The organism is Pseudomonas sp. TH37 (assembly GCF_016650735.1).
Taxonomy (GTDB): Bacteria; Pseudomonadota; Gammaproteobacteria; order Pseudomonadales; family Pseudomonadaceae; genus Aquipseudomonas; species Aquipseudomonas farris.
Window position 1 is genome coordinate 341,880 of sequence record NZ_JAEKFD010000003.1, and the last position, 57,671, is coordinate 399,550.

The window sequence follows — 57,671 nt, forward strand, 5'->3', positions numbered from 1 at the left end:
GCCTGGGATTTGCTGAGCACAACATAAACCTGTGGGAGCGGGCTTGCCCGCGATGGCGGTGTGTCAGGCCGCATTGAATTCGACTGACACACCGCTTTCGCGGGCAAGCCCGCTCCCACAGGTTTTTGTGTGTTGCTGACTGTTCGCGATGACGGGCAAAACCCGCTATCGTCGCCGCCATTCGAAATGAGGCGAGCATGGGCTATCTACTTTTTGTCACGCTGATCCAGGCGTTTTCCTTCAGTTTGATCGGCGAATACCTGGCCGGGCATGTCGACAGTTACTTCGCGGTGCTGGTGCGGGTGCTGCTGGCGGGGCTGGTGTTCATTCCGCTGACGCGCTGGCGTCAGGTCGAGCCGGCGTTCATGCGTGGGATGTTGCTGATCGGCGCCCTGCAGTTCGGCGTGACTTACGTTTGTTTGTATTTGAGCTTCCGGGTGCTGACGGTGCCGGAAGTGTTGTTGTTCACCATCCTCACGCCGCTGCACGTGACCCTGATCGAAGACGCGCTGAACCGGCGCTTCAATCCTTGGGCATTGATCGCGGCATTAGTGGCGGTGGCGGGCGCGGCAGTGATTCGCTTTGACCGAATCAACCCGGATTTCTTCATGGGCTTTCTATTGCTGCAACTGGCCAACTTCACCTACGCCGCCGGGCAGGTGCTCTACAAACATCTGGTGGCCCGTCATCCGAGTGATCTGCCGCATTACCGGCGTTTCGGCTACTTCTACCTGGGCGCCTTGGCGGTGGCATTGCCGGCGTTTCTGCTGTTCGGCAAACAGAACTTCCTGCCCGAAGCGCCGCTGCAATGGGGCGTGCTGCTGTTCCTCGGCCTGGTCTCGACTGCATTGGGGTTGTACTGGTGGAACAAGGGCGCGTGCCTGGTGAATGGCGGGACGTTGGCGGTGATGAACAACCTGCATGTGCCGGTGGGGTTGCTGATCAATCTGCTGATCTGGAATCAGCATGAAGAGCTGGGGCGGTTGTTGTTGGGTGGATCGGTGATTTTGATGGCGGTGTGGATTAGTCGGTTGGGTGTACGCAACTTTGTGGCTATCCACTGAACCCTGTGGGAGCGGGCTTGCCCGCGATAGCATTGTGTCAGGCAATATTAATATCGACTGACATGGCCTCATCGCGGGCAAGACAGCTCCCACAGGTTAGAGGCGGTGCTACATGATGTGTTTTTCGGGTTCGGGAATGTGGCTTGCGCCGAGCACCGCCGGGAGCAACCCCGACCGCAGATCACCACCGCTCGGCTGCTGATAAAGGCTCAAACCAAACTCCGGCAGCACCGCCAGCAGGTAATCGAAAATATCCCCCTGAATCCGCTCGTAATCAGTCCACGCGGTGGTGCGGGTGAAGCAGTAGATTTCCAGCGGGATACCTTGAGCGGTGGTCTGCATCTGGCGAACCATGCAGGTCATGTTCGGCTGAATCTCCGGGTGACTCTTCAGATACGCCAGCGCATAAGCGCGGAAGGTGCCGATGTTGGTCATCCGTCGACGATTGGCCGACATCGCCGCGACGTTGCCCTGAGCTTCGTTCCAGGCCTTGAGCTCGGCTTTCTTGCGGCTCATGTAGTCGGTCAGCAGATGCACCTGGGCCAACTTCAGCTCTTCGTCATCGCGAATAAACCGCACGCCGCTGGCATCGATGAACAGGCTGCGCTTTATCCGGCGCCCGCCGGACTGCTGCATGCCGCGCCAGTTCTTGAACGACTCGGACATCAGGCGCCAGGTTGGGATCGACACAATGGTCTTGTCGAAATTCTGCACCTTGACGGTGTGCAAGGTGATGTCCACCACGTCACCGTCCGCACCGACTTGCGGCATTTCGATCCAGTCGCCGACCCGCAGCATGTCGTTGCTGGTCAGTTGCACACTGGCGACGAATGACAGCAGGGTGTCTTTGTAGACCAACAGAATCACCGCCGACATGGCGCCCAGACCCGACAGCAGCAACAGCGGCGAACGGTCGATCAGCGTGGCGACGATGATGATCGCGCCAAACACGAACAACACCATTTTCGCCAGTTGCACATAGCCCTTGATCGAGCGGGTGCGGGCGTGTTCGGTGCGGGCATAGATGTCCAACAGGGCATTGAGCAATGCGCTGACGGCCAGCACCAGGAACAGAATGGTGAACGCCAGCGCCACATTGCCGAGGAAGTTCAGGCTGGTCTTGCCCAACTCCGGCACCAGGTGCAGGCCGAACTGGATCACCAGCGAGGGCGTCATCTGCGCCAGGCGATGAAACACTTTGTTGTGGCGAAAATCAGTGATCCAGTGCAACGACGGCTGGCGACCGAGGATTTTGGTCGCATGAAGAATGAGGTAACGCGCCACTCGTCCGAGCACCAGCGCCACGACTAGCAGCAACATCAGCGCGAGCGTGGAATGCAGGAGCGGATGCTGATCGAGAGCACCCCAGAGGTCTTGGGCGTTGAGCCAGAGCTGTTTGATATCCATGGGTGAAAACGGTTCTTCTGTAGGACGCGACGGAGCGATTAGAGCATTTAAGACGTTCCGGATGACGTTTGGGGACAAATCAGGCAACAAAAAAACCACTGTTTGCAGCCGTTTGTATAAAGAAACTCGGCCTTCGCGCTCGAAACCGTTACCCTATGCAGCTGTTTTTTTGTATTTCTTCGAGGTAGCACCCGTGTTTTCCCAATTCGCCCTGCACGAACGCCTGCTCAAAGCCGTGGCCGAGCTTAAATTTGTCGAGCCAACGCCTGTGCAAGCAGCGGCTATCCCGCTGGCGCTCCAAGGGCGTGACCTGCGGGTGACAGCGCAAACCGGTAGCGGCAAAACCGCTGCATTCGTTTTGCCGATCCTCAACCGCTTGATCGGCCCGGCTAAAGTCCGCGTCAGCATCAAGACCCTGATCCTGCTGCCGACCCGCGAGCTGGCCCAGCAGACCATCAAGGAAGTCGAGCGCTTCGCTCAGTTCACCTTCATCAAGTCCGGCTTGATCACCGGCGGTGAAGACTTCAAGGTCCAGGCCGCCATGCTGCGCAAGGTGCCGGACATCCTGATCGGTACGCCGGGCCGGATGATCGAGCAACTGAACGCCGGCAACCTCGACCTCAAAGAAGTCGAAGTGCTGGTGCTCGACGAAGCCGACCGCATGCTCGACATGGGCTTTGCCGAAGACGTGCAGCGTCTGGTGGAAGAGTGCACCAACCGTCAGCAGACCATGCTGTTCTCCGCCACCACCGGCGGTTCGGGCCTGCGCGAGATGGTCGCCAAGGTCCTGAACAACCCTGAACACCTGCAGCTGAACAACGTCAGCGATCTGAACGCCACCACTCGTCAGCAGATCATCACCGCCGACCACAATCAGCACAAAGAACAGATCGTGAACTGGCTGCTGGCCAACGAGACCTATCAGAAGGCCATCGTGTTCACCAACACCCGGGCCATGGCCGACCGTATCTACGGCCGTCTGGTGGCGCAGGAATACAAAGCGTTCGTGCTGCACGGTGACAAGGACCAGAAAGACCGCAAACTGGCCATCGACCGTCTGAAGCAGGGCGGCGTGAAGATCCTCGTGGCCACCGACGTCGCAGCCCGTGGCCTGGACGTGGAAGGCCTGGACCTGGTGATCAACTTCGACATGCCGCGCAGCGGCGACGAATACGTTCACCGCATCGGTCGTACCGGTCGCGCCGGCAACGATGGTCTGGCCATCTCGCTGATCTGCCATGGCGACTGGAACCTGATGTCGAGCGTCGAGCGCTACCTCAAGCAGAGCTTCGAGCGCCGCACCATCAAGGAAGTCAAAGGCACCTACGGCGGACCGAAAAAGGTCAAGGCCTCGGGCAAAGCCGTTGGCGTGAAGAAGAAAAAGGTCGACGCCAAAGGCGACAAGAAGAAAACCGGCGCCAAGGCCCCGACCAAGCGCAAGATCGCCAACCGTCCGAAGACCGACGCCCTGTCGCTGGTCAGCAAGGACGGCATGGCCCCGCTCAAGCGCCGCAAGCCGGAAGCACCGGCTGCTGAATAAAGCGCGGTAGCGATCCAATAAAAAACCCGGACAATGTCCGGGTTTTTTTACGTCAAAAAATCGCAGAAACCCGTGTAGGAGCTGCCGAAGGCTGCGATCTTTTGATCTTGCCCTTTAACTCTCGGCTTTCTTCTCCGCCGACTGCAACTCCTTGAGACGCTGATCGATCAACTGGCACTTGTCCGGCAAATCCTTGCTGGCCGTCTCCAGGTCCATCTTCTGCAACTCATCATTGATCTCCTTGGCCTTGGCCGGGTTCTGCTCAGTGATCTTGGCAACTTCTTTGGCCAATTGTTCGCGCTTGGCGGTGGCTACATCGGGAGGGCAGGCCCAAACGGGGAGGGCACAGGCGAGGGTGGCGGCGAAGGTGATTTTTAGCAGGGTTTTCATAGATTGAGCCTCAGTTTCCGGTTAAGGCGGGTTATCCGGTTGAGGGGCGAAGGGTGTGAAAAGTTCAGCTTCCGAGGGCCGCAGGGTATGTTTGCATGACCGAGCCAGGCAGCGACTCTCAGAGCAGTCCCTTCATCGAGAAACCAGACGTGAAAAAACAGCTTGAGTTCGAAAAGGTGGGGGATATCAATAGCGATTTCCCTTATCTATGCGTTTACTTCAAGGGAGAAAATGATCCGTTCATGGAAATTGGCATCTCACGAGAGCAGGCCATCGAATTCATTTTTTATACCGGACAGAAAAAAACAATACTGAGTTTCTCTCTGTGGGAGGAAGTAGCTGAACGTGCCCGCATGTTCCTGAAGGCCGAAATAGCCAATCAGGCTTTTGAGTGAGAGAGCCCACGAAAGAGCGAAAGGGTTAGAAAGTGGCTTAAACAAATCTGCAATGGTCGGGTGAATAAATAAATCCGTCCATTTTTCTCTTCAGGCAAACCGTGCAATCGGTAAGGACCCAGGATTTTAAATGATCAGTACAGAAAGCATCAGCATCCGGCTTGGGGATGAATACGATGATGTGTTGAGGGCCGCTTTGGTGTCGGTGCTTTTATCGCGAGGCGCTGTAGGCGCGGGCAGTTCCTGGGGCGTTGGTGGATCTCAGGAACTTGATACGGCACGCGTTAAAATAGGTGAGGAAGTGATCACCATTGAGTCCGAGACATACATGGGGTTGACGATCGAAGGCCCAAAACTGGTTGTGGAGGCGCTGGCTAAAGAAATCAGTGAACGACTCGATGTCAGAAAATAAATCTGTCGTCTTTGTTTGCTTGGAGGGATATGACAGATGATTAGATAACGGGGACAGACCACGTTTCTTCTGTATCGCACTTTAACGATCTGAAATAGTGTGCAATAGATAGGGGCATTGTTTTTTCGTAGGATTGACTAAGCTTTTGGCATCATTAATTGTGAACGGATTCACCATATGCCACGCAGAGCACGTGTCTTGATGCCAGGTGTTCCCTTGCATCTGATTCAACGAGGAAACAATAGATCAGTTTGCTTTTTTTCAGAGGATGATTACCTTTTTTATTTAGAGCTGCTTGCTGAACAGGCCAACAAAAATGCATGTGAAATTCATGCGTGGTGTCTTATGACTAATCATGTCCATTTGTTGATTAGCCCTCATGAGAAAAACAGTGCCAGTTCGCTTATGAAAGGAATAGGGCAGCGATATGTGCAATACATAAATCGTACATATGGACGTAGTGGGACTTTATGGGAGGGACGCTTCCGGTCGTGCCTTGTTCAAAGTGATAGTTATGTATTGGCTTGTTATCGCTACATTGAGATGAATCCTGTCAGAGCCAAAATGGTGACGCATCCTGCGGAATATCGTTGGTCGAGTTATCGTGCTAACGCCCAATCAGAATTTTCGCACCTCATTACCCCGCATGCTCAGTACCTATCGCTTGGGGACACACATATATCGACTACTGAAGTCTATCGCGAGCTTTTTAGAAGCGAGTTGGAGATAGGATTGGTTGACCAGATTCGGGCTGCCACCAATGGCAACTATGTGCTTGGTGGTCCGCGATTTACTGCCGAAGTCGAAGCTATGATTGGGCGACGAGCTCGGCGGGGATGCCCGGGCAGACCGAAAAAAAATTCTATTCCTTAGATAGGAAACGTGGTTTCCCCATTTTTACTAGGGGTTTTTACTTGTTGTTAATCCTTGCTCCTACGCACTTCCCTGGTTTTTTCAGCGATTCCCTTAGTGAACAAATTTCCTATGCAATTGTCGGGCACCCGACGCAAAAACTGTGTATGGTTCGCGCCAAAATCTGTAGGACATTTCGCTATGTCCGTTACTTTCACTTAAAGGAATTAAGTATGCGGTTTTTTTGCGTGGCTTCGGTGTTGTCGTTGTGGGCGGCGGCGTTTTCGGTGCAGGCCGAGCAACTGCCGATCGAAGTGCTGAGTGCGGTGGTCAAGGACCAGAAGATCGCCGACGCCGAGCTGCTATTGCAGCGCAACGGCGCGCAAAACGTGGTGGGTCGCACCAATGCTCAGGGCCAGGTCAGCCTGACCACCGAGTTTGCCGATGATGCCGGCAACCTGTTGATCATCAAGAAGCCCGGCTACTCCAATCTGGTGGTCAAGTGCCCGTGCAAGGGCATGACCTATGCCATCAGCCCGGTAATGCAGAACCTCGACGGTCTGCGCGTGGTGCTGACTTGGGGGGCGACCCCGTCGGACCTCGACTCCCACATGATCTTCCCCGGCAACAACATCTATTTCCAAAAACGGCAGGGTGATGATGCCAATCTGGATGTCGACGACACCACCAGCTATGGCCCGGAAACCATCACCCTGGAGAAGAAGCACTTCGGCGAAAGTTACGTCTACGCCGTGCATGATTTCAGCAATGGCAGCGAGTCGGGTTCGCGCGATCTCTCCAACAGCCAGGCCAAGGTGTTCGTGTACATGGGCCAGTCACTGGTGCGCACCTACTACGTGCCGCAGAACCGCAGCGGCAACCTGTGGACCGTGTTCCGCATGACCGGCAATGGCGACTTCCAGGACATCAACAGCATTACGGGTGCCAGGGTCAATGCGGCAAACGTGTTGAACGAAGTGTCGCCGTTGCTGGATGACAGCGTTGCCCTGACGGCGGTGGCGGTCAGCGCTTCGGCACAGGCCGATGCGAAAGGCCTGAACACCAAAGGCGAAGCGGCCTACAAAACCGGTAACCTGCCGCTGGCAATCGACTTCTTCCGTCAGGCGATCGATCTGAATAACAGCTACGGTCAGGCCTACGGCAACCTGGGCCTGGCGTATCAGAAGGCCGGTAACACCGCCGAGTCGATCTGGGCCAACCGCAAGGCCATTGCCCTGGCCAGCGGCAATTCGGCCGCCACCGTACGTGCCGGTTCCTACTACAACATTGCCCGTATCTATGAAGCGGCCGGTCAGTTCCCCGACGCCCTGCGTCATTACCAGTTAGCCAAGGCGCAGAAGGCCAACCCGGTGTATGACACGGCCATCGAGCGCGTACAAAACCGTTGATCGCCTGGTGTTGATCTGACCCCCACAACGCGCCGCACTCCGGCGCGTTGTGCATTCATGGGGAGGTGAATCCGGCTACACCCTCCAGGCACATGACCATCTCCTCCAACGAAATGCCTAATCAAAAGGCGAACGCAACACCCCTCTACCGTCCATCGACCCCACCCCCAAATGGATCCATTCATTGACGCCAGAATAGTGGCCATCTAATATCGCGCCACTATTATGCTATCAACCTCCATTTCGAGGGATCGAACATGTACCCACCCGCCCTCGTGGCGAGGTTGTGCCTGGCTTTGCTGTGCCTTTCTCCGCTAAATCTTGCTCATGCCGCTCCCACTCCCGGTGAAACCGATCTGATCCGCGAACGTCAGGATCGCTTGCTCGAAGAGCAGCGTCGGCGTCTCGAAGAACTCAAGGAATTACCCGGCAAGGAGGCCAAACCCACGCAACCGACGGCCCCGGCCGATGCCCGTTGTTTCCCCATCAAGGACATCGAGCTCAAAGGCGCCGACAGTCTCTCGGACAGCGATAAAAATCGTCTGCTCAAGCCTTATATCGGTCAGTGCCTGGGTGTCACGCAGCTCAACGAGCTGCTGAAAGTCATCACCGATTACTACATCGAAAAAGGCCTGGTCACTAGCCGGGCCTATTTGCCGCAGCAGGATTTGTCCGGCGGGCATCTGAAGGTGCTGGTGGTCGAGGGCAGGCTCGAAGGGTTGAAGGGCGCGGAGGGCAGCAAGCTGTCGGACCGTGAACTGGGCATGGCTTTCCCGGGCAAGAGCGGTGACCTGGTCAATCTGCGGGAAATCGAGCAGATGGTGGATCAGCTGAACCGCTTGCCGTCGAATCAGGCGCAGATGGAATTGTCGCCGGGCAAGAACGTTGGCGGCAGCGAAGTGCTGGTCAAGAACACCCCGCAGAAGCCGTGGCGTGCCGGGTTGTCGCGCAGTAATGACGGCCAGCGCAGCACCGGCGAGCAGCAGTGGGGCACGACGTTTGATTGGGACAGCCCGCTCGGTTTGGCTGATCAGTTGATGCTGCGCGGTGGTCACGATGCGATGACCGATCACCAGCACACCTCCAACAACGCGATGCTCAATTACAGCGTGCCGTGGGGCTGGTGGAATTTCAGTTACACCTACAGCCAGAGCGAGTACCGCTCGCAAGCGCAGGCCAACGGTTTCAATTTCAAGCAGACCGGCGACAGCGAAAACCATCAGCTGCGTGCCGAGCGGGTGATCCATCGCGACGCCCTGAGCAAGACCTCCCTCAGCACCGGTGTCTCGTACCTGCGCACCAACAACTTCATCGAAGACAGCAAACTCAAGCTGAGCAGCAACCGCATCAGCGAAGCACAGTTCGGCATCAACCACGGTCGACGGATTGGCAGTGCCTTCGTCAACCTCGACCTGGGCATGCAGGAAGGCATCGGTGCGTTCGACGCTCAGGGCAACGGTCACCCGGGCCCCGGCGAGCCGGACGCGCGTTACCGCAAATACACCGCCACCGCGAGCTACCTGCAACCGTTCAAGCTGTGGGGCGAGTCCTTCAGTTTCAGCAGCCTGATGACCGGCCAGCGCAGTGAAGACGTGCTGTTCAGCCCGCAACGCACCAGCCTCGGCGGGCAGTCGTCGATCCGTGGTTACAAGGATCAATCCTTGTCCGGGGACAGCGGCGGCTACTGGCGCAACGACCTGCGCTGGAGTCGCCCGGTGACCCTGGAATGGCTGCGCCCGGTGTTCGCCGAATACGGCACCAGCCTCGGCTACGACCAGGGCGTGATCCGTGGCGATCGCTACAACGGCGATCAGCACGGGCGCATGTCGAGCAACTCGGTGGAGCTGTTTGCCCGGGGGCAGCACCTGGCCGCCAGCGTGACCTTTGCCCATTCCCTGGAACGCCCGGACACCCTGACCGAGCGTGAAGCGCCGATCTATTTCCGCGTGGATTTCTTCCTCTAATTACGCCTCTTCGAGACTACCGACATGGATGTTCGCCACCACGCTTTTCTCGCTCGCCAGCCCTCTGCGGATCTGAAAGCCCGAGAACACTTCTGGGGCATGCCCAAGCGCGGTTTGGCGTTCCTGTTGGCCAACGTCATGTTCTGGCAACCGATGTGGGCGCAGGCCGACGGGATTGTCGTGGCTACGCCGGGTACCAGTCTCGGTCAGGCGGGCAACGGTGTACCGATTATCCAAATCGCCACGCCCAACGGCAGCGGCCTGTCGCATAACCAGTTTCACGATTACAACGTCGGCACCCAGGGCGTGATCCTCAACAACGTCGCCAACCAGACCGGCGCGACGCAATTGGGCGGGATCATTATCGGCAACCCGAACCTGACCAACCGGGTCGCGGCACAAACCATCCTCAACGAAGTGGTCGGCGGCAGCCCGAGTCAGTTGCGCGGTTACACCGAAGTGGCGGGGCAGTCGGCGCGGGTGATCGTCGCCAACCCTTATGGCATCAGCTGCAACGGCTGCGGCTTCATCAACACCCCGCGCGTGACGTTGACCACCGGCAAACCGGTGCTGGACAACGGTCGGCTGGATCGCTTCCAGGTCGATCAGGGCAGCGTTGCCATCGACGGCGCCGGGCTGAATGCCAACAACGTCGACCGCTTCGAAATCATCACCCGTAGCGCCAAGATCAACGCCGAGATTCAGGCGAAAAACCTGACCATCGTCGCCGGTCGCAACGATGTCAACGCCGACAGCCTCAACGCCACCGCTCGTGCCGATGACGGCAGCGCCAAACCACAACTGGCCATCGATTCCTCGGCCCTCGGCGGTATGTACGCCGGGGCGATCAAACTGGTGGGCACCGAGGCCGGGGTCGGAGTGAAACTCGACGGCCAACTGATCGCCAGCGGTGGCGATATTCAGCTCGATGCCAATGGCCACTTGAGCCTGGTCGACACCTCGGCCACGAACGGCGCAGTCAATGTCAAAGCCGCAAGCCTCGATGCGCGTGGCCCGGTCTACGCCGGCACGGCGCTGAACATGCAAACCCAAGGCAACCTGACCAACCAGCAAACCCTCGCGGCCCGGGACAGCATCGCGCTGAGCGCCGGCGGAGTGCTGACCAACAACGGCATCATCGAAGCCGGAGTCAACGCCGACACCAGCCGCAACGCCACGGGCGATGTGAGCCTGAACGCGCAGAACCTCAACAACACCGGCAAAAGCGTTATCGCCAGCCGCAACCTGACGGTCAATGCCGCGCAGGCGTTGAATAACCAGGGGGTGATCACCAGCAATGGCAACCTCACGGCGAATCTCGGCCACCTGAACAACCACGATGGCGAAGTCTCCAGCGCAGGCAACACCAGCATCACCGCGACGACGCTGGACAACAGTGACGGCCAGGTGACGGGCGACGTTGCACTGAACATCGGTTTGATCGGTGCGCTGAATAACCAGAACGGTGTGCTGGGGTCCGGCCAGAGCGTGAGCCTCAGCGCCGCCAGTCTGGATAACAGCCATGACGGCAGTCTGGTCAGCGATGGCAGTCTCACCGCCCGTATCAATGGCCTGTTCGACAACCAGAACGGCGACCTGAGCGCCAAAGGCGTGGTCGACCTTCAGACCGGCAGTCTCGACAACCGCAATGGCAGCCTGACCGGCAAGGATCGGCTGACCCTGCGCAGCGATTCGCTGGACAACCGCACCGGTAAAGTACGCGCTGGCAAAGACCTGCAACTGACCGTTGGACAACTCGATAACCGCCAGCTAGGTCTGCTCAACAGCCAGGCCGCCATCAACTTCAATGGCACGCATCTGGATAACCGCGGCGGCTTGCTCAGCGCGGCGGGTCCGGTGCAACTGGAGGCGGCCAGCGTCGACAACAGCGGCGGTCGCATCTCCAGCCAAACCGATCTGACGGCCAAGGTTGCACAATTCACCAACCAGGGCGGCGAACTGGTCGCCCAAGGGATGTTGACCCTCAATGGCAAGGGGCTCGATAACCGCAACGGCGGTCTGGTAGGCGCGACAAAAGCGCTGAAACTCAACGTCGATGAGGTGGACAATCGCGGCGGCGAAATCTCCAGCGCCGTTGATGTGGCCATCGAAGGCCAAAGCCTGAACAACAGTGACAACGGCAAGATCCTGGCCGGCACCGAGCTGGGCCTGAAAGTGGCGCAGATCATCAACCAGACCCAGGGGCTGTTGTTCGGCAAGGGCGCCACGACGGTTACAGGGCAGAGCCTGGACAACAGCGGTGGCAGCCTTGTCACTCAGCTTGGGCTGGATATTCGTCTCGATAATGCCTTGAGCAACATTGAAGGCCTGATCAGCAGTGAAGGGATGCTGACGGTCAACGCGGCCAGTCTCGATAGCGCTCGCGGCAGCTTGTCGAGCGCCGGCGCACTGGCGGTGACGACGACGGGAGTGTTGAACAATCAGGGCGGTTCGATCACCACCGACAGCGGCCTGACCCTCAAAAGCGCAAGCCTGAACAACAGCCAGAACGGCCTGATCAGCGGCAAAAACGCGACCAGCGTTACGACCGGTACGTTCGACAACACTCAGGGTGGGCAGTTGATCAGCGGCGATACGCTCGAGCTGACTGCGACCCAAGTCAGCAACGGTGTTGCCAGCCGAATCGCCAGCGACAAGGCCCTGACCGCCAGTGTCACCGGTTTCGATCAGCAGGGCGGTCAGCTGTTCAGCAAAACGTCCCTGAGCCTGGACTTGAATCAGGGCCAACTGAACAACCAGAACGGGCTGATCAACGCGCCGTTGCTGATGTTGAAAAACCTCAAGGACGTCAACAACCAGAACGGTGAAATCTCCAGCGCCCAGGCCTTCACACTGGCCGCGCAGAACCTGGATAACAGCAACGGCAAGTTGATCAGCAATCAGGGTTTGACGCTGCACATCGATCAACTGCTCACCAGCATCAAGGGCCTGATTGCCTCACAGACACTGGAGGTGCACAGCGCTCGTCTGGACAACACCGGCGGCTTGATCAGCAGTCGCGGTACCCTTGGGGTGACGGTCGACGGTCAGCTCGTCAATCAGGACGGTACGTTCATCGCTGACGGTGACGTGCACATCAGCGCCGATAGCCTGGACAACACCCGTGGCCAGATCGCCGGTAAAACTGATGTCACGGCCAGCGTTGAGACCCTGAACAACCAGGGCGGTCAATTGATCGCAACCGGTGGGCTCACCCTGACGGGCATCAGCCTCGATAACCGGTTTGGTGGCTTGGTCGGTGCGACCAACGCCCTGCAACTGAACGTCGAATCGGTCGACAACCGCGGTGGCGAGTTGTCGAGCAAGTCAGATGTGACCCTGGTGGGTAACCGTCTGGACAACAGCGATGGCGGCCAGGTATTCGCCGAAGGCACATTGGCGCTGACGGTTGATCAGGTGCTCAACCGCGCCAAAGGCCTGCTCTCGGGCAAGGCCGATCTCACACTGACCGGCCGCGATTTCGATAACAGTGACGGCTCTCTGTTGAGTCAGAAAAACCTGACGCTCGATCTCACGGGTGATCTGAACAACAGCAAGGGCCTGCTCAGCGCTGAAGGTACGCTCGGGGTCACGGCCGTCAGCCTGACCAACACCCTGGGCAGCGTTTTCGCGGCCGGGCCGCTGACGTTGACTACTACCGGCGCTGTACTCAATCAGGGCGGCGAAATCGTTACTGACGCGGGCATCACACTCAACAGCGCCAGCCTGGATAACCGCAACAACGGCAGCATCAGCGCCAAGGGCGCAGTGGTCGTCAACACCGGTGCACTGGATAACAGCCACACCGGTCGCTTGAACAGCGGCGCTAGCCTGGACCTGACGGCCACCCAACTGACAAACCAAAACGGCGGCCGCATTGCCAGTGTTGGTGCGTTGACTGCCAGCGTCACTGGCCTGGATCAGCAAGGGGGGCAACTGTTCAGCAACACGTCCCTGGCGCTGGATATGAACAATGGCCAACTGAACAACCAGAATGGCCTGATCAGCGCGCCCTTGCTGATGCTCAAAAACCTCACCGACATCAACAACGACGGCGGTGAGATTTCCAGCGCCGGGGCTTTCACTCTCGCCGCTCGTAGCCTGAACAATAATAGCAACGGCAAACTGCTGAGCAATCAGAACCTGACCCTGCGCATCGATCAGGCGCTGACCAACCTCAAAGGTCTGATCGCCGCCGCGGCACTCGACATCAAAGCCGCCAGCCTGGACAACAGCGGCGGTACGCTGACCAGCCGTGCCAACCTCGACCTGAACCTCGACGGGCTGTTGACTAACCAGAACCTGGGGCTGATCAACGCCACCACCGGCCTGACGATCAACAGCAGTGGCCTGAATAATCAGAACGGTTCTTTGCTGGGCAGCGCCATTGCCATCGATTTCGGGGCGGCCACCGGGGACCTGAACAACAGCGGCGGCCTGATCACCACAGCGGGCTTGCTGAGCCTCCAGCACCTGCGCGACCTGAATAACCAGAACGGCGAAATCTCCAGCAGCCAAAGCCTCGACCTGACTTCCCGTGCGCTGGATAACAGCGGCGGCAAACTGATCAGCAGCAACCTGCTGACGGTCAACGCCGACACGGTACTCAACCAAGGTGGTCTGTTTTCCGGCTGGCAAGGTCTGAGCCTCACCAGCAACAGCCTGGACAACCGCAACAAAGGCACGCTGTCGAGTCACGACGCTGATGTGGCCGTCAGTGTCAGCGGTGCACTTCTCAACAGCGGCGAAGGTGCGCTGGTCGGCCAGAAAACCCTGAGCGTCAACGCGGCAAGCGTGGACAACAGCAACGGCGGCATCCTCTCCAGTGGCGGCGCCCAGACCCTGACTATCAGCGGTCTGCTGAACAACCAAGGCGGTTTGATCGACAGCGGTGCAACCCTGGCCATGCAGGCCATGACCCTGGGTAACGCCGGCGGCACGGTCAACGCAAAACAGGACCTCAGTTTTACTGGCACCACACTGGATAACACCGGTGGCAATCTGATCGGCAACGCTGCCGTGACCCTGGACCTGCTCGGCGCCTTGACCAACACCAACGGCAAACTGGCCAGCGCCGGTCCGCTGCGGGTGCAACGCACCACACACATCAATAACCAGGGCGGCCAACTCGCCAGCCAAGGCTTGATGACCCTGCTCACCGGTGGCCTGGACAACCGTAATCTCGGCACCATCGCGGCCAACGATCTACTGACCATCAACACGGCCGGTACGCTGCAAAACAGCGCCGACGGCCAGATCTACAGCCAGAATGGCGACCTGCAAATCCAGGCCACCAGCCTCGCCAACGCCAAGGGCACCCTGCAAAGCCAGGGGGCTTTGAACCTCACGATCGGCGGCGATATCGACAACCAGAGCGGCCGCATCGTCGCCAAAGACGGTGACCTGTCCATAAAGGCCACCAACCTCGATAACCGCGGCGGCGTGCTCGCCAGCCTGCAAGCAGCGTTCACGGCAAACCTGAGCGGCGTGCTGAAAAACGGGTATGACCTGAACAACAACCGCCGCAGCGGCGTCACCCAGGCCCAGCGCCTGAACCTGACTGCGCTGGCCGGCATCGACAACTACGGCGGGCGTATCGCTGCGCAAAGCGGCGACGCGATCATCGTCACCGGCAACTTCGACAACCGCAACGGCGGCCTCTACGCCAAAGGCAAGGTCAACGTCACCGGCAACAACTTTGACAACAGTGGCGACAATGACGGCCAGATCGCCGGTCAACAGATCGACCTCAACCTCAGCGGCGCCCTGAACAATCGACTGGGCATCATCGAGAGCGACAGCACCCTGTCGATCAAGGCTGCCAGCCTCGACAACCAGACCGGCCAACTGCGCGCCCTCGGTACAAGTGGCAAAACCAGCTTCCAGATCGGTGGCCTGTTCGACAACCGCAACGGCACGTTGGAAAGCGCCAACACCGACCTGACATTGGCAGTGGGCAGCTTTCTCAACGGTGGCGGCAGTCTGCTGCACGTGGGCAACGGCACCTTCGACATTTCCACCGCCAACGTCACCGGCGCGGGCGGCACCATCGTCACCCGTGGCGGCCTGACCCTTAATGCCGACAGCTGGACCAACAGTAATGTCATCCAGGCTGGGCGCCTGACCGTTAATGTCAATAGTTTCACCCAGACGGCGAGCGGTCAGTTGCTGGCCTCGGACAGCCTTGTCGGCACGGGTGTCAATTGGTTCAACGAAGGGTTGATTGCCAGTGATGGCAGCCTGAACGTGGGGCTGAGCGGTGCTTACTGGGGCAGTGGTCGCCTCAGCAGCCAAGGGACTCTTGGCCTGAACGCCGCGCAAGTGAGCCTCAATAGCGTCACTTCGAGCATCGCCGGCGGTAGCGACACCACACTCAATGTCAGCGGCCAGCTGGACAATGCCGGTCGGCTGACCTCGGCCGCCAACCTGACGGTTAACGCTGGCGGGATCAGCAACTTTGGGACGTTGGCCGGCGCTCAAAAACTGACTGTCACTACCGGGTCGCTGGTCAACAATCGTGGGCTGATTTTCAGTGGCGGCGACATGAGCCTGCGGGTCAACGCGTTGAACAACAGCTACGCCAACATCTACAGCCTGGGCAATCTCACGATTGATCGTAATGGGCAAGGCGCCCAGGCCGCCAGCATCGTCAACAGTTCGGCGTCGATTCAAAGCGACGGCACCATGAGCCTGGCGGCGAGCACAATTCAGAACGTGCGCGCAGTACTGACAACCAACAACCAAGGCATCTACACCGCCTCCATTACCAACACCGACTGCGCGATTTTGAACAACGCCGACTGCAGCGGCAAGCAGCACTATGCCTGGAAAATCGTGCAGCGCGATAAGTTTGAGGTCACCGAGGCCAGTGCCGCGTCCAGCATCACGGCGGGTGGGGACCTGAGCCTGACCGGTGGCGACCTGCTGAACCAGAGTAGCACCATCGCCACCGGCGGCAATCTGAGCGCTTCGCTGGTCAATCTGACCAACAGCGGTATCGAGACCGGCGAAACCGAAACCACCCGAGTATTTCAATCCGAGCGAACCCGGAGTCCAGGTGGGTGGTTTAACGCGGCGAGTGCCTTTACTAACAAGTACTGGTACGAAAGCGGGGGCTACGACGCCAATGACCTGGGCGGTCTTGAGGCCGCAATGGCCAACTTTATTGGCACGACCGAAGGGGAGACTACGCACCTTCGCACGACCGAAAAACTTGCCTCCAGCGACCAAAGCTACGCCGCCGTGATCCAGGCCGCGGGCGCGGTCAACATCAACGCCCAGAACAACATCGACAACAGCGTCGTACGCCCTGGTTACACCTACGTGGGCAGTGGTCCGCGCACCGGCACCAACGCTTCGGGCAGCCAGTTCTCCACCCGTATCACCGTCAATCAACAACTGCCGCCCAACCTGGCCCAGCAGCAAGTCAACCCGCTGACCTTGCCTGGCTTCAGCCTGCCCACCGGGCAAAACGGCTTGTTCCGCCTGAGCGGACAAGACAGCAGCACGCCAGTGGCCAGCGCTCCACAAAGCTGGACCATGGGCGGCGCCAGCGTTACCCCGACCCAGCGTCAACAATCGCTGCCCAGCGTCCAGCCACGGGACATTCTACTGGGCAGCAACGCTCAGGCCTCCGCCAGCAGCGTTAACCTGAACCCGGTGGATCATCAGACGTTGAACGTGGGCGTCGGTGCCAGCGCGATCGACGTCAGCGCGCCGGCTGCCAATTCAACCGGCTCGACGCTGCCTGGTCGTTCCACGGCCTTTACAGTCAATCGTGTCCAAGGGTTGCCGGCCAGCAGTGGTCAGTCCAAACCCCAGAAATACCTGATCGAAACCAACCCGGTGCTCACCAACCTCAAGCAATTCATGAGCTCGGATTACCTGCTGTCGAACCTGGGTTACGACGCCGATCAAAGTGCCAAGCGCCTGGGTGACGGTTTCTATGAACAAACCCTGATCCAACAGGCCGTGGTTGCCCGTACCGGCCAGCGCTTCATCGATGGGCAGACCTCCAACGACACGCTGTTCAAATACCTGATGGACAATGCCATCGCCAGCAAAACGGAGCTCAACCTGTCGCTGGGCGTCAGCCTGACCTCCGAGCAAGTCGCGGCCCTGACCCACGACATTGTCTGGATGGAAAACGCCGAAGTGAACGGCGAGCAAGTGCTGGTGCCGGTGCTGTACCTGGCCAACGCCAACAACCGCCTGGCCGCCAATGGCGCCCTGATCCAGGGCAGCGACGTGACCCTGATCGCCGGCAAAGACCTGAACAACGCCGGCACCTTGCGCGCCTCCAACAACCTGTCGGCCACCGCCACCAACGACCTGGTCAACAGCGGCCTGGTGGAAGCCGGCAATCGCCTCGACCTGAAAGCCGGCAACAACCTGGTCAACAAGGCCGGTGGCATCATCGCCGGCCGTGACGTCACGTTGACTGCCACCCGTGGCGACGTGATCAACGAACGCACCGTCACCACTCACGAAAGCGGCAGCGGCTATCGCAACGAACGCACTGACTTCGTCGACAACGCCGCCCGCATCGAAGCCGGAAACACGCTCACCCTCAACGCCGGACGCGATATCAACAACGTTGGCGGCGTGCTGAAAAGCGGTGCTGATACCACGATCACTGCCGGTCGCGACGTCAACCTCACTTCAGCCGAACAGATCGTCAGTGGTGAGCGCGGTCGGCATCGTGATCAGACCATCACTCAATATGGCTCAGACATTGATGTAGGGCAGGACCTTAAGGTCAATGCCGGACGGGATATCACCGCTATCGCCAGTCAGATCGACGCCAAACGCGATGTGAACATGAGCGCTGTTGGCGATCTGACTCTGGCCTCGGCGGCGGATGAGCAGCACTCGTATAGCAAGAGTAAGAAGGTTACCAGTCAGGAAGATCATGTCAGTCAGGTGTCTAGCACGGTCAATGCCGGGGGCAATATTACCCTCAGCGCTGGCAAGGATCTGGATCTGATTGCCAGCCGGGTGAGTGCGGGGGATGAGGCCTATTTGTTTGCTGGCGATGATGTGAACCTGGAAACAGCGGATAACGTCGATTACTCCTATTACTCGAAAACCAAGAAGGGTTCATTCGGCAAGAAAAAGTCGACGATGACCGAAACCGACAGCGTCATGTCTGTAAGTTCGAGTGTCGAGGCAGGGAATAAGCTGGTGATCTCTGCCGGGCAGGATTTCAACGCCACAGGCGCCAAGCTGAACAGCGATGGGACATTGCTCGCTACCGCAGGCCGCGACATCAATCTTGATGCCGCCGAAGACTACGCAAGCCAGGCTAACGCATCGTCTAAAAAGGGATGGTCCTCCAGCAAGTCCAGCAGCTCGGAAGTCACGCAGACCCGCTTGAACAGTACTGAGCTGGTCGCAAAAAACATCGAGCTGAAAGCCGACAACGACATCTCGCTGACGGCCGCTGCACTGCGTGCTGAAGAGGCGGTGAAACTCACCGCCGGCAACGACGTATTGATTGGTGCGGGCGAGGAAACTCAAACAACCGAACAGGCGAAAAGCTCCAGCAAGGCCAGTGCAACGTTCACGGGTTTGCTGTCTTCCACACAAAAATCGCAACAAGGGAAAACGACCTCAACCCAAAGCATTGGCAGTGATATCAGTGGCGGCAGCATTCAAATCAAGAGTGGCCGTGACACTGTTGTTGAGGGCAGTACGCTGGTGGCCGACAAAAACATCGGCATTGATGCCGGTCGCAATCTAGAGATCACTAGCGCTGAAAATACCGAGACTTCGAGCTCAAAATCCGGCAGTAAAAAAGTCGGTGAAATAGGCTCCTGGTGGCAGGGTGCGACAGGGATCGTCAAGCAGAAAGAAGCCGATCAATACACCTCTACCCGCCAGTCGGGCAGCCAGATCGCGTCGCTGGGCGGCAATATCAGCCTCACGGCGGGTGACCATTACACCCAGACCGCCAGCCAGTTAGTCACGCCTCAGGGTGATATCGGCATCACCGCCAAGCATGTCGATATCGAGGCCGGTTTCGACACCATGGAATCCACCAAAACGGCCAGTACCAGCCGTACGGCCATCGGCGGAACGGTGAGCATTCCGCTGCTTGACGCGTTGCGTGGCATTCAGCAGATGGGCGAAGCGGCGCAGAAAACCAATGACGGGCGAATGCTTGCACTGGCAGCCGTGAACGCAGCCATGAGTGCAAAGCAGGCTATGGATGCCGGTCAGGCATTGATGGAGAGCCCGAAAACCGGGATCAAGATTAGCGTCAATCTCAGTGACAGCCGCAGTCATAGTGAAAGCAGCCAAAGCGGTCGCAATGTAGTGGGCAGCGATGTAGTGGCGGGCGGTAACGTCAAGGTCGTTGCCACTGGTGATGGTGCGAACAGCGATATCAACGTAGTCGGCAGCCGGATCGAGGGCGGCGGCGATGTCAGCTTGAAGGCTGACGGTGAAATTAACCTGCTGTCGGCGCAAAACACGGCGCATCAGGAAAGTACCAACAGCAACAGCGGCTGGAGTGCCGGGATCGGGATCGGCTTTGGTGGGGCGCAAAACGGCATCTCGTTCGAGCTGGCGGCCAATGCGGGACGCGGTAATGCTGATGGCGACGACGTCACTCAGACCAACACCCATATCAAGGGCGGTAAAAGCGTCAACCTGGAAAGTGGTGGGGATACCAACATCAAAGGTGGGGTCGTCTCCGCTGACCTGGTGAAGGTCAAGGTGGGCGGCGATCTGAACATCGAGAGCCTGCAGGACACCAGCACCTACACCTCTAAACAATCGAGCGCGAACGTCGGCGTCAGTATCTGTGTTCCGCCGATCTGTGCTGGCATGAGCAGTATCAGTGGCGGCGTGTCTTCGCAGAATATGCACAGCGAGTACGCCAGTGTCAGCGAGCAATCGGGCATCAAGGCGGGTAATGGCGGATTTCAGGTAGAGGTCACCGGCAATACCGACCTCAAGGGAGCGGTCATCGCCAGTACCGACAAAGCGGTAGCCGATGGAAAAAACACCCTGAGCACCGGAACACTCACCAGCTCCGACATCAAGAACAAAGCTGAGTACGACGCCACCAGCATTAACCTGAGCGGGGGTTACGGCGGTGACATAGGCCGTGATGCAAAAGGCAATGCCAGCGCCACGGCCAACCCAAATGGACCGAAGGTGCCGAGTAAAGGTGGGTTTAGTGTTTCCACTCCGGTCGTGTTGTATGCCGGTGACAGTTCCAGCAGCATCACCCACAGCGGGATCAGCGGCGCAGCGGTCACCATCACCAATACGGTCAAACAACAGGAGGTGACCGGGCAGACGGCAGAGCAGGCAATTGCCGCGATCAATACCGATGTCTCCAGCGATCGTGATGGCAGTAACAAACTCAAACCGATCTTCGATGCACAAGAAATCGGCGTGGATTTTGAGATTGTTGGCAAGTTCGTGCAGAACGTTTCTCAGTACATTGAGAGTCGTGCGCGAGAAATCGACCAGATGAAGGAGCAGGCCAATAAGGAAAAGGCTGCTGCTAATAATGAGACATTGCCTATCGCGGAGCGGATAGCCCACCACGAGAACTACCTGCAGCTCAATCAGCAGATCAAGGAGGTCGGCGATAACTGGGGAGCCGGCGGCACTTACCGGCAAATCGCAACAGCCCTGGTCGCCGGGATCAGCGGAAATGTGGCCGGCAGTGGCGCCCAGTTCGCGCAAAACATGGTGGTCAACTACGTCCAGCAGCAAGGCTCGGCGTACATCGGCGAACTGGTGAAAAAGGGCCTGAAGGAAGGTAGCCCTGAGCACGCAGCCCTGCATGCAATTCTTGGATGTGCTGGCGCTGCCGCCAGTAACCAGAGCTGCTCAGCCGGTGCCTTGGGTGGTTCTGCCGCCAGCGTGTTGGCGGGTCTGTTCGCCGATTCCGATCCGAACGAAACCGCAGTAGAGCGAGAAGCCAAACGCAACATCATCACCAGCCTGGTGGCCGGTATTGCGGCCATGAGCAACCCGAACGGCGCGGCGACTGCCAACAACGCGGCTACCGCGAACGTTGATAACAACTGGTTGGCGACGCAGCAGTACGTTCAGGCAAAGAAAGAAATTGATGCTGAACCTAATTTGCTCAAGAAATTGGCGATCGCTACAAAGTGGCAGATCACTTCTCTACGGCAGGATGTATTGACTGGTTCGGGGGTCCTCAAAGGCTTCACGGACGGGATGGCTGGAGCGGGTTTAGGAACCTTGGATAGCGCAGTCACGTTCTTGACCGACCCAGTTCAGAGTTGGGAAGCCGTCAAGGAGTTTGCATCTTCCGATGAGGCCAAGGCGCTGTTGGGTGACGCAATAGCCGCTGCGTTCAAGTCCCAAATTGACCAGATTGGAAAGGCGATCGTCGAAGGCGGCGACGCCAACGCAGAAAATCTTGGCAATCAAATGGGGCAGGCGCTGGCGCTTGTAGTACAGCTCATGATTGGCGGGGGGAGCAGTTCCGCCAACAGCGCGCTGACTCTTTCGAGAATGGGGATCGACGTTTCGGTCAACACCGTCAAAAAAATCGGCGCGTCGGTTGATATCAACGTCGTCAAAACTAAGATCAACAAGCTGCAAGATCTGATGCCGGATTCGGATGTGCCGATATATGTCCCGCCTCCAATCACGGCTGAAACGTTAAGCCGAGATATTGTTAAGAAGATTTTGTCAATCGAAAAAGGCTCGCGACCTCTTCCTGATACATATCTTTCTCAAGCGTATAGAGATATGCACGCTAAAATGTTTGACGAAGGTGTTGTTCGTGTTCAGCCCTCCGCACCTACCGGGACCATTGGTAGGACTGAAACTTGGGTATTGCCTAAGAGTGTTGCGCAAGATGCGATATCGCGCGCAAACGGGGATGTCTCGAAGTTAGAACAATATCTGGGGCTTGATAAAGGGTATCTTGGTAACAATCCGGTCTTGGTGAATATTACAAAAGTCGATGGATATCGCATTCCATCAGGTAATGAGTTTGGTGCAAACGATTTTTGGAGACCCGGTGGATTTACTAGTCCTGGAGGTTTGCCAGAAGCTGTGATAAATCCTGTGCAGCCAGGAGGCTACACCGTTTCTAATGTTTTTCGGTAAAGGTGGGATATGGACAAGAAAATTTTTCAGTTCAGTGACATGGAGATATGGGCTCGCGGGGATCGATTTTTCGTACGATACGATGCCGGATCACATCAGGTTGCTATGCGCGAGGATGAAATATCAGAGCAGGAAGCCCGGGAAGCTTCGCTGAGTACCGAAGCCGCGACGAAAATGTTGGTCGCTTTACAAAAGCGGTTGATACAGGCTGGTATTGATCCTTATGTGTCGAATACGAAGTAGGTTTGATACGGGAAGTTGTTCTGGTTGGTAAATGGCATTGATTTACTTGAATGCACTGTATGAAAACGGGCGACCTTCAGGTCGCCCGTTTTCATTTCACTCCGCAGCCTGCGCCCGCAGCCGTCTGCCAATTACATCCATCAAATCACAACCATCCCGCAACGGTATGGCCAGCAGTTTTGAAAAGTCGGAAAGCACCACCGTGTCGCAACCGATCTCGGCGCGAAAGGCGATGTTTTCCAGTACCTGAGTGACGGTGCGGATTCGGTAGTCGGCCATGGCTTGCAGGACGTCGAGTGGGGCTTGTGTGTCGATGAGCAGGGAAGCCGGGATCAGGTCGATTCCGGTGAGGGGCATGTATCTATCCATGGATGGAGTCTCTTGTCATTGATAAGGACTCTCTGTGGTCGGGTCGCCAAACCCGGTCGCCTTTTGGGCGACGGGCTGACTATAAGCTTCATCATTCCAGCGGTGCAAGGTGCCAGATTCCGAGGTTGATGTAGGGCATTTGCCGCAGTTGTAGTCAGTCAACCGGACGCAACCTACAGAACACCATATAACCTTCTGGGAGCGAGCTTGATCGCGATAGCGGTGTATCAGTCGTCATCAATGTTGAATGTTAGTCAGTCATCGCGAGCAGGCTCGCTCCCACAGGGGATTTGTGGTGTTCACGGGTGTTGTGTTCAACCCGAGCCAATACTCGCGATGGCTGCGGTCTATCCTCCATGACAGCAACTGCCCGGTGCCTTGTCCTCATACCGGTCGTGATGCCTCACCCAATCCATGATTTCCTCTTCATTACGGCCCTTAGGCATGAGGTCGAGATAGTTGTAGGCGCCGACCAGCAGGTCCAAACCTCGGGCATAAGTTGAATAGGTGTGGAAAATCTCCCCCGCTTCATTGCGATAAAACACGCTAAGCCCTGGGAGTTCTTCCTCGGCGCCGTCAGTTTTTTCGTAGTTGTAGGTAGCTTTTCCCGCGGCGACGTCTTCGGCTCGGGCTGATACGCCAAAGTCATAATTGAAATCGCAGCCTTCAGACGACACCCAGTCGAATTTCCAGCCCATGCGCTGTTTGAAGGATTGGAACTCGGCGAACGGTGCGTGGGAAACCGCGACCACGGCCACGTCATGGTGGGCCAGGTGTTGGTTGGCGCCGTCGATATGGTCGGACAGGAACGAGCAACCTGGGCAGCCTTCGTCCCAGCCAGCGGCGAACATGAAGTGGTAGACAATCAATTGGCTACGGCCGCCGAACAGGTCGGCCAGGCTCAGTTCGCCTTTGGGGCCCTGGAAGCGGTAGGGTTTGTCGATTTTTACCCAGGGCAGGGCGCGGCGTTCGGCGCTGAGTTTGTCTCGTTCCTTGGTGAAGGCTTTTTCGTGGGCCAGGTGTTGTTTGCGGGCGGCGAGCCAATCTTCTCGGGACACGACCGGATGATTCTGAATGTTCATGGTGATTTCTCCTGCATGCTTTGGCGAAAGTCGATCCGCGCAGAGGGGTAAACCGTCTTACACAGCCTAGTCGTTTGGCCTGCGCCCTATTCGACATACCGCCGGTCGGTAGGGCGAAATACCTCGGCTGAACGGCTGCCCTCCCTGTCGGTCACAACCTATGAAGGCCATTTCACTCACGGGCTCTGGAGGTTGATCAGGATGACGACTTATAACTGGGATTTGATTGAACGCTTGCTGCACGAAGTGCAGAACGGCGCTGGCCACAGTTTCACCCCACGGCCCTATGCCGAGCAGTATGCGGCGGAGAAAGCGTCGGAGGGTGAGGCGTTTGAGAATCTGGATCACCTGAAAACGGTGGCTGGCGAGTACGAAAAGTTACTGTTGCTACGGGGCTATATCGAGCCTCGGCCAGAAGATCAGGGTGGCAATGGCGAGAACTACATTTTGACGCCTCGGGGCTCGAGTTTATTGAGCCTGATCGACAGCAGCATTCCGGGTAATGAGCATCCGCGGCAGGTGCTGGATGAACAGGAGGATGCGCTGGAGGAGCTGACGTTTGATGAGGTGGCGTCGAAGGCGCAGATTGCCTGATTTTGTGGTGACAGCAAAAGATCGCAGCCTTCGGCAGCTCCTACAGGGAAATCGGGTACACCCTTAAACATCGGGCGGACACAAATTCTGTAGGAGCTGCCGAAGGCTGCGATCTTTTGATCTTCTAGCCTTGCCGCGTCGCTTTCAGGCATTTCAAATCAGTGAAATCCTTGCGCACGCCTTCAATCTTTTTCAGCAACTGTTGACGCTGAACCGGCGTGCTCTCGGTCATTATGTCCACCAGCAACGCCCGAGCCTGGGCTTCGGTGTTGGCGTAGGCCTCGCGGTAAGCCGGCGTCCACAAGCTCTCGCGATTCACCAGAAGTGTCTCGATTTGCTGTGGGAATTCTGGGCTCTGCCGTTGCGCGACAGCCGCGCTGAATTGCTGTTGCCAATGGGCGCGGTTGCCAATCCATTGTTTGTTCTGATCACCCAGGGCATTCGACCAGGCCACTACCCGTTGCTGTTGGGTTGGGCTGAGCGGGCCGAGCCAGACATTCAGGCGTTTCTCCATGCGCATGCTCCGCGCTTTGATCTGTTGCTCCAGAGACGGCTTGAGGTAGGCCTCCTGGCGTTTGTGCTGGTCCTTGGCAAAGGCGTCGTTCATTTCCGCGACTTGCTTGTCATCAAGTCCCTGCAACAGCTCGATGGCCGACGGGGTGATTTCCCGGGCGGTTTCGGCGATGGCCTGTTTGGCTTCCTGGGTGCGGGTTTGCAGTGCGGCGTCGGTGATCTGGTTGGCTTCGACCATGGCCTGTAAACGATCCAGCCAGTCGAGGTAACCGGGCAATTGCGTGGTGCAGTGCCAGCTCAGGTGTTCTTTGAGGCGCTCGTTGAACCAGTTTTTTTGCTCGTGGTTCATTTCCAGATAGTCGCTGAGCGTCCAGGGAATGATCACGTCGAGGTTGCGGTAAGCCAGGCCTACGCGGCTGCACGCGACGACGGTGAGGCTGAGGGTGATGATGACGCCTATCTGTTTCCACCAGTGCGACATGGCGAGTCCTTGCGAAGACCTGGTTTCTTTAAGGGTTCTCTTGTGTGATCGCGGGATGAGCCCGGCGGTTCAGCCGATTAATAGAAACTGTGTGCAGCCTTGAGCGTGACCAGGCCGTCGCACTCGGTATTGTGGCCGGAATAGGCGGAACAATCGCTGCCGCTCAGGCTTGAATCACTGTAGATCAAGTCCAGATCGATGCCCATGAACGGCCGGGACAATTTCACTGACCAGTCGGTATAGCTGCCTACATACCCATCGTCGACGGACACCGGTGTGTTGAGTTGGTGGGTGGTGTATTTCAGGCTGATCCCGATGCCGAACGGCTGATTGCCACTGAGGTCGGCGAACAGGGTGCTGTTCTGTTTGTCCGGGTCGTTGCTGAAGGCCGCGCCGAAGCGACTGCCCAGCAGGGTCAGGCCACCAAAAAGCTCTTGGCTGTCGAGAGTGTCCACTTTCGGGTAGCTGTATTGGATCATGCCCACTTCGTAGCCGAGGGATTGATCGAAAGGCTGTTTAAAGCCCATGTAGGAATCGACTTCAAGGTTGCTCGACGGGCTCAGTCCCATGCTGGGGGACCATTGACCCACGTAGAAGCCGCTGTCGTGGCTCAGGTCGAGACCACCGTGGAACGAGCCGGTCGTCGAGGGTTTTACCAGACCTTGGGCCATGCTGCGGCTGGGGGTGGTGGCGAGTTTGAGATCGAAGTCGCCCAGCTCGCGCTGAAAGACTTGCGCATGGGCGACCGAACACCACAGCAGGCTGCCGAGCAGGAAAAGAGAGGGCTTGAACATGCGTCACTCCATGAACAGCGAGGAGCAGGTACTGAAAACCTGCTGAAACGCTTGATCCAGACACGTGCAAGCATACCGGCGAATGTTCGGCATCGAGGGCCGTTCGTCGATTTTTGAAATATTGATTTGTTTGATGGGGTATTGCGGGAGGGTTCCAGTCCAAGCGCTTCGAAGCTCAAAGCGCTTACGGACCAGTTAACGCAGGGGAAATTACTTCTTGCCCAGCGTGATCTGCTTGGACGGGCCGAACGTCTGGCCGCTGACGCCTTTGGCAATTTGCTGGATCTCTCCGCCGGACTTGAGGAACGCAGCGATCTGGTTGTTGATCGATTCGCTGGTTTCAACGGCTGGAGCTGGCTTTGCTTTGCTGTTGGATGCTTTTACACGCATGGCGGCCATTAACCTGTAGAAATTAACTTGGCCAGGCATCGTACAGGAAATACTTGACAATTGCTTGGTAAATATCCTCCCGAAATACACCTTGAAGAAACGCAATTTATCGCAAGTTATTATTCGCAATGTTCCCCTAAGCTGCTGTTTTAACTAAGAACCCAAGTGAAGAAAAAGCGCTTTTCGGATAGCCAGACCAAGCTGTAGGGCACCCTAATGGCCTGACGAGCGGCCAAATGCACACCGCAAAACCCAGGAAAATTAAGCCCTTCCATGGATTTTCTTGCGCCACCGGGCCGGCCGCCGAACGCGGCCCGCAAAACCGGGTAGAATGCCGCCCACGCAATGAGGGTATTGGACATGGCTTTAGTCGGGCGCTACAACAGTTTGCAAGTGGTTAAACACACTAACTTCGGTTTATATCTGGACGGTGGCGCGGATGGTGAAATCCTCCTGCCTAATCGTTATATCCCTAAAGATATTCCCAGCGAAGATGAAGATTGGCTCAACGTTTTTATTTATCTGGACAGCGATGACAAACTTATCGCTACGACCGAAAAGCCGAAAGTTCAGGTCGGTGAATTCGCCAGTTTGAAAGTCGTTGAAGTCAACAGCATCGGCGTGTTCCTGGATTGGGGTTTGCCGAAGGATCTGCTGCTGCCGTATTCCGAAGAAAAGCGCCAGATGACGGCCGGCGAGTATGTCGTGGTGCACGTCTACCTCGACAAACACACGCGACGCATCACTGCGACGGCGCGTCTGGATCGCTACCTGGACAAGACTCCAGCCAATTACACCCCGGGTCAGGAAGTTGATTTGCTGGTGGCCGAAGCGACCGATATGGGCTTCAAGGCAATCATCAACAACAAGCATTGGGGCCTGATCCACAAGAACGAAATCTTCAAGTTCATGCGCGCCGGTAAAGAAGAGAAGGGCTTTATCAAAGAAGTCCGCGCCGACGGCAAGATCAGCCTGAGCCTGCAACCGGTGGGCGAGGAAGCCGCCACCAGTCTGAACTCGAAGATTCTTGCCAAGTTGCGCGACAATAACGGCACCCTGCCAGTCAGCGACAAGAGCGACCCGACGCTGATCAGCAGTATGTTCGGCGTCAGCAAGGGCAACTTCAAAAAGGCCATCGGTGCGTTGTACAAGAACGGCCAGATCGTCATTCACGCTGATCGTATCGAACTCAGCTGAGCTTACGCCGGCCCCTGCAGGAGCTGCCGCAGGCTGCGATCTTTTGACTCGCAGCCTGCGGCAGCTCATACGGTATGTATCGGGCACAAACTCCCGACTCACCACGAATCCAATGTGGGAGCGAGCCTGCTCGCGATTGACTGCGCAGCAGTCACCCATCTCTTTGTATACATAACGTCCTGCACCGTTTGCAGGCGCTGACGCCCTGTTCATGGGCATTGCCATCCCCTCTACGTCTTAAAGCCTTTCCTCTGAACAGAGTTGAAAGCCCGATTTGTCGCATCTTTCGAACGTATGGCACGCATTCTGCGTAGCAACTCGTATACAAACCATGCCAGCTCCCGTACGCAGTGTGGTCGCCGCATCAATCTCGGGGGCCGCGCCTGTACTTTCGAGGAGCCCTGCGATGACCGAGCAATTGCCCAACGGCTACAGCCCACGCCTGTATAACCAGGACCTGGGGCCGCTGCCGCAGAAATGGAATTGGTACAACATCTTTGCCTTCTGGATGAGTGACGTGCACAGCGTCGGCGGCTATGTGTTCGCCGCCAGCCTGTTTGCACTTGGGCTGGCCAGTTGGCAGGTGTTGATTGCGTTGCTGGGCGGGATTTGCATTGTGCAGTTGATCGCCAACCTGGTGGCCAAGCCGAGTCAGCAAGCCGCGGTGCCATACCCGGTGATCTGCCGACTGGCGTTCGGGGTGTTCGGGGCGAATATTCCTGCGGTCATCCGCGGCCTGATCGCGGTGGCCTGGTACGGGATTCAGACGTACCTGGCGTCCAGTGCCCTGATCATCGTCGTGTTGCGGTTTTTTCCTTCAATGGCGGCCTACGCCGAACCGCACTTTGCCGGTTTGTCCTACCTCGGCTGGTTCGGTTTCCTCAGCCTGTGGTTCGTCCAGGCGCTGGTGTTCTGGACTGGCATGGAGTCGATCCGCCGCTTCATCGACTGGGCCGGCCCGGTGGTCTACGGCGTGATGTTCCTGCTCGCCGGCTGGATCGTCTGGCAGGCCGGGTGGAGCAACATCAGCTTCACCCTGGCGGAAAAATCCCTGTCTGGCTGGGAAGCCTTCGGCCAAGTGATCGTGGCAACGGCGTTGGTGGTGTCGTACTTTTCCGGTCCGACCCTGAACTTCGGCGATTTCAGTCGCTACTGCCGCAGCATGAATGACGTGCGGCGTGGCAATTTCTGGGGCTTGCCGGTGAATTTTCTGGCGTTCTCGCTGGTGACCGTGGTGATCGTTTCCGGGACCTTGCCGGTGTTCGGTGAAATGCTTCACGACCCGATCGCCACCGTTGCACGCATCGACAACAGCGTGGCGGTGCTGCTCGGCGCCTTTGCCTTCGTCACGGCGACCATCGGTATCAATATCGTCGCCAACTTTGTATCCCCGGCGTTCGACTTCGCCAACATCGCCCCGAGCAAAATCAGTTGGCGCGCTGGCGGCATGATCGCCGCGGTGGCTTCGATTTTCATCACCCCGTGGAACCTGTTCAACAACCCCGAAGTGATTCACTACACCCTCGACGTGCTGGCGGCGTTCATCGGGCCGCTGTTCGGGATTCTGCTGGTGGATTACTACCTGATCAAAAAGCAGCAGATCGACGTCGATGCACTGTTTAACGACGGTCCGAGCGGACGTTATTACTACAGCGGCGGGATCAACTGGACGGCGGTCAAAGCGTTGATTCCGGCCACGCTGATGGGCGTTGCGATCACCTTCATTCCAGTCCTGCAGCCGATGGCTAATTTTGCCTGGTTTACCGGCTGCTTCCTTGGCGGCGTCTTGTACTTCGCACTGGCCAAACGCGCGCAGGCACAGCAGTCGGCGGCGCTGGTCATAGCGGGATGACGCAAGCGGCGATTTAAAGGTCTTTTGCAGACACCTTTTTCTGTCCATCTGGTTAATAATCGACGGCATAATTTTTCGCCCCGGCACTCTGCTCAGCCAGAAGGTCGGGGCTTTGCTTTTACTGTCGAGTCACTGCCATGGATTGTGTTGTCGAGGTGTTCCGGTGAGCGCCGCCCGGCGTAGCGCTGATGGATTTGCCCTGCAGGTGATGGTCGGGTTGTGCCTGATCTGGGGTGTGCAGCAGGTGATGATCAAGTGGGCGGCGCCCGACATCGCGCCGGTCATGCAGGCGGCGGGGCGGTCGGGTATTTCCGCGTTGCTCGTAGGATTGTTGATCTGCTGGAAGGGCGGCTGGGATCAGGTCGGTAGTACCTGGCGCGGCGGCTTGCTGGCGGGTGCGTTGTTTGGCCTGGAGTTCTTCTTCATTTCCGAAGGCTTGCAACTGACCACGGCGGCGCACATGTCGGTGTTCCTCTACACCGCGCCGATTTTTACCGCGTTGGGCGTGCATTGGCTGCTGCCGAGTGAGCGTTTAAGACCGGTGCAGTGGCTGGGGATTTTTCTCGCCTTCATCGGCATTGCCATTGCGTTTGCCGGTGGCGTGTCGTGGGACAACCTCGATCACCGCATGCTGATGGGTGATGCGTTGGGCGTGCTGGCTGGCGCATCGTGGGGCGCGACCACCGTGGTGGTGCGCGCCTCGCGTCTTTCGGAAGCGCCGGTGACTCTGACGCTGTTTTATCAACTGATTGTCGGCTTCGTCGGCCTGCTGTTGATCGCGATCCTCAGCGGTCAGGTCACCCATGTCAGCCTGACCACTGTTACCGTGGCCAGCGTGCTGTTCCAAGGGTTGGTGGTGTCGTTCTTCAGTTACCTGACCTGGTTCTGGTTGCTGCGCCGTTATCTGGCGGCGAACCTGGCGGTGTTTTCGTTCATGACGCCGCTGTTCGGCGTCACGTTCGGTGTGGTGCTGCTGGGCGAAGAACTGAGCCTCAACTTTGTGATCGGCGCGGTGCTGGTTCTGCTCGGGATCACTTTTGTGAGCGCAGAACAGTGGGTCCGCCGTCGTTTGCGCAAAGCACTTGGGCAACCCTGATCGGGCGCAGCAACAGGCCTCCTGCGACGAGCAAACCGCTGCCTGCGATCACCAGCGCCGGTTGCAATCCACCGCTGAAATGGCTGCTCAGCGCTGCCAGCAACGGCCCGCTGAGCTGACCCACGGCGAAGCACGCGGTCAGCAGCCCGGCGTTGCGTTGGGTGGCATGGGGCGCCAGTTCCCGGGAGCGCTGCATCACCAGTTGCATGCAGGCCAGGAACGGCCCACCACACAGGATCACCCCCAGCACCAGGCCGGCACCGCTGCCCAACAGGCAGGCGAAGACCCCGGCTGCCTGCAACCACAATGTTGCCATCAGCCAATGGCGAGTGGCGTTCGGGTTGTGCCGACGCAGGCTCACCAACACCACCCCGATTGCTGCCGCCAGGCCGAAGCATGGCCAGAACAGATCGGCTTGCCATTGCCCATGGAACTGCGCGCTGGCCATTTGCGAGAGGAAAGTGGCGGGGATGATGTAGCCCAAACCGTACAGACCATAGATCACCGGTAAACGTCCGACACCTTGGGTGCCCGATGTGACGGCAGACGGTGTCCCAGTGGAAGGGCTGGCCGGTTGCGGCAGGAATGGCAGAATCCCCAGCAGCATCACCAGTCCGACACCGGCATACACCAGCCACAAGGTCGCGGACGTCTGCCCCAGCAGGTTCGAGCCCAAGGCCAACAATCCTGTCAGAAAAATCCCCAACCCCGGCCCGGCAAAGACCAAGGCGCCGAGCCGCGGACGACCGGCCGCTGTTGCCAGCGGTTGGCTCAATGCGGTAATCATCACCAACACCCAGGCGCTGGCCACGCCCGTGCCGAAACGCAGCACCAGATGCGACCAGAACCCGTCGGCCCAGAACGAGGCCAGAGTCAGCAATACACAGAGCCATAAACCGCCGAGCAGGCGCCGACGAACCTGATCGGGGTGACGGGCGAACATCGCGTCCACCGCACCGACGAAGTAGCCGAGGTAGTTGGCGGCGGCAATCAGACCGGCGGCGGTCAGGTCGATCTGGCCTTCGCTGAGCAAGTGCGGCAGTTGCGGCGTCAGGGCGAAACGCCCGATACCCATGGCCATCATCAGGGCGATGAAGCTGGCTGTTAAGCGAATCAGAGGGGACATGGTCTGAGTTCCGTTTCAAGGATCAATGACCGTCAGGCTAGGACTGATTGACTTTCTTTAAAAATGAATAATAGTGAGAAACTTGTTCTGATTTGGAGAATGGTGTGGAATTCAGCCAATTGCGGATCTTCCAGGCAGTGGCGGAGGAGGGCTCCATTACCCGCGCTGCTGAACGCCTGCATCGTGTGCCGTCCAACCTGTCGACTCGGCTCAAGCAGCTCGAAGAGCAACTCGGTGTCGAACTGTTCGTACGTGAGCGTCAGCGTTTGCAGTTGTCACCTGCGGGAAAAGTCCTCTTGGACTACACCGCCAAGCTGTTCGCCTTGCACGACGAAGCCCACGCGGCGGTGCAGGGCGGGCAACCGGCCGGGGATTTCGTGCTCGGCACCATGTACAGCACCGCTGCGATTCACCTGCCAGAGCTGTTGGCGCGTTATCACCGCAGCTATCCGGCGGTAAACCTGCAAGTGCAGTCGGGGCCCAGCGGCGAATTGCTCGAAGGTCTGCTCACCGGGCGCCTCGATGCGGCGCTGGTGGACGGCCCGCTGGAACTGGCCGGGCTCGACGGTGTGCCGTTATGCGACGAACGGCTGGTGTTGATCAGCGAGGCCGATCATCCGCCGGTACGCAGCGCGCTGGATGTCGAAGGGCGTTCGGTGTTTACGTTTCGGCAGGGCTGTTCCTACCGGATGCGTCTGGAAGCCTGGTTCGCCCATGATCACGCGGCCATGGGCCGGGCCATGGAGATCGAGTCTTATCCGGGAATGCTCGCCTGTGTGATCGCCGGCTCCGGCGTGGCGCTGATGTCGGAGTCGATGCTTGCCAGCCTGCCGGGGCGCGAAAGTGTGGCAGTGCACCCGTTGGCCGAGCCTTTCGCCAGCGCAACCACCTGGCTGATGTGGCGCAAGGGCATGGTCGGCGCCAATCTGAATGCATGGATCGAGCAGCAGCAGGCGGTGTATCCGTCGGCAGCGATTCAGGCCCAGGCATTTGCTTGAACCAACGTCCAGGGATTTGGATCAATTCAGTAACAGATCATTGCGATGTTGGACGAGCATTGCGTAGGACTTCGGACTATTATCAGTGCGAAGGGGCTACAGAACTTCGGCCGCTCGGCACTACCCTGAAGGGGGCACCATGAAAGAGAAAATCCAAAACTGGCTGCATGACCTGGGCGTCGCACTCGGTTTGATCGAACCGCCTCTGCAACCCGTGCCTATTCGCACTGACGACGAACAACGTCGCCGCCAGCAGCAGCGCCGCAGGTAAGCCTGGATCTATTTGGCAAGCGCACTTGTTGTGACAAGGGGCTTGCCTGTGCTGAGGGGGCTTGCTTGTGGCGAGGGGGCTTGCCCCCGTTCGGCTGCGAAGCAGTCGTAGAATCTGCTGACGAGGTCTATCTGATTCAACCAGGCTGAATGGTTTTGGGGCCGCTTCGCGGCCCAACGGGGGCAAGCCCCCTCGCCACAGGTAACTGCATCTGCCGCAAAAGATTTTTTGGCAGCCCGTCTCAATACCGCCCAATCTCAATCAAAAACCGGCTCAAGTCGTCGACGGTCGTCGCAGTCTTGAGCATCCGGTCTTCTTCGGCGGTAAACGCTGTCAATCCCAGCTGATCTTCCAGGTGGAAAATCAGCTCTTCAATATCTTCTTCATCCAGTCCCAACTGCACCAGGTTGGAGTTGTCGTCGAAATCATCCTGATTTTCCAGCAGGCGGCTGATGAAGCGATGCACGGCTGTACGAACGGTGTCTCTGGTCATGGTTGTTCTTCGAGGGCGTTATTGTTGTTGTCCCAGGTGGTGAGTACAGCAGGCTTCAGGCGTGTCGGCGCTGCCACTCGTCTCATCGTAGCCAGCGTGCAAACGATCGAACCCGTCGCCTCACCTCCAACCACCGATCGCGGCTGACGATCTTTGCGGATAGATTCCTTCAGGCGAAAAAAAACGGGTGTGGCAACCGACGCCACACCCGTCGAAGAAAGCATCTAAGTCGTTATAGAAAGGTTAGATCGCGCTCGCCACCACTGCCGGGCGACGGGACAGCAAGCTGACCAACACGAAACTCACCAGGCCTACGCCGAGGCTGTAGTAGATCGGGGTATTGGCGTCCATACCGTCCTTGAACATGAACACCAGCGCGGTGATGAAGCCCAGCGCCATGCTGGTGATTGCACCGGCCGTCGTGGCGCGTTTCCAGTAGATAGCTCCCATCAGCGGGATCAGCATGCCGCCCACCAACAGGTTGTAGGCCAAGGTCAGTGCGCTGATCACATCATTGACCACCAGAGCGATGCCCAATACTGCGATGCCAGTCAGCAGGGTAAACAGGCGATTGACGCTCACGTTCGATTGTTTACCGCCGCGCAGTTTCGGCAGCAGGTCTTCGGTCAGGGTGGTGGATGCGGCGAGCAGGCCGGCGCTGGCGGTGGACATCATGGCCGCCAGTGCCGCAGCGATCACCAAGCCGCGGATACCGTCCGGCAGGGACACTTTGACGATGGCGGCAAAGGCATTGTTGACGTTGTCCAGATCCGGAATCAGCACATGAGCAGCCATGCCGATCAGCGCACACACCAGGCCGTAGACAATGCAGTAGATCCCGGCAGACGTACCGGCGTACTTGGCGACTTTCTCGCTTCGTGCGGTGAACACTCGTTGCCAGATGTCTTGACCGATCAGGATGCCAAAGAAGTAGATCAGGAAGTAGGTGATGATGGTGTCCCAGCCGATGCTGGTGAAGTTGAAGCTGGCGGCCGGCAATTGTGCAACCAGTTGATCCCAGCCACCGACACGGTACAGGCAGATCGGCAGCAACAGGAACATCAGGCCCACGGTCTGGATACCGAACTGGACGATGTCGGTCAGGGTCAGGGACCACATGCCACCGATGGTCGAGTAAATCACCACCACGCCGCCGCCGAGCAGCACCGAGAGCCAGAACGGCAGGCCGAAAAGCACTTGCAGCACGGTGCCGATCGCCAGGATCGAGGTCACACCGATCATCAGCGCATAGGCCAGCATGATGCTCGCGCTCGCGGTACGCGCCATTGGGTTGTAGCGCTTTTCCAGCACCTGAGTAACGGTGAAAACCTTCAGCTTCAGCAGCGGTTTGGCGAGGAACAGGTTCAGCGCCACGATGCCGCAGCCCAGTGCGGCGCACAGCCAGAAACCGGAAATGCCATGAACATAGCCCAGGCGCACGGTGCCGACGGTGGACGCACCACCCAGAACGGTAGCGGCCATGGTGCCCATATAGAGACCAGGGCCGAGGTTACGACCGGCGACCAAATAGTCTTCGTGGGTCTTGGCCTTGCGCATGCCGTAGTAGCCGAGCACCAGCATTGCGGCGGCGTAAATGAGAACGACGAATAAATCCAAAGCCATGATGGCGTGTCTCCGATTGTCTTTTTTATGGTGAGGCGAAAATCAATCTTTGTGCGAATACCAATTCCTGTGGGAGCGTGGCTTGCCCGCGATGGGAGCGCCGCGATCTGTCAGGCGGACCGTGTCATCGTTCATCGCGGGCAAGCCACGCTCCCACAGGTAATGCGTTGACCACAGGTAATGCGTTGAATCAGGCGGCTTGGCGCATCGCCGGTTTACCGAGCGAATCCTTGCCCTTGCTGCGTGCATCGGTCGGGCCAAACACTTCCCGCGATTCCGGGAACAGGCTCAGCAGCGTCAGGTACACCAGCGAGGCCAGGCCGAGGGTCACCGGCAAGCTGATGTCGATACCGCCCGCCAGATTCCCGAGTGGGCCGACAAACTGCCCCGGCAGATTCACGAAGCACAAACCCACCAGCGCGCTCGGGATCCAGGCACCCAGGCCACGCCAGTTCCAGCCGTGGGTGAACCAGTAGCGGCCACCTTTCTCGCCACGGGTGAACACTTGCAGGTCATCCGGGCAGTAGAAGCCGCGACGCACCAGCAGGCCGATGATCATGATCACCATCCACGGGGTGGTGCAGGTGATGATCAGCACAGCGAAGGTCGACACGCTCTGTACCAGGTTCGCCGCAAAGCGCCCGATGAAGATGAAAGCAATCGACATCACGCCGATCAGCAACGTTGCCTTGACCCGCGACAGTACCCTCGGGAATACGCTGGACATGTCCAGCCCGGTGCCATACAGCGAGGTGGTGCCGGTGGACATGCCGCCGATCACCGCAATCAGGCACACCGGCAGGAAGAACCAGCTCGGCGATACCGCCAGCAGACCGCCGACGTAGTTGTTGGCTGCGATGTAGTCCGGTGCCTTGATTGCCACGATGGTGGCGGTGGCCAGGCCGAACAGGAACGGGATCAACGTGGCAAGTTGCGCAGCAATCACCGCCAGCATGATGCGACCCTTCGGGGTTTCACGCGGGATGTACCGCGACCAGTCGCCAAGGAACGCACCGAAGGAAATCGGGTTGCTCATGGCGACCAGCGCGGCGCCGATGAAGGCGGCCCAGAAACCGGCCTGCCCCATGGCGACGGTGCCGGCGAACTGGCTGTCGAAGGTCGGGGCGAACGCGAAGATGCCGAGCAGGAACAGCAGGCTGGCGGCCCACACAGCGATGCGATTGACCCACAGCATGAAGCGGAAGCCGTAGATGCACACGGTCAGTACCAGGATCGCGAACAGACCGTAAGCCAGGCCCAGGGTCAGGTCGGTTTCCGGGATGCCGATCAGGCGTTTGGCGCCACCGATCAGCGCATCACCCGAACTCCATACCGAGAGCGAGAAGAAGGCAATGGCGGTCAGCAGCGACAGAAACGAACCGACGATCCGTCCGTGCACGCCGAAGTGGGCGCCGGAGGACACAGCGTTATTGGTGCCATTGATCGGCCCGAACAGGCCCATCGGCGCTAGGATCAGCGCCCCGATTACCACGCCCAGCACAATCGCCCACACGCCCGCCTGGAAGGACAGGCCGAACAGCACGGGAAAACTGCCGAGCACCGCTGTGGCAAAGGTATTGGCGCCGCCGAAGATCAGGCGAAACAGGTCGCTGGGTCTGGCGTCGCGCTCATGATCCGGGATCTGTTCGACCCCGTTTGTTTCGATGCTGCTAAGGCTTTTTTCTTTGTTGTTGTTATTCATGATCTGCTCCGATCATAAAGGCGCGCTCATCGTGTGTGAGCGTCACCTGTTTGGCTAAGGGGGTGGCAGCCCTTCCGGCATTGCGGACAAATGTTCGTGGCAGGCCAGCCATAGGCCTTGTTGTTCTTGGCCAGACGTCTGTTTCTTGAAAACAATCGTCTCGCGTTCCTGGCTGAAGTGTTGCTCCCCTTGCATGCGTAGCTCGGTGGCTACGTCATGGATGAAAATCGCTACGTCACCCTGCAGGCTGACGAAGGTGTTGCTCGAGATGCAGGACAGCACCTCGAAGCCGTCCTCGACGCGCCATGTGTCCCATAACGCCTGATAGGCATCGCGCGACAACAGGGGCTGCTCGAGGGTGTAGAACACGAAGCTGGCATCAACGCTGAATGCGCCGAAGTAGGCTTCGCGATCGTTACGGGCAAAGGCCGACACCAGCTCGGCGGCGGCGTTGAGTACCTGATCACGTTCGCTCATGACCGATCCTCAGCGATGGACCACGCCCGGCAGTACGCAGAGCATTTCGTACAGCAGGTTGGCGCCCAACAGCGAGGTATTGCCGGTGGTGTCGTACGCTGGCGAGACTTCTACCAGGTCGCAACCGACCAGGTCGAGGCCTTGGCAGCCGCGCACGATTTCGATCGCCTGAATGGTTGTCAGACCGCCGATTTCCGGGGTGCCAGTGCCTGGTGCCCAAGCCGGGTCGATACCGTCGATATCGAAACTCAAATACACCGGACCGCCGCCGACTTTCTCGCGAACTTCGGCCATCAGCGGTGCCAGGGATTTGTGCCAGCATTCTTCAGCCTGAACCACACGGAAGCCTTGATTGCGGCTCCAGTTGAAGTCATCAGCGGTGTAACCCTGAGCGCGCAGGCCAATTTGCACCACGCGGTCGCAATCCAGAAGGCCTTCTTCAACGGCGCGACGGAAGGTGGTGCCGTGGGCGATTTTCTCGCCGAACATGTGATCGTTCACATCGGCGTGAGCGTCGATATGCACCAGGCCGACCTTGCCGTGCTTTTTATGGATGGCACGCAGGATCGGCAGGGTGATGGTGTGATCGCCGCCGAGGGTCAGGGGGATCACATCGTGTTCGAGGATATTGTCGTAGGCCTCTTCGATGATCCGCACGGCGTCCAGCAGGTTGAACGTGTTGATCGCCACGTCACCGATGTCGGCAACCGACAGCGAATCGAACGGTGCGGCGCCGGTGGCCATGTTGTACGGGCGGATCATCACCGATTCAGCGCGGATTTCACGCGGCCCGAAACGGGTGCCGGGGCGCAGGGAAGTGCCGATGTCCAGCGGGATGCCGATAAAGGCAGCGTCCAGGCCAGCAGCAGATGGCAAATGGGGGAGTCGCAGCATGGTGGCGATGCCGCCGAAGCGCGGCATTTCGTTGCCGCCCAGTGGTTGGTGAAGAATCTTGTCCACGGGTAAGGCCTCATCGTCGTTGTTTTATTTATGTCGGTTGCACGCTCGGGGAGAGACGGGCACCGCTGTGGGCCGATTCTGCGAAATGTAGTGACCGGGAAGAATCGCTACGGGCAAATACTTAGTTCAGATTTTTCTAAACTAATGGAGACGGTAGCGATAGACTTCTGACCACACGCAGAACCCCTGTGGCGAGGGAGCTTTTGTGGTGGGGGGCCTTTGTGGCGAGGGGGCTTGCCCCCGTTCGGCTGCGCAGCAGTCGTAAACCTGCCAACTCGGTCTGTCTGATGACACCGGGGTGTATGGTTTTGGGGCTGCTGCGCAACCCAACGGGGGCAAGCCCCCTCGCCACAGTGATCTCCATAGTCACAAAAAAACCGCGTTCCCTGGCACTTCGGAGCATCCAATGGCCAACGCTTTACCCGACCTGAAACTATTGCGCATTTTCGTCAGCGTGGTCCGCCATCAGGGGTTCGCCAACGCCCAGCAAGAGCTCAACCTCTCGACCTCGGCGATCAGCACCTACATGAGCCAGCTCGAAGCGGCCTTGGGTCTGGTGCTTTGCCATCGCGGTCGCGGTGGTTTCAGCCTGACCAGCAAGGGCGAGCTGTTCCATCAGGAAACCCTGCGTCTATTGGCGGAACTCGAAGGTTTCGAACAATACGCCGCCGCCCTCAAAGGCGAGTTGCGCGGCACCTTGAACCTGGGCGTGATCGACTCCACCGTCAGCGACAAAGCCTTGCCGTTCGCCGAAGCCATCGGTGCCTACAGTCAGGAACACCCGGCGGTGCACTTGCATCTGTCGGTCATGAGCCCCTACGAACTGCAACTCGGCGTGCAGGACAATCGTCTCGACCTGGCCATCGGTGCCTTTTCCACGCGCATGAGCGGTCTGGTCTACATGCCGCTGTACCGCGAGCAACACTGGCTGTATTGCAGCAGTCGCCACCCGCTGTTCACCGAGCGGCGTATTCCCGAGCAAGTCATTACCCAACAGCGCATGGTCGGTCGCGGCTATTGGAGCCAGGCCGAACTGGCCCGCCACGGCTTCAAACACAGCGCGGCGACCGTGGAAAGTATGGAGGCCCAGCTGATTCTGGTGCTGTCCGGTGCGTACATCGGTTACCTGCCGGAGCATTACGCCCAAGCTTGGGCCGACAAAGGTGATTTGCGCGTGCTGCTGCCGGCGACGTTCGGTTATCAAGCGCCATTTTCAATGATCGTGCGCCGTGGCCGCAGCCGCGAACCGCTGATCCAGACCTTCCGCGACCTGCTCAAAGCGCAGCTCAATCAGGCCGCTTAAAGGAAAAAGAAGCGATGTCCAGAATCCAATGCCCACGCTGTCTACGCCCGCAAACCCATTGTCTGTGCCCGCTGATCCCGAGCCTCGACAGTCGCACTCGGGTGTTGCTGCTTCAGCATCCAAGCGAAGTGAACCACGCGCTGAACACCGCGCGGTTGGCGGCGCTGGGATTGAAGAATGCCGAGTTGATTGTGGGCGAGGTGTTCGAGGATTTGCCGGTGCTGCTGAATCAGCCGGGCTATCAGGCACGGTTGCTTTTTCCCGGTGAGGAGGCGCAGCCGATGCAGACTTACACCGCGAATGATGAGCCGCTGCTGCTGGTGGTTCCGGACGGCACCTGGCGTAAAGCGCGCAAAATGCTGCACCTCAATCCGTTGTTGGCGGCGTTGCCCAGAGTGACATTGGCCGAAGGCGGGGTGTCGCGTTATCGCCTGCGCAAGGCTCCGGGACCGGGGGCGTTGTCGACGGTGGAGGCGATTGTGCAGGCGTTGCAGACCCTCGAAGCGCCGAGCACATTCGAACCGTTGCTGAAACCGTTCGAGGCGTTGATCGAGGGGCAGATTGCGGCGATGGGGGAGGAGATCTATCAGAAAAATCACGGGCGATGATCCCCTGTGGCGAGGGGGCTTGCCCCCGTTGGGTCGCGAAGCGGCCCCAAAAACCATTCAACCCCGTTGTATCAGGTAAATCGCATCAATCGGTTTTACGACTGCTTCGCAGCCGAACGGGGGCAAGCCCCCTCGCCACAGGACCGCGTCCAGCCTATCTTTCGCGCATCGCCTCAGTCCGCGCTTTCAACACCGGTTTAAGCAAATAATCCAGCACGCTTTTCTCCCCGGTAATAATGTCCACCGTCGCCACCATCCCCGGAATAATCAGCAGCGGTTTCGCATCCCCGCCCAAGTGATTCTTGTCGGTGCGCACCTGAATCAGATAAAAACTGTTGCCCTTGTCATCAGTGATAGTGTCCGCCCCGATCAACTCCAGCTTCGCACTCAACCCCCCGTAAATCGTGTAGTCGTAAGCGCTGAACTTGACCATGGCTTTCTGGCCCGGGTGCAGGAACGCCACGTCTTGAGGGCGGACCTTGGCTTCGATCAGCAGATTGTCTTCCAGCGGCACGATTTCCACCATGTCGTTGCCCGGCTGGACCACGCCGCCGATGGTGTTGACCTTCAGCATTTTGATAATGCCGTGAACCGGCGACACCACGGTGGTGCGCGTCACGCGGTCGTCGATGGCAATGCTCGAGGCGGTGATTTTCGACAGGTCGGTGCGTTTCTCATTCAGCTCTTTCGCCGCGTCTGAACGGAAGGATTGTTCGGATTCGTCGATCTTGCTTTTGATCTCATTGATCGCTGATTCGGCACGGGGAATCGCCAGGGTCGTGGCGTTCAGCGAGCCGCGGATCTCCACCGCGCTGCGTTTGAGCCGCAGGATTTCCACCGGCGAAACCGCCCCGGTGCCCACCAGTGGCGCCGACATGTTCATCTCTTGTTGCAGCAGTGCCAGGCTGGAACTGAACTGGCCCTGTTTGGAACGGAATTCTGCCAACTCCTGGGTTTTCTGCCGAAGTTGTTCGGTCAATGTGCGCTGTTCGCTGGCCAGTCGGCGCTGGCGTTGTTCATACAGCGAGCGTTCGTCCTCGGCCACTTGCGGCGCCTTGGCGATCACTTCCGCGGACAACTTGAATGGCCGGCCTTCCGCTTCGGCCGACAGGCGTTCGACCTGCGCGGTCAGTGCATAGCGGTCCGCTTCGCTTTCACCTTTGTTCGACAGAAAACGCGTGTCATCCAGGCGCAGCAACGTGTCGCCCTTGTTCACCATTTGCCCTTCGCGCACGAAGATTTCCGTGACGATGCCGCCCTCCAGGTTCTGGATCACCTGAATCTTGCTCGACGGAATCGCCTTGCCTTCACCCGTGGTGACTTCCTGCAACACGGCGAATTTGGCCCAGACCAACGCAGTGATCAGCAATGCCGCTGCCAGCCACACGGTGATCCGCGACCAGCGCGGCGAATCCTGCAACGAGGCGCCGGCGGTTTCCGGCATGAATTCGCTTTCGGCGCTTTTGTTGAAACTGCCAAAGTAGCCTCTGTCCTTTGATGAAGCGGACGATGAATCAGACATGGGCAACTCCTAAACCGTCGCAGAGCCGACACGGCCCTTGCGCAATGCATCGATGACCGCTTCTTTCGGGCCGTCGGCGACGATCCGCCCGTTATCCAGCACCACCAACCGGTCCACCAGACTGAGCATTGAGGTGCGGTGAGTGACCAACAGCAGGGTTTTGCCCTGAATCCAGCCGTGGAGTTTTTGCCGCAGGACGTCTTCGCTGCTGTTGTCCATGGCGCTGGTGGGCTCGTCGAGCAGCATGATCGGCGGGTCGAGCAACAAGGCACGCGCCAGCAACACCGCTTGGCGTTGACCGCCCGACAGCAACTGACCGCGTTCACCCACCGGCCGGTCGAAGCCCTGGGGATGTTGGCGAGCCAGTTCGGTGACACCGGTCAGTTCGGCGACTTCAAGCATCCGGGCATCGCTGATGTAACGCGCGCCGAGGGTCAGGTTGTCGCGCAGGCTGCCGGCCAGCAATGGCAGGTCGTGGGCGACGTAGCCGATCTGTTGACGCAGGTCGGCGACGTCCAGTTGTCGCAGGTCCAGGCCATCGAGCAGCAACTGGCCTTCTTCCGGCGCATAGAACCCCATCACCAGCCGCGCCAATGTGCTTTTGCCCGAGCCGCTGCGGCCGATGATGCCGATCCGTTCGCCGGGTTTCATGCTGAAGCTGACGTTGGCCAGGGCCGGAGCATTCTGGCCGTTGTAATGGAACGTCACGCCGCTGACGTCGAGCGCGCCTTGCAGTTGCGTGCGCTCCAATGGCCGCTGTTTGGCGTCACGTTCTTGCGGCAACGACATCAGCGCATCGGTGCTTTTCATGGTCAGTTGCGCTTGTTGATAACGAGTGATCAGCCCGGCGATTTGCCCCAGCGGCGCGAGCACGCGGCTGCCGAGCATGTAGGTCGCCACCAGCGCACCAACGCTGAGGTTGCCGGCGATGATGCTGTAGACCCCGGCGACGATGGTCGCCATGCCGGAGAATTGCTGAATGAACAGCGTGCCGTTGGTGGCCAGCGCCGAGAGGTTGCGGGCATGGCTGTCGAGGCGGGTGAGGGCGCCGTGGGTGCTTTCCCATTTGTGTTGGCGTTCGCTTTCGGCGCTGCACGCCTTGAGGGTTTCCAGGCCGCCGAGGGTTTCGATCAGCAGGGCCTGGCGTTCGGCGCCGAGGCTCAGACTCTTCTGCACGGTGTCGCGCAGACGTGCCTGAATCACCATGGCAAAGATGATCGTGATGGGGAATGCCAACAGCGGAATCACCACCAGCCAGCCACCGAGCAGGCCGATCACCACCAACATCAACACCGCGAAGGGCAGGTCGATCAGGCTGGTCAGCGTGACGGCGGTGAGAAACTCCCGCAGGCCCTGGAAATCGTGAATGCTCTGGGCGAAACCACCGATAGTCGCCGGCCGCGCTTTCATCGCCATGCCGGTGATGCGTTCGAACAAGGTCGCCGAAAGAATCACGTCGGTTTTCTTCCCTGCGGTGTCCAGCAGGTGCGCGCGAACCACCCGCAGCACCAGTTCGAAACCGGTGCCAATCAACAAGCCGATCGACAGCACCCACAACGTTGAAGTGGCCTGGTTAGGCACTACCCGATCGTAGGTCTGCATCACAAACAGCGGCACCATCAAGCCCAGCAGGTTGATCAGAAAACTCGCCAGAATCGCATCGCTGTACAGCCACTTCGACAACTTCAACGTGTCGCGAAACCACGCCTCGACTCGTGGCACCAGCGGCGCACGCAAGTCTTCGAGTTCATGCCGCGGCCGGGCGAACAAGGCCTGGCCGCTGTAGTTGGCGGTCAGCTCGTCCGTGCTGACCCATTGTTCTCCGCCGTCGGCTTCGCTCGGCAGAATCAGCGCCTGCCCGTCATCGCCGAAGCGACGCAAGATTGCGCAGCGGCCATGGTTGAGGATCAGCATCACAGGCAGGTTGAGCGCGGAAATTTCCCCCAGTTCACGGCGCAACACACGCGCCTGCAAACTGGCCCGGGCCGCTGCGCGCGGCAGCAGGTCCAGGCTCAAACGTTGGTGTGCCATTGGCAGCCCGGCACTCAGGCTGGCGCGACTGACCGTCGCGCCATGAAGTTTGCAGAGGATCAACAGACCGTCCAGAAGCGGGTCATCGAAGCTCAGACGCGGATCGACACCCGTGTTGCCGGTTTCCATGCTGGTCACATTGATCGCTCCCGTTGCGCTGCGGCAATGGATACACATCTCTCTGTAGGAGCTGCCGCAGGCTGCGATCTTTTGATTTTGTTTTTCAAGATCAAGATCAAAAGATCGCAGCCTGCGGCAGCTCCTACACGGGGTTATTTCATTTCAGTTCAGGTAAACGCGCTTCGTTTTTTACTTCGGTGGAAGCGATCGCATCGGCGGGCAGCACCACCCGTTGTTTGCTCAGCAACTGACCCATGTTCGCCAGTACGCGGTACATCGAAAACTCCTCGGTGTAGCGCACTTCGGTGTAGCGGCGGTTGGCGTTGTAGAGCTCATTTTCACTGTCGAGCAAGTCGAGCAAGGTCCGTTGACCAAGGCCGAACTGATCCTGATACGCGGCCCGCACACGGGTGGTGGTTTCGGCGTATTCACGGGCGGTCGGGGTTTGTTTCTTGGCGTTGAGCATGGCGTTCCAGGCCAGGTGGATGTTCTCGTTGAGTTGGCGCAGGGCGTTGTTGCGGATGTCCAGCGCCTGGTTGATCTGGTGCGCATTGGAGGCCAGCCGGGCCTTGTCGCTGCCGCCGCGGAACAGGTTGTAGTTCATCACCACACCCACTCGCCATTCGTTGTCGTGGCCTTCGTCGCCCTGAATATTATTATTCGCGCCCACCGCCGCTTCAGCGTCAAAGCGCGGGTAGAACGGCGACTTGGATACTTCGTACTGGCTCTCGGCCGATTGCACATCGGCCTGGGCGGATTTCAGGTACGGGTTGTTTTCCACCATGCTCTGCTGGGCTTCCGGCAGGGTGGTGGGCAATTCGCCGCGGGTCGATGGCGGCGCTTCGAGTTCATCGGGCATGCGCCCCACGACGCTGTAGAAGTTCGTCTCGGCATCGGCCAGATCGACTTCGGCGGTGTCGAGGTTGTTTTGCGCCAGCGCCCGGCGAGCGGTGGACTGGTCGGAGTCGGCGTTACTGCCGACTCCGCGTTCGGTGCGCAGCCCGATCTGATCGTTGACCCGCATGTGCGCTTGCAGGTTGTTCTTGGCCAGGGTCACCAGTTCGCGGCGCTTGAGCACTTCGAGGTACACCTCGATGGTGCGCAGGGCCAGATCCTGGGCGGTGCCCTGTGCGTAATAGGCTCGCGAGTTGGACACGCCTTTGGTGCGCGCGACCTCGTTGGAGGTGTTGAAACCGTCGAACAGCATCTGCCGCAGGCGCAGTTCCGATTGGGTGTAGGTGAGGATTTCGGTGTGGTGATTGCCTTGCGCCCGAGTGGTGGTGTTATCGCTGTACCCGCGCCCGTAGCCGGCGTTCAAATCCACCGATGGATAGAAGCCCCCTTTGGCGACTTTAATCTGCTCGTCGGCCGAGAGCCGGGCGTCGACCCGCGATGCCAGTTCCGGGTGGGTCGCAATGGTGCTCTGGATCGCCTCGGTCAATGACATCGCCTGAGCCTGAGAAGTGCAGGCCATGGCCAGCAAAATCGCGCTGCAGAGGGGGGTTAAAACGCGCATGGATGCCTCTCCCTGATTCCTGATGGTACTTAGTGAGTCGCCAAATATTTGACGTTATTTTTAAGTGAAACCGTCTCACGCTTGTTACAACAGAGCTAAGAACATCCTGACGCGAAGCTAAGAAGGATTTCTCATAAGACTTATGCCGAAAAAAACTTATGCGCTCTGAAAAATCCAGCACATTGTTCAATGCGAAAGCCTTTGTTTATGAGCTCTGAGGAGCATCGAAGGGCTTGAGGAAAGTTCAATTCACTTTTCGACACAGAGCGAAGAAGTGCTGGAGGGGAGGGAAGCGAGACGGTTTAGGGGCGACAAATTTTTGTCGCTCGAGTGATTCAAAACCGTTACGCATCGTTAGCAGGGCGGTTATTTTGGAAGTGGACCCCGATGCCATTGATTGCAGAGGGTTTTATCCCGATCCAGAAATTCCCCTTGCGAGCGACACGTCTGGCGAGAGAGTCGGGAGGCAGTGGTTTACGTCAGGTAAACGCTTTCTCGGCAAACGATCCGCCAGGCCAACCTGCTTGAACCATGAGCAACTTCTTCGCGCAAACAGGATGCCGACAGCTGTTGGCAGCGGAGGAAATGCACATGGCAACGCTCATCGGTATCGTCAGTAAGGTCATCGGTCAGGTGTACGCAGTGGCGGGTGATGGCACCCGACGCACCTTGGTCGAGGGCGATCGGCTGTTTGCCGGCGAGCAACTGGTCACCGGGGCCGAAGGCGCGGTGGCGGTGCAGTTGAAAAATGGCCAGGAACTGACCCTGGGGCGTGACAGCAGCCTGCAGATGACGGACCAATTACTGGCGCATCAGGTCCCGCACGTGGAGACCTCTGAGGCGGTGACGCCGAGCCAGGCGCAACTGACCGATGTCGAGCAACTGCAAAAAGCCATTGCCGCCGGTGCCGACCCGACTCAGACCGGTGAAGCCACCGCTGCCGGGCCGGGCGCATCTGGAGCACCGGGTGGATTGGGCGGTGGTCACAGTTTTGTGTTGCTGGAGGAAGTGGCGGGTCGGGTCGATCCGATCATTGGTTTCCCCACTGCGGGCTTCAACGGCATTCCCGAATTCCCCCTGGCGCGCCGGGACGCTGATCCGGGCAATGGCGATAACGGTGCGGGTGGTGCGGGTGGTGCAGGTGGGACAGGTGCGCCGAATAACCCGGTCACCCTCATCGGCCTGTCGGCGGCGGGGGGCGAACTGACCCTCAATGAAGCCAACCTGGTGGACGGTTCGGCCAGCAACCCCGGAGCGCTGATTCAAAACGGCACCTTCACAATCATTGCGGCTGACGGGCTGACCAGCCTGAACATCGGCGGAATCAACGTGATCAGTGGTGGTGTGCCCGCCGGTTTTCCGCAATCGATCACCACGCAACTGGGCAACACCCTGACGATCACCGGTTACAACCCGGCTACCGGCGTGGTGAGTTACAGCTACACCCTGGTCGGCAACGAAACCCACTCGGCTGGCGACGGCACCAACAACCTCAGCGAACAGTTCACCGTCGTCGCGAGTGACAGCAACGGCGATACCGCCACCGGTTCGCTGGACGTCAACATCACTGACGATGTGCCCAAAGCCATCGACGACACCAACGCCAATAGCGCCTCGGAAACCCTGCTGACCCTGACCGGCAGCGTGCTGCCCAACGACCTCCAGGGCGCCGACCGCATTGCCACCGGTCCCGACAGCGGGCCAATTATTGGCGGCACGTTCAACGGGACTTACGGTACCTTGGTGCTCAATGCCAACGGCACGTACACCTACACCCTGAACACCAGCGATGCCGACTTCAAAGCCTTGAACGGTGATGGCAATGCTACCGAGAGTTTCGTCTACACCCTCACCGATTCCGATGGCGATACCAGCACCGCGACGCTGGTGCTGAATATCCAGAACAACGATGACCCAGTGACTCTCGATGGCCTGAACGTCAACGGCGGCGAACTCAACGTTTATGAGAAAAATCTTAGCGACGGCACCAGCCCCAACACACCGGCCTTGACCCAGAGCGGCACCTTTACCGTCACCGCCCTCGACGGTTTGCAAACACTGACCGTGGGCGGCATTGCGGTAGTCACCGGTGGCGTGGCGGCAGGCTTCCCGCAATCGATCGTCACGCCACTCGGCAGTACGCTGACCATCACCGGTTTCGACAGCACCACTGGCGTGGTCAGCTACAGCTACACCCTGACGGATAACGAAACCCACCCGAACGCCGACGGCACCAACAGCATCACCGAGAACCTCAATGTCGTCGCCACCGACGTCGATGGCAGCACTGCGTTGGGTCAGATCAACGTCAACATCGTCGATGACTTGCCCACCGCCAACCCTGATCAAGCGACGATAGCCGAAGGCGCAACGGCCTCGGGCAACGTGCTGAACAATGACGTCGGAGGTGCCGACGGCCCGGCACTCAGTGGTGCGGTGGTTGGCGTGCGCGCCGGCAACGACACTTCGACTTCAGCCATCGGTGGCCTGAATACTCAAATCAACGGCGCCTATGGCTACCTGACTCTGGATGCCAACGGCAACGCCGTGTACCACAGCAACCCGAACTCGGTCAGCGCGCCGGGGGCCACGGATGTGTTCACCTACACCGTGCGTGATGCCGACGGCGATGAAAGCACCACGACCATCACCATTAACGTGGCGGACTGCACCCTCGTTGCGGCCAGCGATAGCGACGTGACGGTTAACGAAAAAGCGCTGGATTTGACCCAGGATGGCCAGGATCTGGCGGCAGGCACGGTCACCGGCAGCGAGCCGGGCAACACCGGTGAAACCGGCTCCGGTACGCTGGTCGGCTCGGTCACTGGCACCACTGGCACGATCACTTACACCTTGGTCGGCAGCGCCACCGGGACTTATGGGCAAATCGTGCTCAACCCCGACGGCAGCTACACCTACACCCTGACCTCCGCACCAACGACCATCCCCCACGCCAACGACGGGCCGAATACCCTGAGCGAAAGTTTCACCTATCAAGCGACCGATCCCTTGGGTAACAGCGTCACCAGTACCATCGTGATCAACATCGTCGATGACGTACCCACCGCTCACGCCGATGCAGTCTCGGTGGCGGAGGGTGGAACGGTCAGCGGCAATGTGTTGGGCAATGATGTGCTCGGCGCTGACGGCCCTGCATCGGGTGGTGCAGTGGTCGGCGTGCGCGCCGGCAGCGACACATCCACTTCGGCCATCGGCGGTTTGAATACGCAAATCAACGGCACCTACGGCTACCTGACCCTGGATGCCAATGGCAACACCGTGTACCACAGCAATCCGAACTCGGTCAGCGCGCCGGGCGCCACGGATGTGTTCACCTACACCGTGCGCGATGCCGACGGCGATGAAAGCACCACGACCATTACCATCAACGTGGCCGACTGCTCCCTCGTGGTGGTCCCTGATAACGACGTAACGGTTCAGGAAAAAGCGCTGGATTTGACCAAGGATGGACAGGACCTGGCAGCAGGCACCGTCACCGGTAGCGAGCCGGGCAATACCGGTGAAACCGCCTCCGGCACGCTGGTCGGCTCCATCACTGGCGCTATTGGCGCAATCACTTACACCTTGGTCGGAAGCACCACTGGGACCTACGGGCAAATCCTGCTCAATCCGGATGGCAGCTACACCTACACCTTGACGTCCGCACCAGCGACCACGCCCAACGCTAACGACGGGCCGAACACTCTGAGCGAAAGCTTCACCTATCAGGCCACCGATTCTTTAGGCAACAGCGTCACCAGCACCATCGTGATCAACATCGTCGATGACGTGCCGACTGCTTACTGCGATTCAGTCGCGGTGGTAGAGGGTGGGACTGTCAGCGGTAATGTGCTGGACAACGATGTGCTCGGTGCTGACGGCCCGGCATTGGGAGGTGCAGTGGTCGGTGTGCGCGCCGGCAGCGACACCTCGACTTCGGCCATCGGCGGTTTGAACAGCCAAATCAACGGTACCTACGGCTATCTCACACTGGATGCCAACGGTAATGCCGTGTACCACAGCAACCCCAACTCGGTTGGCGAGCCGGGCGCCACGGACGTGTTCACCTATACCGTGCGTGATGCCGACGGCGATGAAAGCACCACCACCCTGACCATCGACGTGTCCAACAACTGCCTCGTAACGGTCACCGATACCGACGTGACGGTCTACGAAAAAGCCCTGGATTTGACCCGAGACGGCCAGGATCTGGCAGCGGGCACGGTCACTGGCAGCGAGCCTGGCAACACCGGTGAAACCGGCTCCGGTACGCTGGTCGGTGCGGTCACCGGCGCCAGCGGTGCGATCACTTACACCCTGGTCGGCAGTGCCACCGGAACCTACGGGCAGATCCTTCTCAACCCCGACGGCAGCTACACCTACACCCTGACCTCGGCGCCGAAAACTTCGCCCACCGCCAACGACGGCGCGAACACCCTGAACGAAAGCTTCACCTACACCGCCACCGATGCCGTGGGCAACAGCACCACCGGCACCCTTGTGGTCAGCATCGTCGATGACGTGCCCAAAGCCGTCACCTCGGACCGTTCGGTGCCCGCGGTGCAGATCGACTCCAACCTGCTGCTGGTGATCGACGTGTCCGGGAGCATGGTCGACCCTTCCGGTGTATCGGGACTGTCGCGGCTGGACCTGGCCAAGCAGGCGATCAGCGCATTGCTCGACAAGTACGACGATCTGGGCGACGTGAAAGTGCAGATCGTCACCTTCAGCAGCAGCGCCACGGACCAGACTTCGGTGTGGGTCGATGTGGCGACCGCCAAGTTGATCATCGCTACGCTGACGGAGGGCGGCGGCACCAACTACGACGCAGCCGTGGCGACCATGCAAACCGCATTCAACACCTCGGGCAAACTCACCGGAGCGCAGAACGTCGGCTACTTTTTCTCCGATGGCAAACCCAACGAAGGCGACATCGGCCCCGCGGACGAGGCCGCGCTCAAAGCCTTCCTCGACGCCAATGGCATCAAGAACTACGCCATTGGCCTGGGCAGTGGCGTCAGTAACGCCAGCCTCGATCCAGTGGCCTATGACGGCAGCACGCACACCGACACCGACGCCGTGATAGTGACCGACCTCAATCAGCTCAACTCGGTACTCTCGGGCACCGTGCAAGGCGCGCCGGTCACCGGTTCGCTGCTGGGCGAGGGCGGTACATTTGGCGCCGATGGTGGCTTCATCAAATCCATCACGATCGACGGCACCACTTATACCTATGATCCGAAAGCCAACAGCAATCAGGGTTCGCTGAGCTTCAGCGGCGGCGCCAACCACGGCACCTTCAACACCGCCAACAACACCCTGAGCATCGCCACCAATGACAGCGGCACCCTGGTGGTGAACCTCGATACCGGCGAGTACACCTACCTCTCGCAGAAAACCACGGCCGCGGTCATCACCGAAAACATCGGCTTCACCGTCAGCGACAACGACGGCGATCTGGCCAGCTCCACGCTGGTGATCAACGTGATTCCGAACACGCCGCCGGTGGCGGTCGATGACCACGTCATTACCAACGTGCTGTCGGGCAGCATTGTGCTGCCGGGCGAACTGCTGCTGGCCAACGACAGCGACGTCAATGGCGACACGCTCACGGCATCGCCGACCACCTTCAACACTGGCTGGACGGCCAGGGGCGGGGACTTTACCGGCACCAATCCGAACTTCAGTTTCACCGCCAATAACACCCAGGCAGTGACCATCGCCCGCAGCGCATTCGTCGCCAACACAGCCGCCATGACGGCGATGTTGGTGGTCAGCGGGGCGCTGGGGGCGGTCAGCGCCAACAATACCAATGATGAGGACCGGATCACCGTCAACCTCAAACAGGGTGAAACCCTCAACCTGGACCACAATCTGGCGGCCGGCCACGTCACCATGGAGTACTCGGTCAACGGCGGTGCTTTCATTGCCATCGCCGATGGCCAGACCATCACCGCCACGGCGGACGGCACGTACCAGATCCACATCACCAACATCGACGACGGCGGTCCGGGCAACAGCGGGAAGGGCGCGGAAAACTACCAGCTGACCATGACCGTCAACTACGCCGGAGCCCACGATGCCACGCCGGACTTCCACGGCACCTACACCGCCAACGACAACCACGGCGGCAGCGACTCGGCCAATGTGACCATCAGCTATCAGGATGGCCATACGCTGACCGGCACTTCTGGGGACGACGTACTGGTGGCGGGCGCGGGCAACAACGTCATCAATGCCGGCGACGGCAATGACGTGCTCACCGCCGGTTCCGGCAACAACGAAATGCACGGCGGCGCCGGCAATGACTTGCTGTTCAGCGGCGCGGGCAATGACCTGCTCGACGGTGGCACCGGCAACGACACCGCGAGCTACGCCCACGCCACTGCCGGGGTCACCGCCGACCTGAACCAGCTTACCGCGCAAAACACCCTTGGCGCGGGCACTGACACTCTGACCGGCATCGAAAACCTCACCGGCTCAAACTTCAACGACAGCCTTATGGGGGACAACAACAGCAACATCATTAACGGCGGTTTGGGTAACGATGTGCTCAACGGCGGGGGCGGCGATGACTTCCTGATCGGCGGCCTCGGCAACAACACCCTCACCGGTGGCAGCGGCGCCGACACCTTCCAGTGGCTCAAAGGCAACAGCGGCCACGACGTCATCACCGACTTCACCCCAGGCACCGACAAACTCGACCTGTCGCAACTGCTGCAAGGCGAAAACGGCACCGCGGCTTCGCTGGATGACTACCTGCACTTCACCGTCAGCGGCAGTGGCGCGTCAGTGATCACCAGCATCGACGTCAGCGCCATGGCCGGCGCCACGCCGAACCAGACCATCGACCTGGCGGGTGTGAACCTGGCCAGCCACTACGGCGTCACGCCGGGGGCGGATGGGGTGATTGTTGGTGGTCACGATACGGCGACGATCATCAACGGCATGCTCAATGATCATTCGTTGAAGGTGGATACCGTGTGAACTGAAGGCTGAAACGACAAAACCCGCCCTCCCGGTTAAACCGGAGAGCGGGTTTTTGTTTGTCCGTGCTTGAGCGCCGGTGATGCATTGCCTGTTGGATCGTCATCGCGAGCAGGCTCGCGATGACCCCCTGTGGCCTCAGTTAATGGTCAGGACGGCGGGTCGAGATTATCCAATACCCGATTCACCGACGGATCCCTTGAATTCTTACCTGAGCGGCTGATCCCCGACGAACGGTAGCAAAACCTGCTATTTCTGACAGTAGCCAGTACCTGACAGCGGGCATTAAATGAAGCCATCTCGTTAAGCGCGTATTCAATCTCAAGGCGCGCAGCCCACGCATCCTCGTCAGGGAAGACTTGCAATGGTATCGCCCAATCAACCTAACGACCTGCTTGCTGCCGAGGAACCGCCTTCATCCTTCGGGGCCACAGACGAGCCGCCGAAAGTGCCGGCGGTCATCGAGCAGGATGATCCGAACGGGCTGCTGCCAAGGTCTGCGCTAGGAGCGCGATTGGCCGTTACGTTCACGGATTTTAAACAGGGGGTAGGACCAGACGAGGAGGATTGGGTCGAGCTTGGATTCATGCCTGTTGGGACCCCCTTCAGGCGGGTCGATGACCGTTGGTATCCCAACGCCGACCCTATCGGATTTCCGCAAACGCTCTTTGTCCCTCAGGAGCTTTTGTCGATCGGCATTTACGAGGTGTCGGTCAGGGTTTCTATTTCAGGGGTTAACCCGAAAGAGTCACCCAGAAAAAAACTGACCATTGACACCCAACCGCCCAACTTCGGCGGTAAACCCGATGCCGTGGTGTTTCCTGCCGAGCTGGACGGCACGATTACCGAGACCTATTTGACCGAACATGGGCAGGTGATCGTTGATGTACCTTGGTACATCGACGTCATGGCGGGAGACCGTGCGCCGTATTTCTGGACGGATCGAGAGCTGCCGCCCGACCACGAAATACCAATCCGCGAACAGGAGTTCAGTCAGGAGGACATTGACAATAAACGACTGCTGATCACCGTTTACGCCGATGAAATTCGCCCTTGGGGTGAAGGAAAGCGTTACCTGTATTACTCGCTTAGAGATCGGGCCGGGAATACCGGCCCCAGATCCTATCTTGCGGATATTAACGTAGACCTGACCCCCGCCCCAGGCCAGCTGCCACCGCCCAAGGTTCCACTGCCCAGAGGGTTGGTCGATCGTCAGCAGGCCCGTGATGATGTGCAAGTGGAGATCGATCAGTACGACTTTGCGGATCCGGGGCATTGGGTCGCCATTTTTTGGGACGACACCCCGCTGGCCGAATTTCCAGTAGACCCTGCAGCTCCTATTACGGCCACGGTACCTTGGCCGACGCTGCACGCCAAAGGTGATGGACCGTTGCGGGCGAAGGTTTATTACAAGATTCGACAAGGCAGTGCGTATGGGCCGCCTTCACCGGATATTTCGGTGGCCGTCGACCTCACGTTGGCCGGGCAGGATCATGACAAGGCGCCGGCGCGTACCAACGAAGACCTCGCATTCGTGGAGGTTTACGGGGAAAAATCCGGCATCAGGAATTCATTGCTGACAGAGGATCATGGTTATCCGGCCAAGGTTCTACTGAACTTGTATAACGCGCCCAAGCCAGATGAAGTGCTTGAACTTTATTGGGGAAATTACCCCGGGCCCGTCGCACGCTACGACGTCAAAGTCGGGGACGTGGCCGGCGCGCCCATTGAGTTCACGGTTCCCTGGGAAGTTATCGACACCGATAAACAGAATCCGGCGTTACCCGTTTCCTACACCACCAGCAATGGCGTTAATGAACAGCAGTCCCTGCCGACCCCGGTCAAGGTGGCAATCATCTGGATCGAGAACCTGAAGGAACCCACGTTCCCTCATGGCGGGTTGCATGGCGTACTCCACTGTTGTTCGAGGCCTCGGCTCTGGGAAGGCGTGACGGTCAGAGTCAAGGCCGACCCCCGTATCGAACAGGGCGACAGGCTGATACTTGTCTGGCAGGGGTGTGCCGGTTTAAACGGCACTGATCCCATAGACGGTGCTTACGACGAGATTGTTAAAGAACTCACCACGCTTCAACCCGGTGAGGACATCGATATTGTCGTCGCAGATTACGACAGGTTGATTGCCCCAATGGTGAATAACGGCTCCGGGCTGGCTTATTACAAGCTTGAAAAACACGATGGTGGCAGGGGCGTTTCCAAGTCGGAGTTTGTTGTCATTAATCGAACCATGCCCAGTGGTGAGGTTTGTTCGCCGGAGAAAGATCTGTGTAACGAAAACTGACTGGTTTTCGCACGTGAAGTGAATGTCCGGCATCTGTATGGATGGTCAGCAGTTGATGACAGATGACTTGACGCGTCTACTGAAAAGGAGAACGAATAATGACCAATATGAATGTGTTATCGGAAGCAGAACTGGCTCGGAGAAAGTTGTCCATCTTGCGTCAATCTTTACGCCGTGCGGCCGGTAAGGCGCCTGTGGTAGAGAATTTATTGCCGGCGATACCCGGTGATGATATTGCGAAATTGCAGTCGAGTCGTCAGGGGCAGGCCTGCAAGGTGATTCTTGAAGATGTACAGGTGCCCGACGGTGCACAAAACGGCGATACTTTCATTGTTTTGTTAAAGGATGATGTTCCGGTGTCAGCATGGGAAGAGCTTCCGGTGCCTGTGTCTGATACTTATGAAATGATATTGCCGGGGACAGAAACGGCTACTCCTGGAGTATTTCGTTTGAAGTATAGAGTGCTCTACGCGAGTAATTCCACTGAGTCTGACCCGTCCGTATTTTTCATCGATACCGTTGCGCCAAATCATGGCCGGCCAGGTAACAAACCTACCCCGCCTGTTGAGGTGGTAGATGGTCTTATTACTCGCGCTATTCTGGATTTGTTGGATGCTGTTACGATGATTATTGACCCTCCGGATGATGTTAAAGCTGGGGATATATATGAGCTTTTTTATGGTAAAAGTATTCCTGCTATTCCTGTTGGTGTTTTCAATGTTACTGAAGATTCTACTTTGCCAATTAGAATAGATATCCCAAAAACTTGGTTTGAAATAGGTGAGGGTGATTTTATTTGTTACTGCAGGTTTAAAGACCGGGTTGGAAATGTTGGGCCCGAGTCAATGCCGCTCAACCTTCGTGTTGAGCTCACACCGGTGCCCAGTGGATTACAACCACCACAAGTGCCGGAGAGCGATGACGGTGTGGTCGATTTGAATGATGCCCATCCCGATGTAGCGGTGGTTATCCCGACTTTCGATAATGGATTGCCGACAGATCAGGTCAGGGTAACGTTTAATGGCAACGTACAACCCCCCAAGCCCACGGACGGCACCTCTCCAGTGATTGTTGACGTGCCATTCGCGGATGTGGCGGAAGGCGGTAATGGTCCGAAGGATGTCGCGGTGACCTATGCCATCGTACGAGACGGTAAGGACTTTCCGGAACCGGTTGGTAAAACGTTCAGCGTTAACCTGACGATTCCAGGGCCGGTCAACCCCGAACCGGATCCGGATTTGGGTAACCCGAACCTGAATGAATTAGTGTTGAAAGGCTCAACAGGTGATAACACCTTGGTGGAAGATGATGTTGGTAATGAAATCGATATCGATCTGACGATTTATACGGGATTCAAGGACGGAGACATTGTCGACTTGAAGTGGGAGGGGAAGGTTGTACCTCCTCCGGGTGGACGTTACGCGGTAGATGGCACTGAAGATCCAGCTTTTAAAATTCCGTTTAAACTCCCGTCGGCAATATTTGAAGCGACCGGGAACGGAAAAAAATCAGCGCGTTTTGTAATCACCAATCCCACTCAAAATGGTGAGAACGAAAATCCGTCACCGCCAACCGAAGTAGATGTATATATTCATCCTGTGACGCTTCCAGATCCTGTCATTCAGCATCTGTATACCAATCCTATTGGGCGTGAGTACCTCGATTGCAGTTCGCTACGGGATATACCTGTGGTGGGTAAGGCAGCGATTATCAGAGTGGAGGGGGGTGGCTCACTTGAACCTGAAATGACGTTGGAATTTAAATGGTCAGGGACGAAGTTTCCAGTGGGTAGTGATCCTGTCGATGATTATCTGTTCGAAAAAACATTGCAAGGAACTGAACATATAAACGGATTCGAAGTGTATCTGCCGTTCAATATTGCGCTTAAAACCATTGCAGACGGAGAAGGAGCCATTGTTTATACCACGACAATTGATGATCGCACCCATAGTTCTGTTGAGCATAAGGTTAGAGTGGTTGTGATCGATGCGGATCAAAACTTCTGCTCTGGCACCCGAGCCGAATAACGTTAATTATCACTCAGGGGTGGAGGATGCTCTCCACCTTTTTTTATATTTCAGTGAGAGTTAATTCTCGTTAAATTGGAGATAAGTCCTACAGAAAAGTCGCTTTTCTCCTTGTACTCTGCGCTCACATTTTTCATGCCTTCCTCTCGCGAGAGGACATGTCTTGCTCAATAGTTAGAAGGAGTCATCATGGAAACGTGTTTGCAGTTGTTTCCGTTACAGCGAATCAAAAAGTCTCTGGTGTGGCTGACCTTGGCCCCAACCCTGTTATCGAGCCCTCTGGTGTTTGCATTGACCTCGATCGAATCTGGGCAAACCCTGGACATCGATCAAAATACCCCGCTGGACAACTACCTAGCCCGTAATGGTGGCGTGTTGAATTCCAATGGTGCGAATACCTTTGAAGTGTTGATCAACACCGATGCGAAGTTCAATGCGGTGGGCGGCACCTATGCCG

The 57,671-nt window shown here is 58.3% G+C and carries 37 protein-coding genes (1 of these 37 only partly in view); 21 read left to right on the forward strand and 16 right to left on the reverse strand.

Annotated features, from left to right (window positions below):
* The first annotated feature begins 197 nt into the window (after positions 1 to 197).
* Positions 198 to 1,064 carry a carboxylate/amino acid/amine transporter gene (locus tag JFU11_RS10835; protein ID WP_201060592.1) on the forward strand — a complete coding sequence of 289 codons (867 nt, stop codon included), beginning with the start codon at positions 198 to 200 and terminating at the stop codon, positions 1,062 to 1,064.
* 108 nt (positions 1,065 to 1,172) lie between these two features.
* Here the strand turns inward: JFU11_RS10835 and JFU11_RS10840 are convergent, their stop codons facing one another.
* Positions 1,173 to 2,471: a mechanosensitive ion channel family protein gene (locus tag JFU11_RS10840; protein ID WP_201060593.1), complete on the reverse strand. Its 1,299-nt coding sequence runs from the start codon at positions 2,469 to 2,471 to the stop codon at positions 1,173 to 1,175.
* A gap of 193 nt (positions 2,472 to 2,664) precedes the next feature.
* Between JFU11_RS10840 and JFU11_RS10845 the strand changes: the two genes are divergently transcribed.
* The gene (locus JFU11_RS10845; protein WP_008153197.1) at positions 2,665 to 4,011 is read left to right on the forward strand and encodes a DEAD/DEAH box helicase; all 1,347 of its coding nucleotides are present in this window, start codon (positions 2,665 to 2,667) and stop codon (positions 4,009 to 4,011) included.
* A 114-nt stretch (positions 4,012 to 4,125) separates the two neighbouring features.
* Here the strand turns inward: JFU11_RS10845 and JFU11_RS10850 are convergent, their stop codons facing one another.
* Entirely contained in the window at positions 4,126 to 4,401 is a 276-nt protein-coding gene (locus JFU11_RS10850) for a hypothetical protein (RefSeq protein WP_201060595.1), read from the reverse strand.
* Positions 4,402 to 4,496: 95 nt separating this feature from the next.
* Between JFU11_RS10850 and JFU11_RS10855 the strand changes: the two genes are divergently transcribed.
* The 7 genes from JFU11_RS10855 (at position 4,497) to JFU11_RS10885 (ending at position 22,783) form a co-directional block, all read left to right on the forward strand.
* Entirely contained in the window at positions 4,497 to 4,796 is a 300-nt protein-coding gene (locus JFU11_RS10855) for a hypothetical protein (RefSeq protein ID WP_201060596.1), read from the forward strand.
* A gap of 130 nt (positions 4,797 to 4,926) precedes the next feature.
* Positions 4,927 to 5,208 carry a hypothetical protein gene (locus JFU11_RS10860; protein ID WP_201060597.1) on the forward strand — a complete coding sequence of 94 codons (282 nt, stop codon included), beginning with the start codon at positions 4,927 to 4,929 and terminating at the stop codon, positions 5,206 to 5,208.
* Positions 5,209 to 5,424: 216 nt separating this feature from the next.
* Positions 5,425 to 6,081: a transposase gene (locus JFU11_RS10865; protein ID WP_201060598.1), complete on the forward strand. Its 657-nt coding sequence runs from the start codon at positions 5,425 to 5,427 to the stop codon at positions 6,079 to 6,081.
* A gap of 212 nt (positions 6,082 to 6,293) precedes the next feature.
* A complete protein-coding gene (locus tag JFU11_RS10870; protein WP_201060599.1) occupies positions 6,294 to 7,469 on the forward strand; it encodes a tetratricopeptide repeat protein in 1,176 nt (391 codons plus the stop codon).
* Positions 7,470 to 7,726: 257 nt separating this feature from the next.
* On the forward strand, positions 7,727 to 9,433 hold the full coding sequence (locus tag JFU11_RS10875; RefSeq protein ID WP_201060600.1) for a ShlB/FhaC/HecB family hemolysin secretion/activation protein: 1,707 nt from the start codon (positions 7,727 to 7,729) through the stop codon (positions 9,431 to 9,433).
* 24 nt (positions 9,434 to 9,457) lie between these two features.
* Positions 9,458 to 22,540: a hemagglutinin repeat-containing protein gene (locus JFU11_RS10880; RefSeq protein ID WP_201060601.1), complete on the forward strand. Its 13,083-nt coding sequence runs from the start codon at positions 9,458 to 9,460 to the stop codon at positions 22,538 to 22,540.
* Between the two features lie 9 nt (positions 22,541 to 22,549).
* Entirely contained in the window at positions 22,550 to 22,783 is a 234-nt protein-coding gene (locus JFU11_RS10885) for a hypothetical protein (protein ID WP_201060602.1), read from the forward strand.
* 96 nt (positions 22,784 to 22,879) lie between these two features.
* Here the strand turns inward: JFU11_RS10885 and JFU11_RS10890 are convergent, their stop codons facing one another.
* A complete protein-coding gene (locus JFU11_RS10890; protein WP_008076699.1) occupies positions 22,880 to 23,152 on the reverse strand; it encodes a hypothetical protein in 273 nt (90 codons plus the stop codon).
* A gap of 347 nt (positions 23,153 to 23,499) precedes the next feature.
* On the reverse strand, positions 23,500 to 24,234 hold the full coding sequence (locus JFU11_RS10895; RefSeq protein WP_201060603.1) for a thioredoxin family protein: 735 nt from the start codon (positions 24,232 to 24,234) through the stop codon (positions 23,500 to 23,502).
* Between the two features lie 201 nt (positions 24,235 to 24,435).
* On the opposite strand from JFU11_RS10895, the gene JFU11_RS10900 reads away from it, so the two are divergent.
* Positions 24,436 to 24,828, forward strand: a complete 393-nt coding sequence (locus JFU11_RS10900; protein ID WP_123723017.1) for a transcriptional regulator — start codon at positions 24,436 to 24,438, stop codon at positions 24,826 to 24,828.
* 124 nt (positions 24,829 to 24,952) lie between these two features.
* Here JFU11_RS10900 and JFU11_RS10905 read toward each other — a convergent pair whose 3' ends face one another.
* From JFU11_RS10905 to JFU11_RS10915, 3 genes are all read right to left on the reverse strand, one after another.
* A complete protein-coding gene (locus JFU11_RS10905; RefSeq protein ID WP_201060604.1) occupies positions 24,953 to 25,822 on the reverse strand; it encodes a DUF6279 family lipoprotein in 870 nt (289 codons plus the stop codon).
* Between the two features lie 77 nt (positions 25,823 to 25,899).
* Entirely contained in the window at positions 25,900 to 26,616 is a 717-nt protein-coding gene (locus JFU11_RS10910; RefSeq protein WP_123723019.1) for a TorF family putative porin, read from the reverse strand.
* Positions 26,617 to 26,826: 210 nt separating this feature from the next.
* Positions 26,827 to 27,015, reverse strand: a complete 189-nt coding sequence (locus JFU11_RS10915; RefSeq protein WP_017337097.1) for a hypothetical protein — start codon at positions 27,013 to 27,015, stop codon at positions 26,827 to 26,829.
* A gap of 351 nt (positions 27,016 to 27,366) precedes the next feature.
* On the opposite strand from JFU11_RS10915, the gene JFU11_RS10920 reads away from it, so the two are divergent.
* From JFU11_RS10920 to JFU11_RS10930, 3 genes are all read left to right on the forward strand, one after another.
* On the forward strand, positions 27,367 to 28,203 hold the full coding sequence (locus JFU11_RS10920; protein WP_030131899.1) for a S1-like domain-containing RNA-binding protein: 837 nt from the start codon (positions 27,367 to 27,369) through the stop codon (positions 28,201 to 28,203).
* Between the two features lie 406 nt (positions 28,204 to 28,609).
* A complete protein-coding gene (locus JFU11_RS10925) occupies positions 28,610 to 30,055 on the forward strand; it encodes an NCS1 family nucleobase:cation symporter-1 (RefSeq protein ID WP_123723020.1) in 1,446 nt (481 codons plus the stop codon).
* 163 nt (positions 30,056 to 30,218) lie between these two features.
* Positions 30,219 to 31,151, forward strand: coding sequence for a DMT family transporter (locus JFU11_RS10930; RefSeq protein ID WP_201060605.1), 933 nt, complete (start codon positions 30,219 to 30,221; stop codon positions 31,149 to 31,151).
* Here the strand turns inward: JFU11_RS10930 and JFU11_RS10935 are convergent.
* Positions 31,087 to 32,277: an MFS transporter gene (locus tag JFU11_RS10935; protein WP_201060606.1), complete on the reverse strand. Its 1,191-nt coding sequence runs from the start codon at positions 32,275 to 32,277 to the stop codon at positions 31,087 to 31,089. The two genes, JFU11_RS10930 and JFU11_RS10935, sit on opposite strands and share 65 nt — an antisense overlap.
* 104 nt (positions 32,278 to 32,381) lie before the next feature.
* Here JFU11_RS10935 and JFU11_RS10940 point away from each other — a divergent pair, with 104 nt between their 5' ends.
* Both JFU11_RS10940 and JFU11_RS28280 read left to right on the forward strand, forming a co-directional pair.
* Positions 32,382 to 33,275: a LysR family transcriptional regulator gene (locus JFU11_RS10940; RefSeq protein WP_048395732.1), complete on the forward strand. Its 894-nt coding sequence runs from the start codon at positions 32,382 to 32,384 to the stop codon at positions 33,273 to 33,275.
* Between the two features lie 139 nt (positions 33,276 to 33,414).
* Positions 33,415 to 33,546 carry a PA1414 family protein gene (locus JFU11_RS28280; RefSeq protein WP_256580670.1) on the forward strand — a complete coding sequence of 44 codons (132 nt, stop codon included), beginning with the start codon at positions 33,415 to 33,417 and terminating at the stop codon, positions 33,544 to 33,546.
* Between the two features lie 241 nt (positions 33,547 to 33,787).
* On the opposite strand, the gene JFU11_RS10945 is transcribed toward JFU11_RS28280, so the two are convergent.
* From JFU11_RS10945 to speB, 5 genes are all read right to left on the reverse strand, one after another.
* The gene (locus JFU11_RS10945) at positions 33,788 to 34,039 is read right to left on the reverse strand and encodes a hypothetical protein (protein WP_201060607.1); all 252 of its coding nucleotides are present in this window, start codon (positions 34,037 to 34,039) and stop codon (positions 33,788 to 33,790) included.
* 243 nt (positions 34,040 to 34,282) lie between these two features.
* Positions 34,283 to 35,662 (reverse strand): sodium:solute symporter, encoded by a 1,380-nt coding sequence (locus JFU11_RS10950; protein ID WP_201060608.1) that lies wholly within the window; start codon positions 35,660 to 35,662, stop codon positions 34,283 to 34,285.
* 190 nt (positions 35,663 to 35,852) lie between these two features.
* Positions 35,853 to 37,364 carry a cytosine permease gene (locus tag JFU11_RS10955; RefSeq protein ID WP_123723025.1) on the reverse strand — a complete coding sequence of 504 codons (1,512 nt, stop codon included), beginning with the start codon at positions 37,362 to 37,364 and terminating at the stop codon, positions 35,853 to 35,855.
* Positions 37,365 to 37,418: 54 nt separating this feature from the next.
* Entirely contained in the window at positions 37,419 to 37,841 is a 423-nt protein-coding gene (locus JFU11_RS10960; protein ID WP_123723026.1) for a nuclear transport factor 2 family protein, read from the reverse strand.
* A gap of 9 nt (positions 37,842 to 37,850) precedes the next feature.
* On the reverse strand, positions 37,851 to 38,801 hold the full coding sequence (speB, locus tag JFU11_RS10965) for an agmatinase (RefSeq protein ID WP_030131905.1): 951 nt from the start codon (positions 38,799 to 38,801) through the stop codon (positions 37,851 to 37,853).
* A gap of 406 nt (positions 38,802 to 39,207) precedes the next feature.
* Here speB and JFU11_RS10970 point away from each other — a divergent pair, with 406 nt between their 5' ends.
* On the forward strand, positions 39,208 to 40,104 hold the full coding sequence (locus tag JFU11_RS10970; RefSeq protein ID WP_201060609.1) for a LysR family transcriptional regulator: 897 nt from the start codon (positions 39,208 to 39,210) through the stop codon (positions 40,102 to 40,104).
* 14 nt (positions 40,105 to 40,118) lie between these two features.
* Positions 40,119 to 40,712 (forward strand): DTW domain-containing protein, encoded by a 594-nt coding sequence (locus JFU11_RS10975; protein WP_201060610.1) that lies wholly within the window; start codon positions 40,119 to 40,121, stop codon positions 40,710 to 40,712.
* Between the two features lie 154 nt (positions 40,713 to 40,866).
* On the opposite strand, the gene JFU11_RS10980 is transcribed toward JFU11_RS10975, so the two are convergent.
* The 3 genes from JFU11_RS10980 to JFU11_RS10990 all read right to left on the reverse strand — a co-directional run bounded on the left by JFU11_RS10980 (position 40,867) and on the right by JFU11_RS10990 (position 45,901).
* Positions 40,867 to 42,234, reverse strand: coding sequence for an HlyD family type I secretion periplasmic adaptor subunit (locus JFU11_RS10980; protein WP_201060611.1), 1,368 nt, complete (start codon positions 42,232 to 42,234; stop codon positions 40,867 to 40,869).
* Between the two features lie 9 nt (positions 42,235 to 42,243).
* Complete coding sequence (locus JFU11_RS10985; protein WP_201060612.1) at positions 42,244 to 44,403, reverse strand: type I secretion system permease/ATPase; 2,160 nt, start codon at positions 44,401 to 44,403, stop codon at positions 42,244 to 42,246.
* Between the two features lie 139 nt (positions 44,404 to 44,542).
* Positions 44,543 to 45,901 carry a TolC family outer membrane protein gene (locus JFU11_RS10990; RefSeq protein WP_201060613.1) on the reverse strand — a complete coding sequence of 453 codons (1,359 nt, stop codon included), beginning with the start codon at positions 45,899 to 45,901 and terminating at the stop codon, positions 44,543 to 44,545.
* 591 nt (positions 45,902 to 46,492) lie between these two features.
* Between JFU11_RS10990 and JFU11_RS10995 the strand changes: the two genes are divergently transcribed.
* The 4 genes from JFU11_RS10995 to JFU11_RS11010 all read left to right on the forward strand — a co-directional run.
* On the forward strand, positions 46,493 to 52,888 hold the full coding sequence (locus tag JFU11_RS10995) for a retention module-containing protein (RefSeq protein ID WP_201060614.1): 6,396 nt from the start codon (positions 46,493 to 46,495) through the stop codon (positions 52,886 to 52,888).
* Positions 52,889 to 53,252: 364 nt separating this feature from the next.
* A complete protein-coding gene (locus JFU11_RS11000; protein WP_201060615.1) occupies positions 53,253 to 55,187 on the forward strand; it encodes a hypothetical protein in 1,935 nt (644 codons plus the stop codon).
* Between the two features lie 98 nt (positions 55,188 to 55,285).
* Positions 55,286 to 57,214 carry a hypothetical protein gene (locus JFU11_RS11005; RefSeq protein WP_201060616.1) on the forward strand — a complete coding sequence of 643 codons (1,929 nt, stop codon included), beginning with the start codon at positions 55,286 to 55,288 and terminating at the stop codon, positions 57,212 to 57,214.
* Between the two features lie 189 nt (positions 57,215 to 57,403).
* Positions 57,404 to 57,671: the 5' portion of an autotransporter outer membrane beta-barrel domain-containing protein gene (locus tag JFU11_RS11010; protein ID WP_201060617.1), read on the forward strand. The gene runs 2,027 nt beyond the window's last position; only the first 268 of its 2,295 coding nucleotides appear in the window; the start codon lies at positions 57,404 to 57,406; its stop codon lies off the right edge, out of view.

Bases quoted from the DNA above. Each gene is read 5' to 3' on its own strand.
- JFU11_RS10835 (WP_201060592.1), top strand. From the start codon at position 198: ATGGGCTATCTACTTTTTGTCACGCTGATCCAGGCGTTTTCCTTCAGT.
- JFU11_RS10840 (WP_201060593.1), bottom strand. From the start codon at position 2,471: ATGGATATCAAACAGCTCTGGCTCAACGCCCAAGACCTCTGGGGTGCT.
- JFU11_RS10850 (WP_201060595.1), bottom strand. From the start codon at position 4,401: ATGAAAACCCTGCTAAAAATCACCTTCGCCGCCACCCTCGCCTGTGCC.
- JFU11_RS10855 (WP_201060596.1), top strand. From the start codon at position 4,497: ATGACCGAGCCAGGCAGCGACTCTCAGAGCAGTCCCTTCATCGAGAAA.
- JFU11_RS10860 (WP_201060597.1), top strand. From the start codon at position 4,927: ATGATCAGTACAGAAAGCATCAGCATCCGGCTTGGGGATGAATACGAT.
- JFU11_RS10870 (WP_201060599.1), top strand. From the start codon at position 6,294: ATGCGGTTTTTTTGCGTGGCTTCGGTGTTGTCGTTGTGGGCGGCGGCG.
- JFU11_RS10875 (WP_201060600.1), top strand. From the start codon at position 7,727: ATGTACCCACCCGCCCTCGTGGCGAGGTTGTGCCTGGCTTTGCTGTGC.
- JFU11_RS10880 (WP_201060601.1), top strand. From the start codon at position 9,458: ATGGATGTTCGCCACCACGCTTTTCTCGCTCGCCAGCCCTCTGCGGAT.
- JFU11_RS10885 (WP_201060602.1), top strand. From the start codon at position 22,550: ATGGACAAGAAAATTTTTCAGTTCAGTGACATGGAGATATGGGCTCGC.
- JFU11_RS10890 (WP_008076699.1), bottom strand. From the start codon at position 23,152: ATGGATAGATACATGCCCCTCACCGGAATCGACCTGATCCCGGCTTCC.
- JFU11_RS10895 (WP_201060603.1), bottom strand. From the start codon at position 24,234: ATGAACATTCAGAATCATCCGGTCGTGTCCCGAGAAGATTGGCTCGCC.
- JFU11_RS10900 (WP_123723017.1), top strand. From the start codon at position 24,436: ATGACGACTTATAACTGGGATTTGATTGAACGCTTGCTGCACGAAGTG.
- JFU11_RS10905 (WP_201060604.1), bottom strand. From the start codon at position 25,822: ATGTCGCACTGGTGGAAACAGATAGGCGTCATCATCACCCTCAGCCTC.
- JFU11_RS10910 (WP_123723019.1), bottom strand. From the start codon at position 26,616: ATGTTCAAGCCCTCTCTTTTCCTGCTCGGCAGCCTGCTGTGGTGTTCG.
- JFU11_RS10915 (WP_017337097.1), bottom strand. From the start codon at position 27,015: ATGGCCGCCATGCGTGTAAAAGCATCCAACAGCAAAGCAAAGCCAGCT.
- JFU11_RS10920 (WP_030131899.1), top strand. From the start codon at position 27,367: ATGGCTTTAGTCGGGCGCTACAACAGTTTGCAAGTGGTTAAACACACT.
- JFU11_RS10925 (WP_123723020.1), top strand. From the start codon at position 28,610: ATGACCGAGCAATTGCCCAACGGCTACAGCCCACGCCTGTATAACCAG.
- JFU11_RS10935 (WP_201060606.1), bottom strand. From the start codon at position 32,277: ATGTCCCCTCTGATTCGCTTAACAGCCAGCTTCATCGCCCTGATGATG.
- JFU11_RS28280 (WP_256580670.1), top strand. From the start codon at position 33,415: ATGAAAGAGAAAATCCAAAACTGGCTGCATGACCTGGGCGTCGCACTC.
- JFU11_RS10945 (WP_201060607.1), bottom strand. From the start codon at position 34,039: ATGACCAGAGACACCGTTCGTACAGCCGTGCATCGCTTCATCAGCCGC.
- JFU11_RS10950 (WP_201060608.1), bottom strand. From the start codon at position 35,662: ATGGCTTTGGATTTATTCGTCGTTCTCATTTACGCCGCCGCAATGCTG.
- JFU11_RS10955 (WP_123723025.1), bottom strand. From the start codon at position 37,364: ATGAATAACAACAACAAAGAAAAAAGCCTTAGCAGCATCGAAACAAAC.
- JFU11_RS10960 (WP_123723026.1), bottom strand. From the start codon at position 37,841: ATGAGCGAACGTGATCAGGTACTCAACGCCGCCGCCGAGCTGGTGTCG.
- JFU11_RS10970 (WP_201060609.1), top strand. From the start codon at position 39,208: ATGGCCAACGCTTTACCCGACCTGAAACTATTGCGCATTTTCGTCAGC.
- JFU11_RS10975 (WP_201060610.1), top strand. From the start codon at position 40,119: ATGTCCAGAATCCAATGCCCACGCTGTCTACGCCCGCAAACCCATTGT.
- JFU11_RS10980 (WP_201060611.1), bottom strand. From the start codon at position 42,234: ATGTCTGATTCATCGTCCGCTTCATCAAAGGACAGAGGCTACTTTGGC.
- JFU11_RS10990 (WP_201060613.1), bottom strand. From the start codon at position 45,901: ATGCGCGTTTTAACCCCCCTCTGCAGCGCGATTTTGCTGGCCATGGCC.
- JFU11_RS10995 (WP_201060614.1), top strand. From the start codon at position 46,493: ATGGCAACGCTCATCGGTATCGTCAGTAAGGTCATCGGTCAGGTGTAC.
- JFU11_RS11000 (WP_201060615.1), top strand. From the start codon at position 53,253: ATGGTATCGCCCAATCAACCTAACGACCTGCTTGCTGCCGAGGAACCG.
- JFU11_RS11005 (WP_201060616.1), top strand. From the start codon at position 55,286: ATGACCAATATGAATGTGTTATCGGAAGCAGAACTGGCTCGGAGAAAG.